This is a genomic window from Xanthomonas arboricola pv. guizotiae (genome assembly GCF_002940205.1).
GTDB lineage: Bacteria > Pseudomonadota > Gammaproteobacteria > Xanthomonadales > Xanthomonadaceae > Xanthomonas > Xanthomonas arboricola_C.
In genome coordinates, this window is record NZ_MDSK01000008.1 from 1 (window position 1) to 56,756 (window position 56,756).

Genomic DNA, 56,756 nt, shown 5'->3' on the forward strand with positions numbered 1-56,756 from the left:
CACGCGCTTCGAGAAGTTGGACGTCATGTTCCTTGGATTCCTCAACTTCGTCCTGGTCGTTGATGGGCTTCGGATGTGTTAACAGGCCCTAGTTCCTCTGGGTCTTGGTGGTGAAGGAGCGCTGCATGCAATCGGTGGATATCGCAGTCATTGGTGCCGGGCCGGTCGGCCTGAGTTTTGCGCGGTCGTTGGCCGGTAGTGGCCTGTCGGTGCTGGTGGTCGACCAGCAGCCACGCGCGCAGCTGGCCGAGCCGGCCTTCGACGGGCGCGAAATCGCGCTGACCCATGCCTCGCGTGCATTGCTGGAGCAACTGGGCATCTGGCCGCAATTTCCCGCCGATGCGATCTCGCCGCTGCGCGACGCCCGCGTCATGGACGGACATTCGCACTTCGCGCTGACCTTCGCCGCCTCCGCGCGTGGTGCCGGCGATCTGGGCTGGCTGGTGCCCAATCATCTGATCCGTCGCGCGGCCTGGCAGGCGCTGCAGGCACAAGCTGCGTTGGAGATGCGCTGCGCCTGCACGCTGCAGGCCGTGCAGCAGCAGCGCGACCGCGTGGTGCTGCAGTTATCCGATGGGGAAACGGTATCGGCGCGCCTGCTGGTGGCGGCCGACAGTCGCTTTTCCAGCACCCGGCGCCTGCTCGGCATCGGTGCGCAGCTGCGTGATTTCGGCAAGACCATGCTGGTGTGCCGGATGCGGCATGCGCTGCCGCACGGGCATGCCGCCTGGGAGTGGTTTGGCTACGGCAAGACGCTGGCGTTGTTGCCGCTGCAGGGCAATCGGGCCGGTGCGGTGCTGACCCTGCCGCCGCGACAGGTGGAGGCCTTGCTGGCGATGGAGGCGGTGGACTTCAGTGCGGCGGTGACCGAGGCGTTCGAGCATCGGCTCGGGCCGATGCAGCAGGACGGCAGCCGGCATGCCTATCCGCTGGTGGCGGCCTATGCGCAACGCTTGATCGCCGAGCGTGCCGCGCTGATCGGCGATGCGGCGGTGGGCATGCACCCGGTCACCGCGCACGGCTTCAATTTCGGATTGCAGAGCCAGGCGCGCCTGGCCAAGCGTGTGTGCGCCGCTGCCGCCGCTGGGCGCGACATCGGGGCTGCGGCCCTGCTGCAGGGCTACGAGCGGGCGCACCGGCTGGCGACGCGGCCGCTGTATGAAGCGACCAATGCATTGGCCGCGCTGTATACCGACGACCGTGCGCCGGCCCGCCTGCTGCGACGTGGTGCCTTGCGTGCGGCGCATGCGGTGGCGCCGTTCAAGCAGGCGATTGCGGCGCATCTGACCCAGCGCAGCGTTTGACGTATCGAAGTGGGAGCAGGGAGGCACAGTGCGTGCAGCGCTGCGCTGTGGTCCTCACGCGCAGTGGCTTGTAACGGTATTCGACATGCGGGCGGGCAATGCGGTCAGCGGCCCGTTCGCGGGTGCTCGTTCGGCAATCGGATGGGCTCGATCAGGCCGGATTTGCATGAGGTCGGCTTTCGTCAGGCGCGCCGCAGTCGGGCACGCAGCCATCAGGCCGGCGCGTTGACCCGCGCAAGAATCGCATCGATCGCGCTGCGCGCATCGCCGCTGCGCAAGGCGTCTTCCAGCAGTGGAATCACCCAGGCGCAGCCGGCCTTGGTCACGTCTGCGCGCCAATCGCCGCGCCAGCCTTCCAGCTCGTGCAAGGCCAGCATGCTGCAACCGCCACGCTCGGCGTGACCGCCACGGATCGACTGCTCGAACCAGAACGGCGTGGGTGAATCGGCGTCGATCGAGAAAATATAGACATCGTGGTCCGGGTCTTCAGCCGAGGGCGCGATGTTGCGCCAGCTGACCTGCACCACGCTCATTCTGCAGGCTCCGCATCGGGGTCCAGCGCCAGCACGCGGATTTCCACATCGTCCAGTTGCACGCGTTGGCCGGGGCGGATCTTGGCGGTCTTGCGCAGTTCCTGCACGCCATCGACGCTGACCGCGCCGCTGGCGACGATCGCCTTGCCCTGCCCACCGCTGTCGGCAATACCGGCCAGCTTGAGCAACTGGTTGAGTTCGATGTACTCGCCGTCCAGGTCGAATTCCAGAAATTGCATGGTGCGCTCGGCGACAGGAAGACGGCGATTATCCGCCCGTCGCAGCCGACAACACCACCTTGCCGAACGCAGCGCCGGCAGGTGGAGTCGGTGCTGCAGCGCGACGCCGGCGCACCAGTGGCGTGCACGACGCCGGCGTCGCGGTGCGGCGTCGGCACGCTTATTCGCGGCGAAAGCGTGCAATCTCGTCCAGTATGCTTTCGGCACGCACGACGCCGGGCCCGGCATGCGCGTTGTCGATGCGCTCCAGCCACGGATGGCGTTTGCGCTGCAGCCGTCGATAGCCGAGCCAGGTGCCGATGCCGCCGAGCACGCCCACCAGCAGATTGAGCAGCAGCCAGTCGTGCGGCAGGGTCAGGCCGGTCAGCCCGCGCCAGCCGGCGTCGGCCACGGCCACCCACAGCACCCAGAACGCCACGCCCAGCCACGGGGCCACCCGCGTGCGCCAGCGCCGCAGCTGCGCGAGCGCGCGCTGCGTCGGCAGCAGCGGTCCGGCAAAGTCCAGTTGCGCCAGCAGCTGCAGCTGCCGTAGTGCGGAGATCGCCAGTGCACTGCTCCACAGCTGCAGCAGCACGCCGCCGATGATCGCCGCAACCTGATCGGTGTGGGCAAGCCAGCTGCGTGCGATCACGATGTGCAGCGCCACGGCGCACAGCAATTGCGCGGATTGGCTCAGCCACAGCGGGCGCAGGCTGGTGCGCGCCGCGTGGCTACGCACCTCGCCGACGATGTGGCCGATCTGCGTGCCGTGCTGATCCAGGCGGTGTTCCATCGCGTGCCAGGCGCGTTGCATGTCGTCGAGTTCCATCGAATGTTCCTTGGGCGAAGTGGGTGGTCAGAGTTCGGCGCGGATGCGCGCCTTGAGGCGGCTGAGTTTGGTGGCGACATTGGTCTCGCTGATGCCGAGCACCTCGCCGATCTCGCGGTAGCTGTGCGCGTCCAGGTACAGCAGCATCAAGGCGCGTTCCAGCGGCGGCAGCTGGGCGACGAAGCCGTGGAGTGCGGCGACCTGCTGCGCGTGTGCCGGGTCGCGCGCCAGCGGGTCGGCGAGGCTGTCGGCCACCGCCTCCAGCGGGAGCGGGTCCTGCGGCGCGCGGCTGCGGCCGCGCAGATCGCTGATCGCCACGTTCAAGGCAATGCGGTACAGCCAGGTGGAAAAGCGCCGGCCGGCGTCGTAGCCGGGGAATGCGCGCCATAACTGCACGGTGATGTCTTGCGCCAGCTCGGCGCGGTCGTCCGGGTTCCAGCAGTAGCTGGCCGCGACCTTCAGGACGATGCCGCGGTGCTGCTGCAGCAAGGCGTTGAAGCGGGTGTGCAGGTCTGTTTCCAGGGACATGGCTCCGGCCGGGTGGGGAGTGACAAGGGTCGAGGAGATGATTCGCCGCAGCGGGCGAATCCTCACAAGCTGAACGGACTGTCACGAAAATTTCGACAGCAGGGGGCCTGAGGGCGCACACTATGCTGCTTTGCGCCTGCCGGCTCCGTGCGGCGCCTCCGGAGTTACCCAATGACCCAAGAATCTCCCGCGCCGCTGCTGTTTGCAGACCTCGGCCTCTCAGACGCTGTGATGAAGGCGGTTGCCGCCGTCGGCTACGAGTCGCCGTCGCCGATCCAGGCCGCCACCATCCCCGCGCTGCTGGCCGGTCGCGACGTGCTCGGCCAGGCGCAGACCGGCACCGGCAAGACCGCCGCGTTCGCGCTGCCGGTGCTGTCCAACGCCGACCTCAACCAGCTCAAGCCGCAGGCGCTGGTACTGGCGCCGACCCGCGAGCTGGCCATCCAGGTCGCCGAGGCGTTCCAGAAATATGCCGAAGCCATTCCCGGCTTCCGCGTGCTGCCGGTCTACGGCGGCCAGCCCTACGCGCAGCAGCTGAGCGCGCTCAAGCGCGGCGTGCATGTGGTGGTCGGCACTCCCGGCCGCGTGATCGATCACCTGGACCGCGGCACGCTGGACCTGTCCCAGCTCAAGACACTGGTGCTGGACGAAGCCGACGAAATGCTGCGCATGGGCTTCATCGACGACGTCGAGGCGGTGCTGAAGAAGTTGCCGGAGAAGCGCCAGGTGGCGCTGTTCTCGGCGACCATGCCGCCGGCGATCCGCCGCATCGCGCAGACCTATCTGAAGGACCCGGCCGAGGTCACCATCGCGGCCAAGACCACCACCTCGGCCAATATCCGCCAGCGCTACTGGTGGGTGAGCGGCCTGCACAAGCTGGACGCGCTGACCCGCATCCTGGAGGTCGAGCCGTTCGACGGCATGATCATCTTCGCGCGCACCAAGGCCGCCACCGAAGAGCTGGCGCAGAAGCTGCAGGCACGCGGCATGGCCGCGGCGGCCATCAACGGCGACATGCAGCAGGCCGCCCGCGAGAAGACCATCGCCCAGCTCAAGGACGGCAAGCTCGACATCCTGGTCGCCACCGACGTGGCCGCGCGCGGCCTGGACGTGGAGCGCGTCAGCCATGTGCTGAACTACGACATCCCGTACGACACCGAAAGCTACGTGCACCGCATCGGCCGTACCGGCCGTGCCGGCCGCAACGGCGACGCGATCCTGTTCGTCACCCCGCGCGAGAAGGGCATGCTGCGCTCGATCGAGCGCGCCACCCGCCAGCCGATCGAAGAAATGCAGCTGCCGAGCGTGGATGCGGTGAACGACACGCGTGTCGCCCGTTTCATGACCCGCATCACCGAGACCCTGGCCGGTGGCCAGATCGAGATGTATCGTGATCTGCTGCAGCGCTACGAGAGCGAGAACAACGTGCCGGCGATCGATATCGCCGCGGCAATGGCCAAGTTGCTGCAGGGCGATGCGCCGTTCCTGCTGACCCCGCCGGTGCGTGGCGCGCGCGAGGAATTCGCACCGCGCGAGCGCAACGATCGCGGCGAGCGTCCTCGCTTCGAGCCGAAGTTCGAGCGTGGCCCGCGTGCCGATGGCGAGCGCGCGGCACGCCCGCCGCGTGCGGAACGTCCGGCATTCGCCAGTGATGGCGCGGGCGCCGAGCGTCCGCGTCGCGATCCGGTCGCCGCGCGTGGCGAGCCGGAGTTCGGCATGGAGAGCTACCGCATCGAAGTGGGCCACAGCCACGGCGTGAAGCCGGCCAATATCGTCGGCGCGATCGCCAACGAAGCCGGCCTGGAAAGCCGCTACATCGGCCGTATCGACATCCAGGACGATTATTCGATCCTGGACCTGCCGGCCGACATGCCGCGCGAGCTGCTGACGCACCTGAAGAAGGTCTGGGTGTCCGGCCAGCAGCTCAACATGCGCAAGCTGGAAGAAGGCGAGGCGGCCGCGTCGCCGTCCAAGCCGCGCTTCCCGCGCGGCGGCAAGCCGTCCGGTCGCCCGAATGGCCCGAACCGTCCGATGGACCGTGCCGGCGCGCCGCATCGCAAGGGCCCGCCCAAGCCCCGCGGCGAGTAAGTACCGCTGACGACCCGGCGGCGTGCGGCCGTCCGGCCGATCCGGCCGGGGGCGCAGTCGCTATGTTGGTTGAAGCATATCGGTGTACGCGCGTCATGCGTCGGCGCCGCAGCGATCGTCGGCGGCATCCTGTTAGCCATGCTAAGTTCCGCGCGGCCGCGGCCATGCCGGCGTTGCCATACAGACTGCGCCGTTGCGGCCGCTACTGCCTTCAGGCGCCCGCTGGGCGCCTGAATCGCATTGGGTGGCGGCAGGAGGGGGCGAGGATGACAACGGCGCAGATGGCAGGCGGCAACAGCGGTGGGCGGACCATGCACCTGGTGCGCGGCTGGCTGACGCTTCCCTTGGCCTTGTTGATCGGCATGGCGGTCGGCATGGCGGTGCTCTCGGCGCTGGTGATCGAGATCCAGGCCGGGGCAACGGCCTGGATCGTCGGCCAGAGCCACTGGTCCAATGCCCAGCAGGAGTCGGTGTACTGGCTGGAGCGCTACCTGGGCAGCGGCGATCCGGCCGACCTGCAGGCCGCCTGCCGCGCACTGGAAGTGCCGCTCGGCGACCGCGCCGCACGCGAGGCGGTCGAGCAGCCGGTGATCGACTGGGCTGCGGTCCATGCCGGGCTGGCCGCCGGACGCAATGCCCGTGAGGACATGCCGCAAATGGTGCGTCTGTATCGCTACGGCCATGTCTTTCCGTATCTGGGTGACGCCATCGCGATGTGGAAACACACCGACGCCGACCTCTTGCAGCTGAGCGCCCTGGCCGACCGGGCCGCCTCCGTGCAGGCCGCCAGCCGCCCGGATCCGCGCGCGCTGCAGGCCCTGCGCGACGAATTGCACCTGCTCGACCGCCGCATGCGCGGCGATGCGGCGCAGTTCCAGGCGCTGCTGGTCCGCTGCGCGCGGCTGCTGCACGATGTGATGGTGGTCTGCAGCCTGGCGACCCTGTTGCTGGTGTTGATCACCTGCGTGCTGGCGATGCGCCGCATCCGCAACTACCTGCTCTCGCACGAAGGACGCTTCCGCACCGCGTTCCAGCAGGCGGCGCTGGGCATGGTCAAGTTCGACCTGCGCGGCCGCGTGCTCGATGCCAATGCCGCGATGGCCAACATCCTGCGCTACCGGCCGGAGGAACTGCAGGCCTGCACGCTGGCCGAGGTGATGCATCCGGACCACATCGCGCTGGACAGCCGCGGCCTGATCGACTGGCCGACGCTGCTGCAGTCCGGCGAGCGGCGCTTGCTGCGCGCAGACGGCGGGGTGATGTGGGGGCGCTGGAGCGCGTCGCTGGTGGAGCCCGGCCCGGAAGAGCCGACCCTGGTGCTGGCGGTGATCGAAGACGTCTCGCATGCGCACGAGCTGGCCGATGAAGTCGCCTTCCATGCGCGCCACGACGCCTTGACCGGCCTGATCAACCGCCGCGAGATCGAACGCCGGCTGCTGCGCCTGATCGAGCCGCCGCAATCGCCGCAGCTCTGCCATGCGCTGTGCTTCGTCGACCTGGATCACTTCAAGCTGGTCAACGACACCTTCGGGCATGCGGTGGGCGACAAGTTCCTGTGCCACTTCGCCGACGTGATCACCATGCAGTTGCGCCCCGGCGACTGGCTGGGGCGGCTGGGCGGGGACGAGTTCGCGATCCTGCTGGCCAATACCGATCTGGCGCAGGCGCAGACCCTGCTCGAGCGCATGCATGCGGTGCTGGGCCAGCCGTGGAGCCATCAGGGCGGCCGGCCGCTGACGCCGAGCTGCAGCTTCGGCGTGGTGGAAATCCGCCAGGGCGCCAGCGACGTCAATGCCTTGATGACCGCCGCCGATCTGGCCTGCCATGCGGCCAAGGAAGAGGGCCGCAACCGCATTCGCTGCTTCGGCGAAAACGATCTGGCGCTGGCGCGGCGGCGCCACGACGGCGGCTGGATCAGCGCGGTGCAGCAGGCGATCGCCGAGGACCGGCTGCTGCTGTATGCGCAGAAGATCCAGGTGTTGAGCGATCCGGAACGCCTGCAGTACGAAGTGCTGGTGCGCATGCGTGCGCGCGACGGGCGGGTGCTGAGCCCGGGCGAATTCCTGCCTGCGGTGGAGCGCTACGGCCTGGGGCGCATGGTCGACGTGCATGTGCTGGAAACGCTGTGCGCGCAGCTTGCGGCCAACCCGATGCATGTGGCCACGCTGGACCTGTGCCACGTCAACCTGTCCGCGCAGTCGATCGCGCAGCCGGATTTTCTCGATGTCGTGTGGTCCTTGTTCGAGCGCTACCCGAGCCTGGTACCCAAGCTGTGCATGGAGATCACCGAGACCGCCGTCATCGGCGATCTGGAGCATGCGCAGCGCTTCGTGCAGAGCGTGCGTGCGCGCGGCTGCCATGTGGCGCTGGACGATTTCGGCAGCGGCCTGGCCTCGTTCGGCTATCTCAAGCAATTCACCGTGGATGTGCTCAAGATCGATTGCGGCTTCGTGCGCAATTACGCGCACGACGCGGTGGACCGTGCGGCGGTGCATTCGATCGCGCAGGTGGGCCTGGCGCTGGGGATCGAAGTGGTGGCCGAGGGCGTGGAGTCGGAGGCGGACATTCCCGGCCTGCGCGAGGCCGGTGTCGGCCAGGTACAGGGTTTCAGCCTGCATCGTCCATGCCCGCTGGACGAGCTGCTGCATGCCGGGCAGCCGCTGTTGGCGCTGTCCTGATCGCAGATGGGTGCACGCGGGCCGCTCCAAATCGCCGATAATCGGCCGATGACGACCCGACTCAACAAATACATCGCCGAAACCGGCTTCTGCTCCCGCCGTGAGGCTGATCGCCTGATCGGCGAACGCCGGGTCACCGTCAATGGCGTGGCTGCCGGCACCGGCGCGGTGGTGGGCGAGGACGACACCGTGCTGGTGGACGGCCAGCCGCTGCGCACGCGCGCGGCCAGCAGGCCCGGTGGCCGCAAGCATGTCTACATCGCGCTCAACAAGCCGGTGGGCATCACCTGCACCACCGAGAGTTCGGTCAAGGGCAACATCGTCGACTTCGTCGGCCACGAGCAGCGCATCTTCCCGGTCGGTCGGCTCGACAAGGAGTCCGAGGGTCTGATCCTGATGACCAGCAACGGCAACATCGTCAACGAGATCCTGCGCGCGGAAAATCGCCACCAGAAGGAATATCTGGTGGCGGTCAACAAGCCGGTCACCGACGAATTCCTGCGCGGCATGGCGCGCGGCGTGCGCATCCACAACGAGACCACGTTGCCGTGCCGCACCGCGCGCATCGCCAAGTTCGGCTTCCGCATCGTGCTGGAGCAGGGCTTGAACCGGCAGATCCGCCTGATGTCCGCCGAATTCGGCTACCGCGTGACCCAGCTGCGCCGGGTGCGCATCGACAACATCAAGCTGGCCGCGCTCAAGCCCGGACAGTGGCGCAACCTCAGCGATGCGGAACTGCGCGGACTGCTGCCGCAACGCACCGATTGGTGAGCTTTTCTCGCGCATTGGACTGAACCGCAACAGCACGCTGCATCGGCTGCGCAGGCGCAACCCGATGGCCGTGCATGACCGGCTCGGTCATACTTCCGCCGCCGACAGCCAGCTGGGGAGCGGGCAGAGTGATCAAACCGACATTGCCCGACAACGAAGCCGAGCGGCTTGCGGCGCTGCGTCAGTACGAAGTGCTGGATTCGCCGCCCGAGCGTGCCTTCGACGACCTCACCATGATTGCCTCCACGCTGTGCGAGACGCAGATGGCGGCGGTGGTGCTGGTGGACGAACAGCGGCAATGGTTCAAGTCCGCGCATGGCGCGCCGCGCAGCGAAGCATCGCGCGACATCTCGTTCTGCGCGCATGCGATCCTGCGCCCGGACGAAGTGATGATGGTCGACGACACCTTGCTCGACCCGCGCTTCCACGACAATCCGATGGTGACCGGCAGCGCGGCGGTCCGCTTCTATGCCGGTGCGCCGTTGGTGACCAGCGAGGGCATGGCGCTGGGCTCGCTCTGCGTCTTCGACCAGACCCCGGCGCATCTGCGCGAAGAACAGCGTGCTGCCCTGCAGGCATTGTCGCGGCAGGCCGCGCATCTGCTGGAACTGCGTCTGGCCGGCAAGCGCCTGCGCCAGCAACTGCAAGAGCGCGAATGGTACGAGCAGCAGCTGGCCGGCTATTACGCGCAAATGGATGCGCTGAATGCCGATCTGGTCGAGCAGACCCGCACCGATCCGCTGACCGGCTTGCCCAATCGACGCGCGTTTTCAGTGGCCTTGGCCGCGGCCATGGAACAGACGCGTGCGGCAGGCCAGCCGTTGTCGGTGGCGTTGCTGGACGTGGACCACTTCAAGACCGTCAACGACGTGCATGGGCACGACCAGGGCGATGTGGTGCTGCGCGAACTGTCGGCGTTGCTGCGTGCGCATGTGGCCGGTGCCGGCACCATTGCGCGTTATGGCGGCGAGGAGTTCGTGCTGCTGCTGCCCAACGTGGATCTGCTGCAGGCGCGCGTGCAGTGCGAATACCTGCGCCAGAGCGTGGCGGTGATGACCATCGCGCTGCCGGTGACGGTGAGTATCGGCGTGGCCACGCTGCATCCGCAGGAAAGCGTGGAGGCGGTGATCAAGCGCGCCGACCAGGCCCTGTATGCGGCCAAGCGTGGCGGACGCGACCAGGTGGTGGCGTTGGGGTAGGTGGCGTGCGCACGCGGGTGCGTCATCGACAAGGCCGGTCGCGGCCTGGGCCGCTGCGACGGTGGCGTTTGTGGGTTGCGCCGTGCGGTCAGTCGACGATGTTTTTCGCCTCGGCAGTGCCGAGCAGCTCCGGGTGCACGATCTTGCGCCGGCGTTCCAGCACCGGATGCAGGAACACCGCGCCGAGGATGATCGCCACGCCGAGATAGAACTGCACGGCCAGCTCGCGTTGCTCGCCGAGCAGGGCGATCGCCAGCACGATGGCGTAGACCGGTTCGAGGTTGGTCACCAGCTGCACCGAGTAGGCGCTGAGATGGCGTAGCGCCACCAGCGCCAGCGCAAACGGCAGCAAGGTGCAGGCCAGCGACAGCACCAGCAGCAGGACGCCGTCGTGCAGGCCGGGCACGATCAGCAGGTCGCCATGCAACGACGGCAGCAACACCGGCATGGCCGGCGCCAGCACGCTCAGGGTCAGCGTGCCGGCGCCCAGTTCCAGTGCGGTGACGGTGAGCGGGTCGGCATGCGCCACCATGCGCTTGTTGAGCGAGCCGAACAGGCCGACGAACACCGCCGAAATCGCGCCGACCACCACGCCGGCACGCATGCCATCCGGCACCCCGCCGACCACCAGCGCCACGCCGGGCAACACCGCCAGGCCGAACAGCAATTCGCGCGGGCGGAAGGGGCGCTGTGTCACCCATGGCTCGATCACGGCGGTGAACACCGGCGCCAGCGCGATGCAGGTCGCCGCCACCGAGGCATTGGCCAGCTTGATCGCGCCGTAGAAGGTCAGCCAGTGCAGGGCCACCAAGGCGCCAATGCCGCAATAGCCCAGCACCACGCGTCCGGACAATCCGCGCAGTCCGCGCCACACCCGCGGCAACAGCGCCAGCGCCACCACCACGATCAACATGCGCCACCACACCAGTGGCAACGCGGGCAGCGCGATCAGCTTGCCCAGGATCGCGGTGATGCCCCAGAGCAGCACGCAGAAATGGATTTGCAGTTGCGCCTTGCGCAGGTCGGTCGTGGGCATGCGCCATTGTTGCCGAAGACGCGACGCAACGCCCCTGCTAGCGCGACCCCAACGCCTGCAGCAACGCCATCGCCGCGGCCGGATTGCGCTCCTTGGCGGCACTGATGAAGAACACGAACACCTCGCGCGGCGTGGCTGCGGCGTGCGTCGATGCATCGACATGCGGCAGGTCTGCCACAACCTCGCCGCGCCGCCAGGCCTGGATGCGCTCGGCCCAGCGCGCCAGTGCCGGCGCCGGGTAGCCGGCATGCAGGCGCGCCTGGCTGCGCATCAGCCGCGCGTAGACAAAGTCGGTGGACAGATCGGCAAAGGACGGATGCTCGTCCGAATCGGTGAACACCGTGGCCACCCCATGCCGGCGCACCAATGCCAGCAGCGAGGCATCCACTGCGTCGTGGTCGCGGATTTCCAGCACATGGCGCAGCGCGCGCTTGCCGGCACGTTCGGGCAGCAACGACAGGAACGCGTCCAGGTCGTCGGCCTGCAGCCGATGCCCCTGCTCGAACTGCCACACCAGCGGCCCCAGCGTATCGCCGAGCTCGACGATACCGCCGATGAAGTCGTCCACCTGCGCCTGGGTGCCGGCCAGTCTGCGCGACTGGGTGATGCGGCGCGGTGCCTTGGCCGAGAAGACGAACCCGGGCGGCACCTGGTCGCGCCACTTCGCATAGGTGGCCGGTTGCTGCGTCCCGTAATACGTGCCGTTGATCTCGATGGCGGTGACGTGGCGGCTCGCATACTCCAGCTCGCGGCGCTGCACCAGCCCTTGCGGATAGAACATCCCCGCCCGCCATGGTGCATACACCCAGCCGCCGATACCGACGTGGATGCCATCGAGCGCGGGCGGGGGGGCGGCGAACAGATCGGTCATGACAGATTCCACGTTGGCGTGAGCGCGCGCCCGGCATGTCGAAGACGCGCAGATGTGGCAAGCCGCGCAGATGATAGCCCCGCCGGCTGCGCAGCGAAGCCGCGGCTGCCAAACCGCTCGCGCGTACTGCCAGGCAGGCGCGGCTGTTGGCGCGGGGCGGCATGCGGGCGTTGCGCACCCGCTGCAGGCACCGCCCGGCCAGCCAGCTGGGCGATCGGCGGCTTACGCGGACGCGGCCATGCCGCTACCATCGCAGATCGCCACTTTCGGACCGCAGCGATGACCTGGACCACGCCCGCTCTGTGTGACCGCTTTCCCGAGGTGAGCATCGCCGAACCGCTGTTCCGCTCCTATGGCGCAGCTGCGGCATTCTCCGGGCCGATCGTCACCGTGCGCTGTTTCGAGGACAACTCGCGGGTGCGCGAGCTGGCCTCCACGCCTGGCGACGGCCGTGTGCTGGTGGTGGACGGGCAGGGTTCGTTGAAGCACGCGCTGCTGGGCGACCAGATCGCGATGCAGGCGGTCGCCAACGGCTGGGCCGGCGTGTTGATCCACGGCTGCGTGCGCGATGTGGAGATCCTGGCCACGCTGCCGCTGGGCGTGCTGGCGCTGGGCGCCTGCCCGCGCCGCACCGAGCGGCGCGATCTGGGCGATGTGGATGTGCCGGTGAATTTTGCCGGCGTGGCCTTCGTGCCTGGCCATTGGCTGTATGCCGACGGCAATGGCGTGTTGGTGGCACCGCTGCCGCTGTCGCTGGACAGTGCCGGCGGATCGACCTGAGCGAAAGAGAGGACGAGGGACAGTGACCGTGAACCGATGGCTGAGTGGAGGCGTGCTGATGCTGGCGAGCTTGGTGACGACGACGCAGGCGGCCGAGCTTCCCGCCGGCATGCAGCAGTTCGACGCGCAGATGGAACGCGTGCGCAAGCAGTTCGATGTGCCCGGCATTGCGGTGGCCATCGTCAAGGATGGGCAGGTGGTGCTGGAGCGCGGCTACGGCGTGCGCGAGATCGGCAAGCCTGCGCCGGTGCAGGCCGACACGCTGTTTGCGATCGCCTCCAACACCAAGGCCTTCACTGCCGCATCGCTGTCGATCCTGGCCGACGAGGGCAAGCTCTCGCTCGACGACAAGGTCATCGACCACCTGCCGTGGTTCCGCATGTCCGACCCGTACGTCAGCGGCGAGATGCGTCTGCGCGATCTGCTCGCGCACCGCAGCGGCCTGAGCCTGGGCGCGGGCGATCTGCTGTTCTGGCCGACCACCAGCTACAGCACCGACGAGGTGGTGCAGCGCCTGTCCAAGGTGCCGTTGAAGGGCGGTTTTCGCGATCGCTACGCCTACGACAATATCCTGTACGCGGTGGCGCAGAAGGTGATCGAGCAGGTCTCCGGGCAGACCTATGCGGCGTTTCTGCAGCAACGCATCTTCGCCCCGGTGGGCATGCGCGGCACGCGCTTCAATGCCGACCATCTGCAGCCGGGCGACAACGCGGCCGTGGGCCATGCCAAATACGACTTCACCGAGCTGCGCACGGTCGCGCCGCTGACCTGGTCCAACAACTCCGGTGCCGGCGGCATCTATTCCAGCGCGCACGACATGGCGTTGTGGATGCAGGTGCAACTGGCCGGCGGCGTCCTGCCCGATGGCAAGCCGCTGTTCAGTGCCAAACGGCAGCAGGAGATGTGGTCGATGATCACGCCGATTGCGATTGCCGACCCGGCCGTGCCGGAGCTGGCGGCGGCACGCCCCAATTTTGCCGGCTATGGTGAGGGCTGGAGCCTGAGCGACTACCGCGGCCATCGGTTGGTGTGGCACACCGGCGGCTGGCCGGGCATGGTGTCGCGGCTGACGCTGGTGCCCGAGCAGCAGCTGGGCGTGGTGGTGCTGACCAATCAGGAGATCGGTGCGGCCTTCAATGCGGTGACGCTGCAGGTGCTGGATGCGTTCCTGCAGGTGCCGGCCACCGATTGGACCGCCGCCTTTGCCAAGGCGGTGTCCAAGGCCGACGGCGATGCGGACACCAGCTGGAAGAAGCATCAGCACGCACGCGCAGTGCGCTCCACGCCGTCGCTGCCGCTGCGCAGCTATGCGGCGACCTATCGCGACCCGTGGTACGGCGATGTGGTGATCCGCCAGGAGGGCAAGCGCCTGCGTCTGCAGTTTTCCAAGACCGCGCAATTGATCGGCACGCTGGAGCATTGGCAGCACGACAGCTTCATCGTGCGCTGGGACGATCGCAGCCTGAATGCCGATGCTTTCGTCAATTTCGCGCTGACCCCGGATGGCGCGGTGCGCGAGATGCGGATGGAGGCGATCTCGCCGCTGACCGATTTCAGCTTCGATTTCCAGGACCTGGTATTGACGCCGGTGGCAGCGGAGCAACCGGGGCACACGTGATACATCACGCGTCCTGCGAGCGGGGCGCGGCCGCTGTTATGAGCGCGTAGCGGCCGGCGGCCACGGCAGCATCGACGCCTGGTCCAGGTCGGTGCGTGGCCGTGGGTGCCGTCGGTAGCGCAGTACGCGCTGCAGGAGGTGTCGATGATGGCGCGCGTCGGCAACCGGGCTCGACGCGCCGGCATCGCGTGGTCGCGCCTGCCGGTGCTGGTGGGCCTGCCGACCCCCGCCGGCGCCTTGGCGCCCGTTGCGCGATAGCTATCGCCGGCCGGCACGGCTCGTTATGATCCGCGCACTTCTCAGGGATGTTGCCCAACGCATGACCACTCCGCAGATGTCTGTGTATTTCTTCTTGCAGGCTGCGGTGATCCTGCTGATCTGTCGTCTGGTGGGGTTGCTGGCCAAGCGGGTGGGGCAGCCGCAGGTGGTGGGCGAGATGATTGCCGGGGTGGCGTTGGGTCCGTCGCTGTTCGGCATGCTGCTGCCGGATGTGCAGGCGGCGCTGTTTCCCAGGCCGACGCTGGACGTGCTGTACGTGCTGGCGCAGTTCGGCGTGGGCCTGTACATGTTCCTGGTCGGCACCGACTTCCGCAGCGAGCATTTCCGCGCACGCTATCGCAGCGCGATGAGCGTGTCGCTGGCCGGGATCGCGGTGCCGTTCGCATTGGCCTTCGCGATGTGTCCGTGGCTGATCAACGTGGAGGGCCTGTTCTCGGGAAAAGCCAAGTTGATGGAGGCCTCGCTGTTCCTGGGTGCGGCCATCGCCATCACCGCCTTCCCGATGCTGGCGCGCATCATTCACGAGCGCGGGCTGACCAATAGCCCGTTGGGCACGCTGGCACTCACTGCAGGTGCGTTCGACGATGCGGCGGCGTGGTGCATTCTTGCCGTGGTGCTGGCCAGCTTTGGCGGCAACTGGGGCAGCGCCTATCTGGCCATCGGCGGCGGCATTGCATATGCGGCGTTCATGATCTTTGTCGGCCGGCATCTGCTGTGTCGTCTCGAGCGTTACGTGGTGCAGGACCGACCGCTGAGCAATGGCGTGTTGGCGGTCATCCTGATGCTGTTCTGCCTCAGCGCCTGGGCGATGGATGCGATCGGCATCCATGCAGTCTTCGGCGGCTTCCTGCTCGGCGTGTGCCTGCCCAGGGGCGCGTTGACCGAAAAATTGCGCCGGATGCTGCAGCCGTTCGTGGTGGTGTTCCTGCTGCCGATGTTCTTCACCTATTCCGGCTTGAAGACGCAGCTGAGCGTGTTGCTGCAGCCGCAGATCCTGCTGGCCGGCGTGGCGATTCTGGCCGCATCGTTCATCGGCAAGGGACTGGCGTGCTGGGCCGCTGCACGCATCACCGGCGAGAGCAACCGCGATGCGCTGGCGATCGGCTCGCTGATGAATGCACGCGGTTTGATGGAACTGATCATCATCAACATCGGGTTGCAGGCCGGGGTGATCGAACAAGGCCTGTTCTCGGTGCTGGTGCTGATGGCGATCCTCTCCACGCTGATGGCCACGCCGCTGTTCAACTGGATCATGCGTCGCCATGCCGACCCGACCGCTGCGGTGCCGGGCCTGCAGCAGCGCTAAGGCACTTGCAGTGCGTCACCAAGGCGCGCGAGCTGCCATCGCATCACGCCTGTGCCGCGGTGTGGTCGCTTCGAGACCCCGAAGCCTGTTGCGGTACGAAGCGCCGGCGTTGCGCTGCTTGCGGGCATCTGCAGCATCGCGGCACTCTTGCAGCGCACACAGGTAGCCAAGACCCGATGACCAAGACCAAGAAGAAAGCTGCACAGCAGGGGGTGCCGGCGCCTGCGCGGGTGTATCAGCTGCATGTTTCGCTGGTGGACAGCGCGCCGTTGATCTGGCGCCGCGTGCTGGTGGCTGGATCGCTGCGCCTGGCCACGCTGCATCGTGTATTGCAAGCGGTGCTGGGCTGGAGCGGCGCGCATCCGTACGAATTCGACCTGGGCGGCGGCCGCTACGGCGAGTCCGGGCTGGATGTGCCGGAGCGGCCACGGCTCAAGCATGCCGCCCGGGTCACCATCGAAAGCGCGGTGGGCGAGCTGGAGCGGTTCGACTATTTCTACGGCGCCGGCGCGGGTTGGCGGCACCGCGTCCAGGTCGAGGCCATCCTGCCACCGGACGCGAGCCTGCGCGCGGCCCGTTGCGTGGACGGGGCCAATGCCTGCCCGCCGGAAAGCAGCGAAGGAATCGACAGCTACCAGGCCTTGCTGCGGATCATCGCCGACCCGGAGCATGCGCAACATGTGCAGGAGCTGGCCACCCTGGGCGGGCGCTTCGATCCGGGCCATTTCGATCTGGTCGAGGTCAACCGCCTGCTCGCACGTGTCCGCGAGTGAGCGCGACCGACGCCGCATGACCTGCAGTGACGCCCAGGCCATGCATGACTTGGGCAAGCGAAATCGATCCGGTTGCCTGGCGCGCGCATCGCAGCCTGCCGCGCGTGATGCTGCAGCAGCCCGGCGCCAGCGCCACTGCAGCTTGACGCGCGATCGGCTAGCCTGATCTCCCGGTTTTTCCCGAAAGCGTCTGCGATGTTCCGCTGGTTCGAATCCCTGATCGATGTCTTCCCGCCGATCGAGCGGGAAATGCCGCCGCGCAGCGTGTGGCGGTTCTATCTGCATTATCTGCGGCCGTTGTGGCCGATCCTGCTGGCCACGCTGATCGCCGGACTGCTACTGGCGTTGGTAGAAGTGGCGATGTTCGACTTCCTCGGGCGCATCGTCGACATGCTGGCCGAGCGACCGGGAGCGGACTTCTTCCGCCGGCATGCCGGCGAATTGCTCTGGATGGCGGCGATCACGCTGGTGGCGCGCCCGCTGTTCACCGGGCTGCACAATCTGCTGGTCAACCAGGCGATCGTGCCGGGCCTGAGCAATCGCTCGCGCTGGCTGATGCACAACTACGTGGTACGGCAGAGCCTGGGCTTCTTCAACAACGATTTCGCCGGCCGGATCGCCAACCGGGTGATGCAGACCGGGACCTCGCTGCGCGAATCGGCAGTGCAGATGGTCGATGCGCTCTGGTACATCGTGGTCTATACCGGCAGTGCGCTGTGGCTGTTTGCGCAGGCCGACCCGTGGCTGATGCTGCCGCTGCTGATCTGGCTGGTGGTGTATGTCGCGCTGATGGCATTCTTCGTGCCGCGCATGAAGGCGCGTGCGTGGATCGCATCGGATGCACGCTCCAAAGCCACCGGTCGCATCGTCGATGGCTACACCAACATCTCCACGCTCAAGCTGTTCGCGCATGCCGGCCGCGAACAGGCCTATGTGCGCGATGCGATCGACGAGCTGGCGGTGAAGCATCGCGGGCAGACGCGCGTGACCACCACGATGGATACCGCCATCGCGGTGGCCAACGGCTTCCTGATCGTGGGCACCTGCGGGCTGGGATTGTGGCTGTGGAGCCGCGGCCAGATCAGCGTCGGCGCGATCACGCTGGCCACCGGCCTGGTGATCCGCATCCACAACATGTCCGGCTGGATCATGTGGACGGTCAACGGCATCTTCGAAGACATCGGCAGCGTGCAGGACGGCATGCAGACCATCTCGCAGCCGGTGCTGGTGCAGGACGCGCCCGATGCCGTGCCGCTGCAGGTGACGCACGGCCAGGTGCAGTTCGAACACATCCATTTCCATTACGGCAAGCGCGGCGGGGTGATCGCCGGGCTGGATCTGCAGGTGCGTGCCGGCGAAAAGATCGGCCTGGTCGGGCCGTCGGGCGCGGGCAAGTCGACCCTGGTCAACGTGCTGCTGCGGCTGTACGACCTGGAGCAGGGACGCATCCTCATCGACGGGCAGGACATCGCCCGGGTCACCCAGGAAAGCCTGCGCGGACAGATCGGCCTGGTCACCCAGGACACCTCGCTCCTGCATCGTTCGATCCGCGACAACCTGCTGTATGGCAGGCCGCAGGCCAGCGACGCGCAGATGCTGGAAGCGGTGCGCAAGGCGCGCGCGGAAGGCTTCATCGACACGCTGGTGGATGGCGAAGGCCGGCGCGGATTCGATGCCTATGTGGGCGAACGCGGGGTCAAGCTGTCCGGCGGTCAGCGGCAGCGTATCGCGATTGCACGCGTGCTGCTGAAGGATGCGCCGATCCTGATCCTGGACGAGGCCACCTCGGCGCTGGACTCGGAAGTGGAAGCGGCGATCCAGGACAGCCTGGACGCGTTGATGGGCAACAAGACGGTGATTGCGATTGCGCACCGCCTCTCCACCATCGCGCGCATGGATCGGCTGGTGGTGATGGATGCCGGACGCATCGTCGAGACCGGCACGCATGCGCAACTGATCGCGCAGGGCGGCCTGTATGCACGCCTGTGGGCGCGGCAGACCGGCGGATTTGTTGCGGCGGATGGGTGAGGCGAACGATGCTTGAGTGCTTGAGTGCTTGAGTGCTTGAGTGCTTGAGTGCTTGAGTGCTTGAGTGCTTGAGTGCTCGATGCGAGAGGTCGCAGGCGGGCGTAGTAACCTCGAGATCTAGTCCCTCTCCCGCATACGGGAGAGGGGTGGGGTGAGGGTGCGGGGCGAAGCCGCTCGCTGGTCGGCCATACGAGGCTTCGCCCGTACCCTCATCCGCCCCTGCGGGGCACCTTCTCCCGAGGGGAGAAGGGCACTTGTTCTTGCGACAGGAGAAGGATCGATCACTCGATCGGCTGGTCCAGCATCAACTCGCGTGCGAAGCGCACCGGTGGGGCGCCGTAGGACAGCATCTTGTCGTGGTACGCCTTCAGGTTGAAGTCCTTGCCCAGCTTGTCCTGCACCGCCTTGCGCGTGTCCAGATGTTCCTGCACGCCCACGAAGTAGGTCGGAAGCTGTGCGGAAGAGAGCTGCGCACGCACCCACTTGCCTGAGGCTTCGCTTTCCTGCTGGAAGGTGTCGTGGGTCATCAGGTGCATCGCCTTGTCGCGATCCCAGCCGTCCACATGCACGCCCTGGTCGAGAATGGCGTTGGCAATGGTGCGCAGGTAGAACTTGAGTTGCACCAGATGGAACAGCGGGTCGTTATCCAGGTAGCCCTGCTCCTGCATCATGCGCTCGGTGTACACCGCCCAGCCTTCGGCGAACATGCCAGAACGCAGCACCGCGCGCAGCGTGGAGGGGAACTTGGCCGAGTGCCAGCCTTCCAGGTAGTGGCCCGGCGTGCCCTCGTGGATGCTGAGTAGCTGGATCATGCGGGTGTTGTATTCGCGCAGGAACGAATCCACCTGCTTGTCGTTCCAATCGTCGGGAATCGGCGACACCGCGTAGAACGTCTTGAGGTTCTTGTCGAGCGGGCCGGGCGAGTCGCAATACGCGACCGCCACGCCACGCTGGAATTCCGGCATCAGGATGATGTCCACCGGCGAATCGGGCAGCGTCATCAAATCCTTCTGACGCACGAATTCGGTCGATTGCGCCAGCGCTGCCTTGGCCGCGTCCACCACCTTGTCGCGCGCCGGCTTGTCGGCATACGCCAGTTCCAGGGCCGCTTCGATCGCCGCCTGCTGTTGGTCGTCGTTGGGCGACTCGGGCAGCTTGGGAGCGCCAGGCCTGTCCTTGAGCACCGTGCGCGCAATGCCATACATTTCGCCGCGTACGCGCTTGAGCTCGGACTCGGCACGCTGCTTGATGTCGGCACGCGACAGCGACGACAGCAGCGCGAATTTCAGCTTCTGGTCGTATTTTTCCGCACCGATGCGGAAGTCGCCCTTGGCATTGGGCACCAGCACGGTGTCCAGCCAGGTCTGCTGCTCGGCCACTGCCTTGCGCAGGTTGTCGATGGCCGCCTGGGCGCGCGCCGCCTCGATCGGGCCAAGCTGGCTGATGTTGGGCGCGATGAAGCTGTCGACGATGCTCAGGATGCCCTTGTTCTGCTTGGCCACCGTTTCGGCATGGATCTTCGGCACGCGCGCCGGGTCCAGGTTCTCGCGTGCCTGCGCAAAGATGCTCGGGATCTTTTCCATGCGCTGTGTTGCTGCGGTCAGGCGCTCGGGCAGCGGCGCGAATTCGCGCGCCATCAGGCTGTACAGTGCGCTGCCGGCCAGGCCGTTGTAGACCTGCGGGTCCCAGGCCCAGCTTTGCAGCACCTCGGTGTTCCAGATCTCCGATTGCAGCTGGTTGCGCAAAATCGCCGCATCCACCTGGTTCTCGCGCGACAGCTTGGTCACCTCGATCGCATCCAGGGTGGCCAGCAGCTTCTTGCCCGCGTCCATGCTGCGCTGACGGCCGCTGGCGCTCAGGTCGTCGATCTGCGCATCGAAGCGGTGGTCGCCGGTCTGGGTGGCGGTCACCGGCGACAGCTGCATCCAGGTGTCCAGCGCTTGTTTGGATAATGCGGCAAAGCGCGCATCCGGGGTCTGTGCTTCAGGGGCGGCAGGCGCGGTCGTATCGGCACGCGGTGATTGGGGCTGTTGCTGGCAGGCGCTGAGGCCGGTGAGCAGGGCGAGGACAAGCAGGCGTTGACGCATCGTGGGTCCTGGTGGAATCAAACCGCCAGCATAGGCATCTGCGCGCGCGGGCGCATCCGCCATTGGTGTAGGGCAGCCAATAAGTCGACGGCGCTCACCGCCAGGCGGGCGCGGCCGATGCTTGGGACCCGCTGTGCCGCTTGCACGTTCGGCTCCTGCGCGCCCTCCGCCTTCCCTAATAGATGCTCACCATGCGTGGGTGGCCGCCCCTATCCTGCCGGCCGGCCAGCGGTGCCAATCGCCCGGGGCGCACCACGGCTGCACGTTGCGGGCGCGATCGCTCGTACACTCCGGTTCCCGGGCGCAGCCTCGCTCCCCAGGCTGCGCGTACACGCAACACCATGCTTGCCACCCGCACGGTGGCCTGTGCCAAGGAGGATCACATGCACTACGCCGGTAGCCGTCATTGCGGACGCATCGCGTTCGATCTGCAGACCGAAGCGCCCATCACCGAGGTCTACGACTGCAACTGTTCGCTGTGTCGCCGCCGCGGCGGTTTGTCCTGGTTCGGCGCGCGTACGCAGCGGCTGCTTCAGGCCGCGCCGGAAGCTGTCGGCAGTTACCGCTTCAATCAGCACCACATCGATCGCCACGATTGCCGGCAGCGCGGGATCGCGCCCTGTAGCGAAAGCCTCAACCCCAAGACCGGCGCAATGGGCGTCGCGGTCAATGTGCATTGCCTGCCGGCGCTGGATCTTGCCGGGCTGCAGGTGCATGCAGTCGACGGAGCCAGCCGATGATCCGCGCCATGCAGCGGTATGCCACCGCGATGCTGCTGGGATGGGCAGTGTGCGGGTGTGCAAGGCATCCCGCAGAGATGGCGGCCGACGGCGGCGCTGTGGCGCCGGCACCGCCCGCCGCGCAGGGCAATGCCTTGGCCTACGAGCACGATGTGCGTATCGAGCTGCCTGCCGACCAGATCGGTCAGCGCATCGCCGCGATACGCACTGCCTGCCAGGGCGCGCAGTTGGGCGATTGCGCCTTGCTGGCAGTGGAGCAGGAAGGCGGGCGCGATCCCACGGGGCGCGTCAGCGTACGGCTGGCACCGGACGGGATCGAACCCATGGTGCAGTTGGCCGGCCAGCATGGCGATGTCGCCGCGCGTAGCACGCGGGCCGAAGATCTGGCGCAGCAGATCGCCGACACCAGCCTGGCGCAGGCGCGACTGCAGAAAGAGCATGCGCGCCTACTCGAACTGCAGCCGCGCCGCGATCTGGCGGTGACCGATCTGCTGGCCTTGTCCAAGCGGCTGGCCGAGATCGAAGCCGAAGCGCAACAGACCCAACAGCAGGCCGCGCAGCAGCAACGCCGGGTGCGCACGCAGTTGCTGACCCTCAATTTCCGCAGTACCGGTGGCGAGCAGGGCAGGGGCGAGATCGCAGAAGCCGCCGCCGAATTCGGCGAGGTATTTTCCAGCAGCGTGGCATTTGTCATCCGCGCAGTGGCGGCGCTGTTGCCGGTGGCCGCGGTCGCACTGACCGCCGGCTGGTTGTTGCTGCAGGCGTGGCGTTGGCGCGTACGTCGGCGCCGGATGTCCTGAGGCACCGCAGCTGCGCGACACTGCCGTGCAGCTGCGGGAAAATCCAACTTGTCATTGCACGCGGCGTGCGTCGTCGGTGCTGGTCGCACGCCGCTCGACAGGCGCGGCGGCATGCCGAATCGCAGCAGGACGCGTCACGGCGTCACGCGCGATCCAGCAATGCGGCACCATCGCCGCAGATAAGGCGGCTGAGCCTGGCTCAGCCTTCGTCGACTTCGTACTCCACAAAGACGTCCAGCTGCAGTGCCAGCTCTTGCACCGCGTCGCGTACCTTCTGCGCGGTGGCCTCGTTGCCGGCTTCCACTTCGAACTCGTGGCTGCCCGGACCTTCGTCGTCCGACAGGCCGGCCGAGCTGGAATCTTCGTCGTCCAGATGCGGCATCAGATCGTCCACTTCTTCCACGTGCTCGATGCCGTCGATGCTTTGCAGCAAATTGGCAATGGCACGCGCGTCGTCGTCGGTGCCGGTGATGCGCATGCGGAGGGTAGGCATGGGAGTGTCCTGTGGATTGGGGACGTCAAGCCTAGGCATCGCGAGGACAAAACGAGGTGATGGTGTGCGTTGCTTGCGTCACGCGGGCTATGCCGGCCATGCCTGGCTTGTGAGGGTTCGGCATGCAACGCGCGGCCTACTGCGGCGCGCAGCATCGTCGGCATGACGTCATGGTGATGCGCATGATGCATGCAGCCCATGTAGGCACGGCCAGACCAGTTGCGCAGCTCACCCGTGTGGCCATGGTCGGCGCGATCTCGTGCGTGCCGACCCGACGCAGTGCAACCGACGAGCGGAAGCGCAGATGTTTGTCGTCGGCGTCCAGTAACGATCTGCACTTGCTGCCCATCGGCGTCGCTGCGTGGTGCCAGCACCGGGAAGCGCCCGGGATCGCCCGCTTTTAGCGAAGGCCAGATTGCCGCTTCCTTCATTCCGCTGCCGATGCTTGCCGCAAACGCCGCCGCGTACGCGGCTCCTGCACGCCTTCGCTCGGCGGCAACGCCACCAGTTCGGCAGGCAGTGCCGGCATCGGGGTGCGTTCGTCCTGTGCTTCGCGCTTGAGCCAGTCGATGAACAATGCCGCGGCCGGGCTGAGCTCGCGGTGGCTGGGGTGCACGATGTAGTACGCGTAACGCGCCTTGAGCGTGGGGCCGGGCAGGCGTACCAGTTCGTAACGTTGCAGGTAGGGCTGGGCGATGTGCTTGCGCGCTAGCACCGCGCCCAGGCCATACACGGCGGCGCGCATCGCGTCGGTGCTGTCGTTGAAGGTATGCATCGGCGGCACGGTGGTACCGCGGACCTGGGCTGCGCGGAACCAGTCGCGCCAACCCTGCGGCGACATATCGGTCAGTAATGGCAATTGCGCGATCTGCGCCGGCGTGCGCAGTGCAGCCACTTCCGGCAACGACGGCGAGGCCACGGGGAACAGCTCGTCGTCCATCAGATGATGCGAGGTTAGTCCGGGCCAAGCGCCTTGGCCATAACGAATACCCAGGTCCGGGCCACCTTCTTCGAAACGCGAAAAGGCCGTATCCGATTGCAGGTCCATGCGGATATGCGGATAGGCGCGGCAAAAGCGCGGCAACCGCGGCAATAACCAGCAGTACGACAACGACCGCAACGTGGTGACCCGCAGTGGAATGGCGTCTTCGCGTGGATGCAGGTTGCCGGCCACCGCCGCGATCTCGGCCAGTGCGGCGGTGGCGGCGTCGGCCAGCTGGCGGCCTTCGGCGGTGAGCTTGACGCCGCGTGGCAGCCGTTGGAACAAGGTCGCACCCAGCAGCGCTTCGAGCTTGCGCACATGGTGGCTGACTGCGCTGGCGGTAAGGTGCAGTTCTTCGGCGGCGTGGGCGAAATTCTGGTGGCGGGCGGCAGCGGCGAACACGCCCAACGCGGGCAACAGGGTAGGGCGCAGATTCATCGAGGCATGAGTGAGATTTGTGGCTCGCCCCGATACTATGCGCTTGTCGCGCCCACGGTGGCAACCGATGCTGCGTCATCCCTTCGCGACGATCGTGCCATGTCTCCCTGTCTGCCCGCTGCCGTCTTCTGCCGTTTCACTCCTGCATGGCACGGTTTGGGGCCACGGCCATGAGCGCGCAATCGTCGGCGCAGCCTGGGCTTGCAGTACGCCAGTGGCGCACCCCGCTTGAGCTTGGCTTTTTAGGCGTCGTGTGGGGCTGCTCGTTCCTGTTCATGCGCGTGGCCGCGCCCAAGTTCGGCACCGTGGTGCTAGTGGAAATTCGCCTGGCGCTGGGTGCATTGGTGCTGCTGCCGTTCCTGTGGTTGGCGCGCGAACGTTTCCCGCTGCATCGCTGGCCGATGCTGGCGGCCATCGGTGTGCTCAACTCGGCGTTGCCGTTCCTGCTGTTCGCCTGGGGCGCTCAACACGCACCGGCGGCAGTCGGGGCAATCTGCAATGCGATGACAGTGTTGTTCACTGCGCTGATCGCCTTCCTGTTTTTCGGCGAACGGATCGGCACGCGACGCGCGCTGGCCTTGCTGGTGGGGTTCATCGGCGTGCTGGTGCTGGCCACCGGCAAATCCGCCGGTTTGAGCGTCGGGCCGGCAGCGCTGGCTGGCGCAACTGCCTCGCTGCTGTATGGCATCGGCTACAACCTGGTGAAGCGCCATATGGGCGATTTGCCGCCTGCTGCGTCGGCGGCGTCGACCCTGGGCTGCAGTGCGCTATTGCTGGCGCCACTGGCGTGGTGGCAATGGCCGACCACGCCGGTGCCGGCGGTGGCGTGGGCCTGCGCCACCGCATTGGGTGTGGTGTGCACCGGGCTGGCGTTCTTGATGTATTACCGGCTGATCCAGCGCATCGGCCCGGCGCGTGCGTCCACGGTGACCTATCTGGTGCCGGTGTTCGGCGCGCTGCTGGCATGGTCGCTGCTGGGCGAACCGCTCACCTGGACCATGCTGGTGGCCGCGGTGCTGATCCTCGGCAGCGTCGCCTTCAGCCAGCGCGCCCGCTGACTGAGCGCGCTCGTCGTTCCGCAGATGTCCGAAACCGGTTCTGCTTTGCCTATTCCCGATTCCCGATTCAACCAGCAGGCGGCGCCCGCACCGGCAACGGCACATTGCACAGGTCGATGTGCCCGGCCGGGCGCTTGTAGAAATCGTCCTTGCGGTTACGGCGCGCTTCGACCACATCGCGGAAGGTCTGGCTGTCGGTGCGCAGCAATTGCAGCGGTGTGCGTTCGGGCGCAGGCACTTCGCTGGCCAGCCGAATCGCGCGGATCGGTGCGCGTTGCGCGGGGTCTTCGTAAAAGCCCATCGGGTCGGGACCGCGTGGCGTGACGCTGAGCAATTCCATGCCCTTGACCACGCGTCCGACCACGGTGATGTTGCGATCCAACTGGCGTGGCGATTGCCCGGTGACCACATACAGTTCGGCGCCGATGCTGCTGTCTTCGTCGTTGTTGCGGCCCGCGCCCAGGGTGCCGTAGCAGTGCGCCAGCCAGCTCTTGCTGGTGGCCGTGTCGCGGCCGACCGGGAAGCCGTCGACAAAGCCCACCTGCGGCGCCCAGCCATCGCTATCGGGCAGGCGCTGGAAATCCAGGCCCTGCGATGCGCGTTCGAATTCGGCCGGCAGATGCGTCTTGGCCGAGCCAAGCGATTTGGCCTTGGCCGGCGTCTCGCCATCGGGGTCGCCGAATTGCACCACGAAATTGTCCTGCGAGCGGTAGATGCTCAGCCCGTCCCAGAAGCGCTCATGCGCCAGCGTACTGATGTTGGCGACGTGCTCTGGCGCGAATTGCGGCGCCAGCTCGATGATGACCCGCCCGGCATCCAGCTCCAGGTACAGGGTGCGTTCCGGATCGAGCACGCGCCACGCACTGGCCGGCGAGCTGTCGAGAATCTGTTGCGGGCTACGGTAAGCCGCATTGGCGGCTGCGGGTAACAGCAGGGCGAGCAGGCAGGCAGAAGCAACAGTTCGCAGGAGCATGAAGGCAGCCAGCAGGGAGGTGTCTGCGATTCTTGCCGACCACGCGCTCAGACGCAAAGCATGCATCCCATGGCATGACGCCGACGCAGTGCGCCGGCGTCATGCCGAGATGCGAAGACCTGCCGCAGGCAGGAGGTTACGGATTGTTGCGCACGTGCGGGCTGGTGTGATGCTCGGCAGTGCCATGGTTGTTGCGGAACAACGGTACCAGCTGCCACAGCGCAGAGATGCCGACCAGCGTGTAGACCACGCGCGACAGCAGCGCGTCCTGCCCGCCGAACAATGCGGCGACAAGATCGAACTGGAACAGGCCGACCAGCCCCCAGTTCAGGCCACCGACGATAAGAAGCACCAGAGTGATGACGTTGATCGCTTTCATGAAAGCATTCCATGTGGGTTGGGAAACCCCAGACTCCGCATGCCCCAGCGAGCGGCCCGTGAGCGTCGCCCACTTGCGGTGCGCTTTGCACACATGTCGCTCACAATCGCCTGCCCTGCACGCGGTGTCGGCGCGCCCAGGCAGCGGTCGCCAGCCGCACGAGTGCCGAATGATCGATGCCTTGGCAGACCGGCGGCGATCCGACTTCAGTTCGGGCGATATCGCATCGTTCACCGTCGAGGCGAACGATGCAGCGGCGTCCATCTTCCGCCTGACGCTGCCCCTGATCCGGCACTGAGTCCGTTTCGGCGTCCGCCCGCCAGCGCGGCTGCCAAGGGAGCAATACACTCCTCGACATCGACATCGCCAATGGATAAGGCTGCGTCCGGTGCGGCGGCAGGCTTTGCACGTTTCCGAAATCGTTCCGGCGAGCGAAACAGAGTGCGCGACACTTCGACCGCTCTGAACTGGCGTTTGCATCCGTCGACTGCAAGGCGTGATGAAGCCGATAGTCGAACGGCCTTCGCACACTGCAGTAAGGTGCGCACCTGCGCTGCGATGAACAGTCGGACGGCTCCACAATCGCGGCATCGTTCGAACAGAGCCCGCATCGGGACCATGCTGTCTGCATGTCGGCAGTGCGTGTGGCTTGCGCTTTGCCGATCAATGGCTTCGTCCCGTGCTCGGGGCACGTCATCCGACATGTTGCAGGCAGGCAAAGCCTTCGCAACATGCCGGATGATCACCTCACATCAAGTCCTTGGCGTGTTTGCCGGCTATGCGGGCGACTGGTGGAGTTCCATCCCCAAGTCCCGAGCACTCTTGGACCGCGTGATCTCGTTGCTCGTCTGCCCCGGCCTCGATCGGTTCGGGCTACTCGGGGCCGAAACATGCTCCCGGCGCGGCGGTGCCGCCCTGGATGTCGATGGCGAACCCTGTGGCTGGCTGGAAGAGGTGCTTGCTTCCTGCGCAGATAACGCTCTTGCCGCTGCTAGCAGCGCTTCAACATCATTGCCATCCAACATGGCGTTGATTGCCTTGCTGGCCTTGGTCGCACGGCGCTGGGAGAGCGTTTCATGCTTGGCGCCCATGATTCCGCGGCCTACCTGCTTCCCCAGCCCGATGTCGGTGCTTCCCTCGCGGCGGTTGTTCTTGATGGTGATGGCGGTGTCCTGGTTCAGTGCGCCAACGGCGGCCATGCCCCCGGATATCGCCGAGATCAACAGGCTTTGCGCGACCGAAACATTGCGGGTCCCGCCCTTGAAGGCAGAAACGAGTTTGCTGAGCACCGAGGATGCGGCGCTGCCCAAAAAGACAAGGTGGAACATCTGGCCGATGCGCTGTGCGGTTTGCGCAGTGAATTCGAGATAGTTGTACTTCTTGGCGATATCGTTGAACAGCTGCTGCGACAGCACGGACTTTTCGGCACCGATAAGCAGCTTGGATGCGGTGCCGTTCGGGTCGATTTCGTCGAGCCTGCCTTCACGCAATGCCTTGAGGTCGTTGCGCAGCAAGCGTAGTTGCTGCATTGCCTTACTGGCGTCGCTGGCCTCGATGTCGCGGTCGTCTGCCGTGATTGCGCCTGGCTGCGCATCCTCTGCTGTCGCTGCATCCGCCAGCAGCTTCTCCAACTCGGCAACCCCGGCGGTGACGCGCTTGACCAGGGCTTGGGTGGGCGACTGGATCAGGCTGCGTAGTTTGTCGGCCTTGATGTCCTCTCCGCTGACCGCCGCGCCGCTGGCCAGCTTCTGCTTGCCTGCGTCGGTCAGTACATCGGCGTGCAAGAGGTTGAGCTTGTTGTTGGCTTCCTGCTTGGCTTGCTCGTCGAAGCCGGCGGCCACATGTTGCACAGCCATCATCAACATTGCGGCAACTGTCTGCGCCGTCGCCGACAACGGACCCATCGCGCCTGTCTTGCTGAGCAGCCCCAGCGTGCTGGCGACCGGCGAACGCAAGATGCGTGGGATGGCCTGCCAGCGGTTGCCCTGCCACTGGCGATCGTGCGCACCCTGGGTCATGACGAAATCATGCTGGGCCTGGTGCAGCTCCTTCTCTGCTGCCAGCATGACGTCGGCTGCCGCCGCGCGTTGTTCAATTGAGGAATTTGGATCCCCCTGAATCTCGCGAAACACGTCGCAGGCTTCGGCGAACGTTTCGATCTTTTTCTTGAGGGCGTGTGCCAGATCGGGGAGCCAGTGCTTGTCGTTGATCTGCTTCTTGTCCGGCACGATGACGTGAGCGCCGTGTTCGCGAATCGACTCGCACAGGCTGACAACCGCCGATTGTTGCACGGCGTTCACAGGTGCGGCGACCAGCATGGTCGCCAGGCCGAACGCAGCGCCGGCCCAAGGCTGGCCTGTCACATAGTTGATCCACGGCGAGACGATGTACTGCATGGCGTTGGTGAGGAAGCTGCCGCTCGGATTGGGCAGGCCGGAGAGCAGCGCGGTGCGTCGCAGCGTGGCCACGTCGTTTTCGTTCAGCCCCTGCGCCTTGTACCAATCGATCACATCGTGTTCGCTGATGCGGCTGACCAGGTCCGCATGCGTGGCCGCGCGTGCCTGCGCACCCGTGGTGCCGGGCGATTTCATCGGCCTGAGCCTGCTGATCAGATCGGCCGCCAATTCCGGTGCGATTGCGCGTGCATTGTCCGAGGCTAACTGCCGATGAAGCCGTGCCAGCGTCGCTGTCGCTGCATTCGATGACGTGGCCGGTTGCGGAGCGAGGGCTTGGGCGTCTTGCTCGGGACTGGCCAATGGCGCCCCTAACGTGGTTCCGCTACTGCGCCTGACGGGCGCACGCCCGAGTGGACTGAGTGCGGGGTCAGGCGAGGATTGGTGGGTGGCCGCCGCAGAGGTGGAGGGGATGGCGAGCTCTGTTTCCTGAATTTCTTGCGAGTGCGTCCTCGCACTGCGGCTGGCCGGATCGACGGATGCGGATGACTTCATTGGACATGTCTCCTGACGTGTATACGGCAGATAGATTGCTTGCGGACCAGACGATGGATGCGCATTGCATGGGATTGCATCGCAGATGCCGTGGAACCTCCCTCCCTTGGCGAAGTTCCTGGTGCAATCCTGAGCCTGCCGGTATTGATGGACGCGAAGTGGTGAATGCACTGCGCGGAAATTGAACTACCAGACGCGCATGCCACCTGTCTGTACAGCAGATTTTATATCGCCGTACGCGAAACAAATCAGGTTCCGCAACAGTGCTTGTTACGCAATCAATGTTTAGTGCGTGACAGAAGGGCGGTTTTTTAATGCACTGGAATTCGGCAACCGGCCCGTCTCTCTGTCGTCGGCAATATTCAAATGCGCGTCCATGGCGAGCAGGTCGTCGCGGATGCATGCCATGGTGCTGGGCTTCGGGATGGCCGCAACGAACTGCGTGCGAAGCGCTGGTCATTCGAGAGTGGTGCGGCCTGAGGTACCGAAAAATCTGCGGCCACTACAGCCTTGATAGCTGACTTGCGTAAACAGTCAAGCGTGCGGATCGATCCATTTGCGTCAGGCTATTGCGCTTCGTGCGTTGCGCCGGTGATCCGCGCTTTTTTCCCGGTGGTTCGGCAATGACAGTGACACTACCCAGGCAGAGCCAAGCGATGCATGTCGCACTTTTATTGTGAGATATCTCAAATGACGTCCATCAGATCAATGTTGATTCCATGGTGGCTTCGTTCTTTTCCGGGCTTGGTATCCGCCTGGGCCTGACCGATGCACTGGTGCAGCGCCTGCGCGAAGGCGAGACCGTTCTCGGGCCTGCAGGCATGCTGTGTCGCGTGCATGCGCAACCCCAGGACGATGGCGTGTCGGGATTTCCGGAAGTCATCCTGCCGTTGGCTGCACGCGAACTCGGTGGCGACGAGGTCGTCACACTGCTTGCGCTGCAGGAGCAACTGCTGACCGAGTACGGGTGGCGGCTGACGATGTCCAATCTGGGCCTGCTATGCATCTGCCCATTGTTGCTCGCGCAGACGCCCGAAGACGTGGCAGCCACGCTTGAACGGGGGCAGCTCGTCGCACGTATCGTGTTGGACGCGCTGGTGACGCAGTCGGGCAGCGCGCGGGAGGCTGTCGTATGAGGCTCCAACGCCAGAACAGCGCTCCACCGTCCATCCCAAGTGTGTCGTCCGGAACTCCCGATGCAGCCCACGCGAACGAACCGTTCGTGCCAGAGGCGCAGACGCCTCGTTCAACGTTGCTAGAGGGACTGGCAGAGCCAAGCCTGCGCTTGCGCGCGCGTGCAGGTCAAGACCACCAGGCTGCCGTCGGGCGAACCATCCTCCGCCAAGACCAGGCAGTGGCGTCCGGAAGCGGGCCAATCCTCCCGCGCTGCGTCTGAGCGCGCGGAGAGCCAGCATCGCGCCGGACGGCATCCAGGCGGCCAGCAGGTGGCTTCTTCTTCGGCGACGCAGGGGTCTTACGCAGCGCGCTGTGTCGTCGCTCGCGATCGCCTGAAGGCGCAACTGCGTGCAGGTCTGCAGGATCGCCCGTTTGCAGAGCCGTCGGAGGAGCAGCTCGCATTGCAGGCGGAATACCTGCAATGGGCAGATGCCCGCTTGCAGGAGCGTATCGAAGCGTTCGGTCCGGACGCCGCCTACGACGTTGGCGGGGATATGAAGGCGGCCGGCATGAAAGCGTCGCTGCCCATTGCGTATGAAAGTCTCAGATCGTTTTTCGTTGGCGCGTTGCGGACGCCGCTCGGCATTTCTGCGGCCACTGCCTACCAGAGCAGCCGCCCCCCCGCTTCCGAGCCCTTGAGTACGGCGACCCTGGCTGGGGTGATCTCGGGAATGGGATCGCATACTTGCGACACGCTGTTGATTCCATCGATGGACAGGCGTGCGCGCGTTGCCAATCTGCCGCGTTTCCAGGCAATCGATCCCAAGATCCTTGTGCCGGACCCGCCGCCGGTCCTATTGGAAGTCACCCCTGAGGGAAACAAGCGCTTCGTGCGTCCCGGAGAAAACGGTACGCCGACCCGTGCCGAGCTCACGGCACAGGCCGATGACCGTCGGGCAGGAATCGCTGAGCGTCAGTCCATGCTGGACGATACGGCGCTGGACACCATGCTGCTCAGGCCGGCCATCAGCGGCGGCTTTAACGCCGCGCGGCGCACCTCAGGGGACCCCGCCACCCGTACGGCGGTTGCCGAGGTTGGCCTGGCCGGGCTGGCGGTGGGTGGTGCGGGCGCTTTGCATAAGGCGTTACTGGACACCTGCAAGGCAATGGGGCGCACTGGCCAGATGACGGTTCCCGATTTGCTCGGTGGGCATCAGCGCTTGAATCTGTTCGCTCTTGCATTGCCGGACAAGACACGACCTCCTGCCACGTGGTCCGATGCGGTGCATTTTCCCAGCTATCTGTTGCAGACAGGTCAGGAAGCGATGGCATTAGCGAGACAGGCATTCAGCACGGCGAACGCGGCAACGACGGCGCTGCGCGATGTGCTGGGACGCCATATGGTCGGCAATGTGTTGGCCAACATGGCGTCGTTGGGTGCCACCAGATTGATCGCTTCCCCGCTGAGAGGCGGGTATGGCGGCGGCAGCTTGCCCGGAGAGGCCGACAATTCTCCAGCATGGGTGTTGCAGCAAGGAGCGCAGATGTTCTTCAACGATGTGGTGTGGAATGCGCTGAAAGCCAAGAACGGCACAAATACCACACAGGCCACGCGATTGGATCACGAGCGCGCCATTGCAGCGGCCGAGCAGGATAGAACGATTTCAAGCACCTTGCAGACGCTCGCCGAGCCCTTGGACACAGCGCTTGGCTTGCTTCCCCCGCCAGCCCAGGGCGAGGTGGCGCGCGCCATGGAAGAAGGCACGGGCGTGCCCGTGCCGCTCAGCGCTGACGTCGACCAACTGCGCAATGCGTTGCAGCAGCTAAGGGACCAGGTGGCTGCGCAAGCGGTCTCGATCGCGACCATCGACGATGCGCTTGGTCGACTGGCCGATCTCCCCGTCGCGGGTGAAGGCGAAGGCCGCGCGGTGATCGCAGAGTTGTCTGCGCAATTGCACGCGCTTGGCGCGGCCTTGCGTCAGAAGCAGGCGCTGCAGCAGTGGCAACAGGGTAGGTCTTGAGCGCCGCCCAGACGCCGCGCCTGGCCATAACCAAACGCACGTGCTACGAGTCGCAGCCAGGGCTGCGGCCCGTAGCGCTTGCGTCAGCCCGGCGTTATCTGCATGCCAGAACGCAGGCTTGTCAGTGAGCAATGGGTTGCAAGTCAATGCTGCCCATGGCCTGATACAAAACCGATGCGCGTTGCGCGACAAGTGCAGCAACGGGCGGCACGCTTGCGGCTGCGGTGGCGACACTCGCGTTGCGCCTATGGCAAAGCGCCTGCGCGTTTGCTGCTGCGGCATTAGCACCTGGTCAGGTGGGCGTGCAGCTGTTTCGCTCCGCCATCATCCGTTGCGTGGGCGGCGAGTCGAGCGAAACATGCATCGCCGTATCGGCTGGCGTGGCAGCGTCACTGCCGTCATCCTCAGCGTACCGGCTTGCGTTTGACGTAGAGCTGCTTGCGGACATGTGCGACCACTTCGCCGTCGCGGTTGTAGACCGTGTTCTCGAACCAGCGCAGATGTTTCTCGCCGTTTGCAGTGGCCTGGCGCAATTGCGCCAGCACGCCGTCGTCGATGACGAAATCCGCCGTGACCGTGCCGCGCCCGGGCTTGACGAATTCGATGCTGCCGGCCTTGTCCCACACATAATAATCGCGGCCCAGGTTGTGCATGGTCAGCAGCATCCAGAACGGGTCGGTCATCGCAAACAGGCTGCCGCCGAAATGGGTGCCGACATAGTTGCGATTCCACGGGCGCTGGCGCAGCTCCACCCGCGCAAAACGGTAGTCGGCCGAGAGCACGGTGACGTGGATGCCGGCGAACAAAAATGGCGGCCACAGATTGATGCCTAACTTGAACAGCGATGTGCGCATGCGGGCCTGTTTCCTTGGCGAGGGAAAGTGCTCAGCATAACATTCGCATGCGTATGGAGTAGGCCGGCTGCGCGTAGTCGGCACGGCGTCCGTCTGTTGCTGCTGACCGCGAGCTGGTGTCGTCATGGTCGTTGGCCCGGGTCAGAAAGCCATGCAGGCCCCCGAACGCAACACGCCGGGCACAGGCCCGGCGCGCATCCTGCGGTGAGCAGGGCGATCGTATAACCGCCTCAACTCAGCGCAGGTGTCGCACGTCAATGCTGGGGCTTAAAACACCAGCGCCGACATCTTGCGACGATAGCGGCCGACCAGATCTTCGTCCTCGATCACGCGGAAGGCATCGATCAGGCTACGGCGCGGCAGGTTGTCGTCGAAGCTGCGGTCCTGCCGCAGCATGTCCAGGAACTGCTCCAGCGCCGCTTCGTCGTTGCCGTCGAGCAGATGGCGCACGCCGAGCAGGTGCCGTGCGCGCAGGTCGGCGCTGTTGGCATCCACGGCGGACTGCAGGGTGCCGGCGTCCGGGGCGTCCTTGAGGACGTTGGCAAAGCTCAGCCGCGCCTTGGCGCGCACCGCGCGGTCGTCGGTGGCCAGGTTGGCGGGCAGGGCATCGATCAACTGCTCGGCCTCGGCGGTGTCGCCGGTCTTGAGCAGCGCCAGCGCCAGGTCCAGCTTGAGTTCGTCCTTGTCCGGTTCGGCGGCGACCGCCTCACGCAGCGCCGCGGCCTGCGCCTGCGGGTCGAGCGGCGCCAGCGGCACTTCTTCGGCCACCTGCGGCTCGGCCGGCAGCACGCCGTGCTGGGTCAGGAATTCGCGCACCTGGCCTTCCGGCATCGCACCGGGGAAGCCGTCGACGATCTCGCCGCCCTTGACCAGGAACACCGTCGGCACCGAACGGATCTGGAACGCCGCGGCGATCTGCTGTTCCTTGTCCACATCGACCTTGCCCAGCTCGAAGGCGCCGTTGTATTCGCCGGCCAGCTTTTCCAGGATCGGCGTCAGCGACTTGCAGGGGCCGCACCAGGTGGCCCAGAAGTCCACCAAGACCGGTGTCGTCAACGATTTCTGCAGGACCTCGGTCTCGAAGGTGTCGGTGGTGGCATCGAATACATGCGGCTTGTCGGACATGGGCTTCCAGAAGTTAAGTGCGGCAATAGTGGGAGGTAATGGTGGCAAACGCGGCTGACACAAGCCTAGCCGCAATGACGCACTTCGGCGCCCTGCGTGCTTGCCTGGAGCACGGCCGTGGCAGCGTCGGGGCTTCACGCCACGCGCGCCCGGCACGACAATGCCGCGTTCTGGTGGCGCATCGCGCCCCGTGCTGGAGCAAGACAATGGCAACCACCGACAGCGCACAGCGCTACATGGGCCTGATCGCCGCAACCGTCTTCGTCCTGGCGCTCGCCGGTTTCGGCACCACGCTGCCGGGCTATCTGCAGGCAAGCCACCCGGTTGCGCTGTTGGGGGCGCAAGGCGTGCCGCATGCGCTGGGCTTCAATCTGCTTGCGTTCGTGCTGGTGGGGGCGCTGGGCATGGCTACCGGGGTCAGCCTGCTGGCGCGCATGCCGGCCAAGGCCAGCTGGAGTCTGCGCGTGGGTGGGCAGCTGATCGTGCTCGCCGGACTGGCCTTTCTGGGCATGGGCATGTTGCCGCTGGACCCCACCGATCTGGATGGTCGCGCCAGTCAGGCCCACGCCACCGCCTGGTTGCTGTGGGCGGTGGCGTTCGTGCCCGGCATGTTGTTGCTTGCCGCCGCGCTGCTCAACGGTTCCAATACCCGGGGGCTGGCCTGGCTGAGCCTGGCGGCAGGGCTGCTGGTGGCGGTGCTGGCATTCGGCCCGCCGGGCCTGGTGCGCCAGGCCATTGCGCAACGGCTGGCGTTCCTGGCCTGGGTCGGCTGGCTGGCGGTGGCGGGCTGGATCTGGCCGCCGAAGCCGGCGGCGCTGCGGTAACGGTTTGGTCCACCTGCTGCACTGCGGTACCCTGTACCGCTTTGCACCGCCCGAGCATCCGCTCCCAATGTCCACCGTCGAACCGAACGTCTACGACCCGCAGCAGGTCGAAACCTCCGCCCAGCAGTTCTGGGATGCCACCCGCGCCTTCCAGGTCGACGAGAACTCGGAGAAACCCAAGTTCTATTGCCTGTCGATGCTGCCGTACCCGTCCGGGGCGCTGCACATGGGCCATGTGCGCAACTACACCATCTCCGACGTGGTCAGCCGCTACAAGCGCATGACCGGCCATAACGTGCTGCAGCCGATGGGCTGGGATGCGTTCGGGTTGCCGGCCGAAAACGCCGCCATCAAGAACAAGACCGCGCCGGCCAAGTGGACCTACGCCAACATCGCGCACATGCGCGCGCAGCTGAAATCGCTGGGCTACGCCATCGACTGGTCGCGCGAGTTCGCCACCTGCACGCCGGACTATTACGTGCACGAGCAGCGCATGTTCACCCGGTTGATGCGCAAGGGCCTGGCCTACCGCCGCAACGCGGTGGTGAACTGGGACCCGATCGACCAGACCGTGCTGGCCAACGAGCAGGTCATCGACGGCCGCGGCTGGCGCTCCGGCGCGGTGGTGGAAAAGCGCGAGATCCCGCAGTGGTTCCTGCGCATCACCGATTACGCCCAGGAGCTGCTGGACGGCCTGGATCAACTGGATGGTTGGCCGGATTCGGTCAAGACGATGCAGCGCAACTGGATCGGCCGCTCGGAAGGGCTGGAAATCCAGTTCGACGTGCGCGACACCAATGGCGCTGCGCTGGACCCGCTGCGTGTGTTCACCACCCGCCCGGACACGCTGATGGGCGTGACCTTCGTATCGATCGCCGCCGAGCATCCGCTGGCCTTGCACGCGGCCAAATCCAACCCGGAACTGGCCGCGCTGCTGGAAACGCTCAAGCACGGCGGTGTGTCAGAAGCCGAGCTGGAAACCCAGGAAAAACGCGGCATGGCGACCGGCCTGACCGCGGTTCACCCGATCAGCGGCGAGCAGGTGCCGGTGTGGGTGGCCAACTTCGTGCTGATGGGCTACGGCACCGGCGCGGTGATGGCCGTTCCCGGCCACGACCAGCGCGATTTCGAATTCGCCAACAAGTACGGCCTGCCGATCGTGCAGGTGGTCAAGCTGCGCGAGCCGCGCAACGAAGAAGAGCAAACCTGGGACGCCACCCACTGGCGCGATTGGTACACCGACAAGAGCCGCGAGCTGGAGCTGATCAATTCGGCCGAGTTCGATGGCCTGGATTTCGGCGGCGCCTTCGAAGCACTGGCCGAGCGCTTCGAGCGCAAGGGCCAGGGCCAGCGCCGGGTCAATTACCGCCTGCGCGACTGGGGCGTGAGCCGCCAGCGTTACTGGGGCTGCCCGATTCCGGTGATCTATTGCGCCAAGTGCGGCGCAGTGCCGGTACCGGAAGACCAGCTGCCGGTGGTACTGCCGGAGAACGTGGAATTCTCCGGAACCGGTTCGCCGATCAAGACCGACCCGAACTGGCGCCAGACCACCTGCCCGGACTGCGGCGGCCCGGCCGAGCGCGAGACCGATACCTTCGACACCTTCATGGAATCGAGCTGGTACGTGGCGCGCTACACCAGCCCGAAGGCACGCGACATGGTCGACCGCCGCGCCAATTACTGGATGCCGGCCGACCTGTACGTGGGCGGCATCGAGCACGCGATCCTGCACCTGATGTACTTCCGCTTCTATCACAAGCTCATGCGCGACGCGCGGCTGGTGGACAGCGACGAGCCGGTGACCAATCTGCTCACCCAGGGCATGGTCATCGCCGACACCTTCTATCGCGATGCCGATAACGGCGGCAAGGACTGGATCAATCCGGCCGACGTGGAGATCCAGCGCGACGAGCGTGGCCGCGTCACCGGTGCGGTGCTGATCGCCGACGGCCAACCGGTGCAGATCGGCGGCACCGAGAAGATGTCCAAGTCCAAGAACAACGGCGTGGATCCGCAATCGATGGTGGCCAAGTACGGCGCCGATACGGTGCGGCTGTTCTCGATGTTCGCCGCGCCGCCGGAGCAGTCGCTGGAATGGAACGAGGCCGGCGTGGACGGCATGGCGCGCTTCATGCGCCGGCTGTGGGTGCAGGTACACAAGCATGTAGGCGAGGGCGCAGACGCCGCGCTGGATGTCGCCGCATTGAACGCCGAACACAAGGCGATCCGCCGCAAGACCCACGAGACCATCGGCAAGGTCAGCGACGACTATGGCCGCCGCCACAGCTTCAACACCGCCATTGCCGCAGTGATGGAACTGTCCAACGCGCTGGCCAAGTTCGACGACACCAGCGAACAGGGCCGCGCGGTGCGCCAGGAAGCGCTGGAAGCGATGGTGCTGCTGCTCAATCCGATCACCCCGCACGCCAGCCACGCGTTGTGGCAGGTCCTGGGCCGTGGTGAGACGCTGCTGGAGGACGTGGCCTTCCCGCAGGCCGACGCCAGCGCGCTGGTGCGCGATGCGTTGACGCTGGCGGTGCAGATCAACGGCAAATTGCGCGGCACCATCGACGTCGCCGCCGACGCGACCCGCGAACAGATCGAAGCGCTGGCGCAGGCCGAGCCGAACGCGGCCAAGTTCCTCGAAGGCCTGAGCGTGCGCAAGATCATCATCGTGCCCGGCAAGATCGTGAATATCGTGGCGGGCTGACCGTTGCCACGCCGGTCCGGGCAGTGTCGCGGACCGGTGTGGCGCTGCAAGGTCGCCGCGGCGGTTTCGGCAAGGTGTTGTACTGACGCGTGGTGTTGCGCCGGTCGGGTTGCTGCAGTGGTTGCCTGCGATTGACTGCATTGGTGCGTCGCGACGCATCGGTGAAGTTTCCGCAATGGTTGCTGGTCCTTCATTTCAGTGGCGCCTGGCGACGTGCAGGTGAGATTGCCGGGGTGGCTTGTGGTCATTCATTTCATCGGCGCGTGGCGACGCGTTTGTCATTCGCGGGCGCCGTGTTTTTCGCGGCGCCCTCTCAAGCCCCGTTCACGCGGTGTCGGGCAGGCTAGCCGCCTGTTGCCGCCGCCGGGGCGCTCATCCAGACTGTGCCCATGATTCGATTCCCTACTGCCTTCGCTGCGTCCCTCGTGCTTGTCTCGAGCCTCACCGCCTGCGGCTTTCATCTGCGCAACTCGCTGGCGCTGCCGCCGGACACGCCCGCGGTGAAGGTGCAGTCGGCGGTGCAGTACAGCGAGCTGGCCAAGTTGCTGCGGCGTGGCCTCAAGGCCGCCGGCGCCACCCTGGCCGACGAAGATGCCAAGGCCGGCTTTGCGCAGGTGCAGGTGTTGTCCGAACGTTGGGGCGATCTGCCGATCGCCATCGACAGCCAGGGCCGCGCGCAGGAATACAGCCTGCGCTATGCGGCCATCTTCACCGTCACCACCGCCAACGGCTCGGTGCTGGTGCCGCAGCAGGTGATCGAGCTGTCGCGCGACTACGTGTCGCCACCGGTGGACGCCACCGGCACCGCGACCGAGCGCGAGATCCTCGCCAACGAATTGCGCAAGGACATGTCGGCCTCGATCCTGCGTCGTATCGACAGCGTGGTGCGGGCGCGTCTGGAGCGCGGCGAGACGCTGGAAAGCACGCCCAGCGCGCCGCTGCAGCCGGCCACCACACCGCCGGTGCAGCCGTCCACGCCGGAATCGAGCGTGCCGGCTTCGCTGCCGCCCGCTTCTTCGTCGAATAACTGAGCAGCGGGTGATCATCCCGTCCGCGCATCTGCCGGGCAACCGCGCACGGTGTCCGGAATTGGCTTGCGCCAGGCGCACGTCGCGCTTGCTGCGCGCTGAGCATGCCCCGACGATCGCCGCCGACGCTACGGTGTGCGTGACGGCGCAGTGGCGCGTGCCTTCGTAGTGATGGAACTTACCTAGTCATGGAACTTCGCCCAGAACAGCTCGCCGGCCAGTCCAATCAGCCGCTGCAGCCGGTCTACCTGATCGCCGGTCCGGAGACCTTGCGCGTGCTGGAGGCGGCCGATGCGGTGCGCGCACGCGCGCGCGCCGAAGGCATCAGCGAACGCGAGGTCTTCGATGCCGATGGCCGGGAGTTCGACTGGAACCAGCTGGATGCGACCTTCAACGCGCCCAGCCTGTTCAGTCCGCGCCGGCTGGTGGAAGTGCGCCTGCCCAGCGGCAAGCCGGGCAAGGAGGGCGCCGAGGTCATCACCCGCTTCTGCGCCAACCCGCCGCCGGATGTGGTGCTGTTGATCACCGCCAACGACTGGAGCAAGGCGCACCAGGGCAAATGGGCCGATGCGATCGGCCGCATCGGCACCATTGCGGTGGCTTGGGCGATCAAGCCGCATGAACTGTCCGACTGGATCGAGCGCCGCCTGCGCGCGCAAGGTCTGCGCGCCGATGCGGCCGCCGTGCAGCGCCTGAGCGAGCGGGTGGAAGGCAACCTGCTGGCTGCCGCGCAGGAAATCGACAAGCTCGCCTTGCTGGCCGACGGCAAGACGCTGGACCTGGAGGCGATGGAGTCGCTGGTCGCCGATGCCGCGCGCTACGACGTGTTCCGCCTGGCCGAAACCACGTTTTCCGGGCAGCCGGCCGCAGCGATCCGCATGCTCGCCGGCCTGCGCGCCGAAGGCGAGGCGGTGGCCGCGCTGATGCCGATCCTGATCAAGGAACTGCTGCGCACCGCGTCCCTGGCCAAGGTGCAGGCCAACGGCGGCAACCTCGCTGCCGAAATGAAGGCGCAGGGCCTGTGGGAATCGCGCCAGGCGCCGTTCAAGCGCGCGCTGCAACGGCATCCCGAACCACGCCGCTGGGAGCGCTTCGTCGCCGAAGCCTCGCGGGTCGACCGCATGGCCAAGGGCCGTGCCGACGGCGACCCCTGGGTCGGCCTGGAGCGCCTGCTGGTGGCCGTGGCCGAATCCCGCGCGGTGAGATTGCTGGCGTGAAGGCCGGCGATGCCGCCACCGGCGACCACGCCTCCGCCAAAGACGAGCGACCGGCCTCCCCACGCAGCGCATCCCCCGACCAGGCCGCAGCTGCGGCCCCCACCTCTCCGCCCACCGACTCCCGCCCGGCAGCACCGAACCCACGCTCTTCCGATTCTCCAATCCCGATTCCCGAATCCCCGCTCTACCTGTACTACGGCGGCACCTTCGACCCGGTCCATCTGGGCCACCTCGCCATCGCCTGCGCCGCGCGCGACGAACTGGGCGCGCTGGTGCGCCTGGTACCGGCCGCCGATCCGCCACACCGTCCCGCACCCGGCGCCACCGCAGCGCAGCGCGCGCGCATGCTGGAGCTGGCGCTGGCCGACACCCCCGGGCTGGCGCTGGATACCCGCGAGCTGCAACGCGCCAGCCGCGACCGTGCGCCGTCCTACACCGTCGATACCTTGCGCGCGCTGCGCGCCGAGCTCGGCCCCACGACACCGATCGCCTGGCTGCTCGGTGCCGATGCCTTCGTCGGGCTGAGCAGCTGGCATCAGTGGGAGGATCTGTTCGAACTGGCGCATTTCGTCATTGCCGCGCGTCCGGGCACCACGCTGGACCTGGCCGATGCGCCGCAGCTCGCTGCAGCAGTGCAGGGCCGCTGGGCCGCCAGTCCGGGCGAGCTGGGCATCTCGCCGGCCGGCCGCCTGTGGTCGCTGCAGCAGCCGTTGCGCGGCGAATCGGCCAGCGCGGTGCGCTCGCGCATCGCCGGCGGCGGCGACTGGCAGGCGCTGCTGCCGGCATCGGTGGCCGCATTTATCGCGCACCAGGGCCTCTACGGCTGCGCCCTGCCGACTCGCTGAACACGCAGCCGGCCGGACCGGCCTATAATTCACGCCAATTCCATCGAGTTGCCCGCTTTGACCACCCAAGCCCAAGTCATCAAGACCTCCATCCCGAATCCGCCGCCGTCCGTGCCGGCCCTGCTGGCCACCGTGCGCGAGGCCGTGGAGGAGCTCAAAGCCAAGGACGTGGTCGAGATCGATGTGCGCGGCAAGTCCAGCGTCTGCGATTACATGGTGGTCGCCTCGGGTACCTCGACCCGCCACGTGAAGTCGATTGCCGAAGAAGTGGTCAAGTTCGCCAAGCGGCTGGACGTGATGCCGCTGGGCGTGGAAGGCGAGCGCGAGGCCGAGTGGGTGCTGGTGGACCTGGGCGACGTGGTGGTGCATGTGATGCTGCCGCGCGTGCGCGAGTTCTACGCGCTGGAGCGTCTGTGGACGGTGGGCGACCAGCGTCCGGACGACGCGGACGCGGATGCCCAAGAGTGAGTGAGCCGGGCATGCCGCGCAATGCCCGACCCCCGACCGGTGCGCCTGCCTCGCAGGCGCTGCAACAGCTGCGCAGCCAGGGCGCGCACGCCGCCGGCGCGCAGCTGTCGCCGGCACGCAAGCGCTTCGACCGATTGCTGCGCGACCTGGAACGGCATCGTGCCGACCTGCAGGCCTGGCAGCTTGCACTGTCGCAGTGGCGCACGCGTTACCACGCCGAATTGCAGCCCTTGCTCGACCACCGCCGCGCGGCCGACATCGCCCTGGTCGAAGCGCTGGACCGTGCGCATGCCACGGTCAAGCTGGGCAAGGCCGACCGCGCCTTCCTGTCCGAGTTGCTGTGCGATATCGCCGCCCCGCTGATCGAGGCCGGCCACGCGTCGTTGCGCCCGATCTACGATCGCCACAGCGCAGCCGGTTACGACCAGGAGGTCGCCGAATCCGATGCGCTGATGAAGCAGATCCTCGGCCAGGCCTACGGGCTGGATGCCGACGAGCTGGATGGCATCGATTCGCCCGAGCAGCTCTACGAGCGCGTCAGCGAGCGCCTGCAGCAGGAGCATGCGCAGCAACAGCAACGCCGCACGCAACGGCGCAAGCGTGCCGAGCACAAGGCGGCGGGGGAGCATGCCGAGCCGCCTCCATTGCGCGAGCTGTATCGCAAGCTGGCCGGCAATCTGCATCCGGACCGCGCCAACAGCACCGACGACCACGCCGCGCGCACCATCCTGATGCAGCGGCTCAACGCGGCCTACAAGGCCGGCGATCTGCTGGGTCTGCTCGAACTGCAGGCCGAGATCGGCCTGATGGACGCGCAAGGCGTGGATGCGATGAGCGCCGCGCGCCTGCAGGACTACAACCGCGAGCTGGATCGGCAGTGCAGGCAGCTGCAACAGCAGGTGCGGCAGCAATCGGACGACTTTTGCGCCGAGTACGGGCTGGAGCTGCCGTCGCGCCCCAAGCCGGAGCGACTGGGCCGCTTGATGGCCCAACTCAAGCGCGAAGTCGAAGACGACCTGATGGACGCGCGCCTTGGCCTGCGCGAGCTGGAACACCCGCAATCGTTCAAGCGCTGGTTGAAGCTGCAGCGCGCCCTGGCGGGTGCGCCCGACGCGCCCTGGTTCTGATCCCGGTTCTGAATGTCGCCGCGGGCGCGCACGCCCGCTACCGCAGGTGCGCGCGCGTGCTGTGCGCAGTTGCGGCTGGACACGCTGCCAGCCGGGCAATCGCGACGCGTGCGTGCGCGGCCTTGTGCCGGCGGCCGGGTCGCCGCTGCCGAACCGATGCCGGTCCGTTCGGCAGCGGTGGCCGTTGCCAATGTCTACGAAAGCCAGCTTACCGCCGCAGGCTCACAACGGCCCGCGCTCCCACGGCCCGGTGATCGCCAGGGTGATGCCCGGGGTCTGGATGTTGACGAACAGGGTACGCGCCAGCGGATCCCAGCAGGCGCCGCAGAACTCGGTATCGCGGTAATCGCCCTCGGCAACGGTCTTGCCGGCATCGGCGATCTGCTGCGAGGTGAGCTGCACATTGTTCTTGGCCAGGTAGAACGACTCGCCGCCGCGGGTCAGCCCGAGCAGCCGCGCGCCGGGGCCGTAGTCGTCCGGGCTTGCGCCGCCGTCCTCGCATAGCACCACCCCGCCGCGTGCGCTGACGGTGACGTTGTCCGGGTTGTGCGCGGCCAGTTGATTGCCGCTGACGAACAGGGCGCTCAGGCGTTGCGTGAACAGGTCCAGCACCCATACCGCGCCATTGCCGTAACCGCGGCGGCCCTGTGCATCCACGCCGGTGCTGGTGTCGACGATGAAGAGCTTGCCGTAGCTGTACCAGATGCCTTCGCCACGGCTCATGCGCAGCGCACCATCGGCCCAGGCCTGCGCGAACGGGCCGCTCAACGTGTCGTTGGCGCCGATATCGGCAAAGCCGGCCGGCGCGGCGATGCTGTCCAGATCCGGCTCTTCGATGTCCACCCATTCCAGCTGGAACTGCTGGCCGATGCTGGCGACGGTGAGGTCGGCATTGCGCCGCCCGCGCACGCGTGCGGCCTGCAGCCGGCCACCGTTTTCCAGCGAGCCATTGCGGCCGCGGCGGTCGTTGGGAATGAAGCGGTACAGCCCGGCCTTGTTGCGGTCGTCCTCGGTGAGATAGACGATGCCGGTGCGCGGATCGATCGCCACCGCCTCGTGGCTGAAACGCCCCAGGCCCACCAGCGGGCGGCCGGTGGTGCGCTGGCTGTCCGGGTCCACCTCGAACACGTAGCCATGCTTGCGGCCGGTGCTGGACACTGCATTGGTCTTGATCTCCTCGCAGCTCAGCCAGGTGCCCCACGGCGTGGGGCCACCAGCGCAGTTGACCAGGGTGCCGCCCAGGCTGGGCTCCAGGCTGCCCCAGCCGCGGCGGCCGTAACTCAGCGTGGTGGTGCCGCCGCCGGCGGATTGGGTGCCGCTGACGATGCCGGTGTCGTACATCGCCGGCGCGCGGAACGGCGTGGCCGCACCACGTTCGTGGTTGCGGATCAACACGTATTCCAGGCCGCGCAGCGGGTCGCTGCCGGGACGCCAGTCGGGCCGACGCAGGCCGACCACGGCCATGCCGTCGTGGCGGTCGGGGCAGGGCTGGCCATCGTCCATGCGGTCGCCACTCCAGCCGAACGAGCGATAGCTGAAGCCGTGCGGCAGCTGCAGCAAGGGCAGGCCGGTGCTCTGGTCGGCGACCGGCGCGAGCGGGCCATACCGGCTGGGCACCGGGGCAAGTTGCAGCGGCGGCGAGGAACTGTTGGCGGCCTGGGCCTGGCGCGACTGCAGCGCACTCAAACTGCCAAGCGCACCGGCGGCCATCACGGCAGCACTGCCCTTGAGCACCTGGCGGCGGGCGGGATCGAAAATCGGCATCGAACGACTCCTGCAGGCCGGGTAGTGCACCGACCCTAGAAGCCCGCTGTAACCGCACCATGACACCGCTGTGATCGACCCGGTTCCGATGCCCAAGCTGTGACGCGGATATCATGTCGTCATGAAATGCCGACTTATCGCTACCGGCGAGCGCGCACCGGCCTGGGTGGCGCAGGGCTTTGCCGAATATCAGAAACGTCTCTCGCACTGGATGCCGCTGGAGCTGGTCGAGATCGAACCCGGCCTGCGTGGCAAGGGCCGCGATGCGCAACGCGCGATCGACGACGAAGGCCGCCGCGTGCTCGCCGCGCTGCCCAAGAACGCCCATGTGGTCGCGCTGGATATCCCGGGCCGCCCGCTCAGTTCGGAACAGCTGGCCCAGCGCATGGAACACTGGCGCGGGCAGGGCCGCGATCTGGCGTTCCTGATCGGCGGCCCCGAAGGTCATGCCGCCGAGGTGCTGAAAAGCGCCAGCGAAAGCTGGTCGATCGGCCCGCTGACCCTGCCGCACATGCTGGTGCGCCTGATCGTCGCCGAGCAGCTGTACCGCGCTGCGGCGATGCTGGCCAACCATCCGTATCACCGCGCCTAAGCGGCATGCGCGATGGCAGCATTCCGCGCGTCGCCGCTGCTTTCGGGATGGCTGTGCGGGCGAGTAGCCGCGCGCATCCTCAACCCGATCCGCGAGACCGTACGTCGTCGCGTGCACGCAAGGCGCAATGCAATGATGCGCATGCAACGGCTGAAACCGTGGCCTCGCAGCGGCCGGCTGCGCAACGCCAGGCCATGCGGCGACCGGGCATCCGGGTCGCCGCAGGTGATGACGCATCAGTTCAACGAAAAACTCACCGGCACCAGGCCGTAGGCCTGCACGGCCTGACCGTTCTGCATCGCCGGCTGGAAGCGCCAGTTGCGCAGCACCTGGCTGCGTGCCGCCAGGTCGAGCGCGCGATGACCGCTGCTGGTCTGCACGCTCACCTCGGCCGGGCGCCCATCGGTACCGACCAGCACGCGCAGCAGCACCGTACCCTGCTGCCCCGCACGCAATGCAGCCACCGGGTAACTCGGTGCGGGCGAGCTCAGATACTGCAGCTGACCTGCCTCGACCGGGCCGCTGGGCGCGGCAATCGCCGGCGCGCTGTCAGACACCGCCTCCGAGACCGCAGGTAAGGCGAACGCTGCGTTGTCGACCACGGCGGGCTCACTGATCACCGGGGCCTGCACCTGCACCGGCACCGTGGTCGGCGGTGTGTGCGTCGTCTGCGGCGTGAACTCCACCTTGATCGGAAACACCGGTGGCGACGGCGTCTCGATGGTGATGGGCATGACCCAGCGTTCTTTCGGTACGGGCTGCTGCGGAATTGCCCGGTACGAGAGCGGTATCAACAACAACCCGCCAGCGAGCAGATGCAAGGCCACCGCCGTGCTCATCGCCAGCACGCGCGAGGTGTCGATGCCGGTGGATCGGGAAGAAACCTGCGATTGCGTGCGAACCATCATCCACCTCCTCAACGGAACTGCGGAAAGGACCAGCGCGACCCGGACGCACTACACCATCCGGTAGCGTAGGTTTACCTCAGCGCGCGCGGCTGCACAAGCGGGGCGCGTGTCTGCGAAGGCGTTGCACACCGCGAAGGATGCCGGAGCGATTCCGCGACCATGTCGATATCGATCGCTGGCCGGCTTTTTAAGGCGCAAACAGAACAGGATTACTCGTAGGCAAACGCCCAGCCGGAGCTGGGCGTTTGCGGTAGAAAAGCCCAGCCCGTTGCGGGGCTGGGGAAACGACGCTGACGGGAGAGTGCGTCAGTAGTCGTACGACACCGAGAACATCGCGTAGCGCGGCTGGGTGAAGAACGCGCCCATGTTGTAGGTGTTGGACAGGGTGAACGGGCTGTCTTCCCAGGTGGAATCGACCTGCAGCGGCTTGCGCTCGTTGAAGATGTTGAACGCCTGCAGGGTCATGGCAAGCTTGTTGTCCGCGAATGCCGGGCGATAGGTCAGGCCCAGGTCGACGATCTTGGTCCACGGCAGCCGGCCGGCATCGCCCGGACGCGACGGCTGGCCGTTGCAGGTGTGGTAGGAGGAGCCATAGCCCACCGGGTCGCCGGCGTCGGAATCTTCGCTGATGCCGTTGATGCTCACGTAACCCAGGCAGGACTTCGGCGTGCCGGACAACACACGGATATTGCCGGCGATCAGCCATTCCGGCGCGATCTGGTAAGAGCCGTAGATCTTGATCTGATGACGTCGATCGTTGGCCAGATAGCCGCCGGAATACCACATGAGTGCGGCCGCATCCCAATCCTGGGTTTTGGACACATCGGTCTGCCCGATATCGGATTTCACCTGGCCTTCGGTATTGCCGAAGTTGCGCGACCAGGTGTAGTCGATACGGCCTTCCCACTTGCCGTCGAACGGATGCTGCAGGAACAGGTCCACTGCCAGATAGGTGCGCTTGGCCTCCTTGTCGAAGCCCCAGTCCGAGGGCGACATTGACACCGAGGTGCGGCCGGACCCATTGAGGTTGGCCAGGCTGAAGGAGTTGGTTTCGCCGGGATTGAAGATGATGCAGCCGGGCACGTTGACGGTGCTCGGGTCGACACCCGATGCGGTCAACTTGGTGCGCATCCGGTCCGCATCGCAGACGTCGTCAATGGTGGCGCCGAGTGTGCGATAGGTGGCTTTGGCGCCAGTGACCCAGCTCTCACCCAGCGTCTTGTCGAAGCCGAGCATGAACTCGTCCTGGTACATCGACTTCAGGTCGGTGGCGGCAATGCCGGCGGCATCCGGTGCCTGACCGCATTCCAGATTGGAGGACACGACGTTGCCCGAACAGGAGAATCCGGCGGAGGGATCGACCGCGACCGGCGTCAGCCCGGTCGGGCTGCCTTGCGCATCGATGCCGGTGTAGGTGAAGTATTCGCGCGTAAACGTGGACGGCGATGCGCCACGGATGGCCACGCTATTGGGCAGTGCCAGGTAGTAGCGGCCGGCGTTGCCGTAGACCTTGAGCGACGAATCGCCGAACACGTCCCAGCTCAGTCCCAGGCGCGGCGCCCACTGGTCGCCACTGGTCACGTAGGGCACGCCCGCGTCGTTGAAGTTGGTGAACTTGTCGTTGCGGATACCCAGCGTCAACAGCAGCTTGTCGTTGACCTGCCACTTGTCTTCGAGGAAGTAGGCTTTCTGCTCGACCGACATGCTGGTTGCCGTACTGAACACCGAGCGATAGGCGTAGTAGCCGTTGCCACCGGCCGGGCCCACGCCCAGCGCAGCGCTGATGGGCGAGGTGGGGCGCGAAGAGCGACCGTAGATCCAGCGGAAGCCGGGGCCGGTGGTGATGACACCTTCGTTGTTGGCGTTGAAATACATGTTGTCCACACCTGCAGTGAGGGTGTGGCTGCCCAGCACGTATTCCAGGTCGATGCGCAGTCCGCGCGTCTTGTTTTCGCCATCGCGCGCCTGGCTGGAGGTCTGGTTGTTGCGGATCTCGCTGCCTCCGGTGATGGCCGGATCCTGCAGATTGGTATTGCTCAGCAACGGCGCGGTGCTGGGGTTGTTGCGGAAGTCGGTCTGGCGGCTCTTGCCGTAGGTGGCACTCAGGGTCAGATCATCAGTGATATAGCTGGTGTACTTGCCGATGTAATAGCGGTCGTTGACCTTGACCGTATCGGCGAATGCGCCGTTGGCGTCGCCGTTGACGCCCGCATAGCCACCGAAATCGCTGTAGGCACCGCCTTCGCGGTAATTGTTCTTGACGCCGGTCAGTTCGAGGATATTGCTGTCGTTGATGTTCCAGTCGATCTTTGCGTAGACCTTCGGCTCATCGAGGCGGTAGTTATTGCGGCCGATCACCGGGTCGTCCCGGCGTGCGGTGGACACCCCTTCGGTGCGTTCCTGCTCTGCGGCAACGAATACGAACAAGCGGTCTTCGATCAGCGGGCCGCCGCCATAAACGCTATAGACCGTATTCCAAAAGGTGTCGTCCTTTCGGCTACGGTAAAGAGTGCCGGGCAGGCTGTCGTCGCTGTATTCATAGCCGGCAGGTGGTGCGGCATCCGGGTAGAAGACATTTTTGTAGTCGCTGGACAGCGACTTCGGACGCCATAGCACCTGTGCGCCGAAGTGCCATTCGTTGGTGCCGCGCTTGCCGACCTGGCTGAGCACGCCGCCTGCGGAGCGGCCATACCGGGCGCTGTAGCCGCCGGTATAGGTTTCCTGCTGGTCGATAGCGCCGAACGGCAAGGTGACGCCACCGATGTTGGAAAGCGGGTTGGAGCTGAGATAGCCGTTGAGGTAATAGGCGTTTTCGGTCACGCCGGCGCCGCCGAAGGAAATCGCATTGCCGAAATAGCCGCTGCCCTGCACGGCCCCTGGCGACAGCAGTGCAATGGCTTCGCCAGAGCGCGCCAGCGGCAAACGCTGCAACTGCTCGGCAGTAATCACGGTGCGCGAGGCGGTGGCGGACACATCCACCGGCGAGATGTTCTTGCCGGTCACGGTGATCGTGCCCAGGGTGGCGGTGTCACCGGCGGCAACGCCGCCGAAGGACACATCGGTGCCTGCGCCGACGCGCAGGGCGATGTTCTTGCGTGTCTCTACGGATTGTCCGTCGCGTTGCAAGGTGACCGTATAAGTGCCGACGGGAAGATTGCCGATCGCGTAGCGCCCGTTGGCATCGACGATCGCGGTCCGGGCAAAACCGGTATCGCTTTGTGCCGTGACGGTTGCACCGGCGGCAGCGGGTGCACTGCCGTAAATACCCGCAGTGGTGCTTTGTGCGGCGGCAGTGCCCGACGCCAGCACGCCGACGGCGCCGCTCAGCGCAAGCGCAAGTACGCTGATGCGGGCATATCGCGCCCGCGATGCTGGATGGAAGGTGCGCTTTGAAACAGCATTGCCGGACATCGTCTCTCTCCAGAAGAGCGCCATCACGAATATGACGGTGCGCTGACAACCGATGCTAGAGAGCTGTAGAGGTTGCTTAAAGAATTTTTTCTCTAAATTTCATGTTTTTTTAAGCACAAATGCACGAAATCGCCTATTCATGCTGGATAGACGTGACTTTGAGTACCTGCAAGTCACCATGTTATAAGTTTTAAAAGTAACTTGATTGCTGGTTGAAGGGCGATGAAGCACCACCTCGCGATGGGCTGCGGAAACGACACTGACGTCCTAAGAGGGCAGTGAGCGGCGCGCGTCAGGACGAGATTTGCCTCTTCAACGACCCAACTCGAAGGTCACATCCAGGTTGATCGACAAGATGCTCTCGCCCGGGGCGACCTGGGTGTCCATCTCGGCCTTGGCCGAGCGCATCGAGGCGGCCATCATCATCGGACGCACGCCGCCGCCGCTGCGGCCTTCGGAGATGCTGACGATGCGGCGTACCTTCAGGCCCAGCGACTTGGCATAGGTGTCGGCGCGGGCCTGGGCCTTCTTCAGCGCGGCCACGCGGGCCTCGTCGTAGGCCGGTTCGGGCTGGTCGACCGAGAAGCTGGGGCCGTTGATGTCGTTGGCGCCCTGGGCGACCAGCGCGTCCAGCACCTTGCCCAGGCGCGAGATGTCGCGGACCTTGAGGCTGACCGTGTTGCTGGCCTGGTAGCCGTTGATCCTGGGCGCTTCGTTTTCCTTGTAGGTGTACTGCGGGCTGAGGTGGATGCCGGTGGTCTGCACGTCCTTGTCGGCGATGCCGGCGGCCTTGATCGCGGCCATGACCTTGCTCATCTGGTCGGCGTTCTGGCGCATGGCGGCGTTGCCGTCGGCGGCCTGGGTGACCACGCCGGCCGACAGCGTGGCGATGTCCGGTATGCGCTTGGCGTCCGCTTCGGCCGACACGTTGAGCAGGGTGCCGTCATTGGGAATGGTGTAGCTCGGAGCGGTCTGGGCGTGGGCGGTCATGGCGGTTCCGGCAGCGATGGACAGGGCCAGCAACAACGGTTTGAGGGTGGTACGCATGAGATCTCCTTGTCTGTAGGGGAAGCGTGTTGCCGGTTCGATGAACATGTTGTGAGTCGAACGCGACCACTGCCGCCCGGATCGGCAAGCGGGCGGGGAGGGGCAACAGGTATGCTGGACGGATGCTCTATCTCGCCTCCCGGTCGCCGCGCCGGCAAGAACTGCTGCAACGCTTGGATGTGCCTTTCCAGACCCTGCAACTGGACGTGCCCGAACTGCGCGCGCCCGACGAATCGCCTGCGCAATACGTGCAGCGCGTGGCGCTGGACAAGGCGCGTGCCGGCCTGGCGCAGGTGCAGGCCGGCGACCCCGATGCGATCGTGCTCGGCTCCGATACCGAGGTGGTGCTGGGCGAACGGGTATTCGGCAAGCCGGCCGATGCGGACGATGCGATCGCCATGCTGAGCCTGCTGTCCGGGCGTACCCACCAGGTGCTCACGGCCGTGGTTCTAGTCTGCGCGCAACGCGCCCCGGTGCAGACGCTGGTGGTGTCGGAGGTGACCTTCGCGTCACTCGATGCTGCGCAGATCGCCGCGTACGTGGCGTGCGGCGAGCCGATGGGCAAGGCCGGCGCGTATGCAATCCAAGGCCGCGCCGAAGGTTTTATCAGCCATCTGTCCGGCAGCTATTCCGGCGTGATGGGATTGCCGCTGTTTCACACCTCGCAGTTGCTCACAGCCCTCGGAGCGCATTGATGTCGGAAGAGATCTTGGTCAACGTCACCCCGCGCGAAACCCGCGTCGCGGTGATCGAGAACGGCATGCTGCAGGAGCTGCATATCGAGCGCGGCTGGCGCCGGGGCGTGGTCGGCAATATCTACAAGGGCAAGGTGCAGCGGGTGATGCCGGGCATGCAGGCGGCCTTTGTCGAGCTGGGCCTGGAGCGCGCCGCGTTCCTGCATGCCAACGACGTGGTGCGGCCGGCGCCGGCACCGGCCAGCGTGGTCGATACCGAGGAGACCCCGATCCCGCCGCCGCCGCCGGCCGCGGTGCCGATCGTGGAACTGCTGCGCGACGGGCAGGAGATCGTGGTGCAGGTGGTCAAGGACCCGATCGGCACCAAGGGCGCGCGGCTGACCACGCAGATCAGCATTCCTTCGCGCTACCTGGTGCTGCTGCCGCAGTCCAAGATCGTCGGGGTGTCGGCGCGGATCGAGGACGAGGCCGAGCGGCTGCGCCTGAAGACCATCGTCAGCGAGGTCTCGGCCCAGCACGGCGGCTTCGGCTACATCATCCGCACCAACGCCGAAGGCCAGCCGGCCGAGGCGCTGGCCGAGGACATCGCCTACCTGTCGCGGGTCTGGAACGTGGTCGAGCGGCGCGGCCGCGAGGCGCCGCCGTGCAGCATCATCTACGAAGACCTGAGCCTGCCGTTGCGTGCGGTGCGCGATCTGATCCGCCGCGACGTGGAAAAGGTCAAGGTCGATTCCAACGAGACCTTCGTGCAGTTGCAGGCGTTCGTGGCCAAGTACATGCCGGTGCTGGCCGAACGGCTGGAGCTGTATACCGGCGACCGGCCGATCTTCGACCTGTACGGGGTCGAGGACGAGATCGGGCGCGCGCTGAACAAGCAGGTCCCGCTCAAGTCCGGCGGCTACCTGGTGATCGACCAGACCGAGGCGATGACCACCATCGACGTCAATACCGGTTCGTTCGTCGGCCAGCGCAATCTCGAGGAAACCGTGTTCCGCACCAACCTGGAGGCCGCGCAGGCGGTGGCGCGGCAGCTGCGGCTGCGCAACCTGGGCGGCATCATCATCATCGACTTCATCGACATGGACGATGCCGAGCACCGCCGCCAGGTACTGCGCACGCTGGAGAAAGCGCTGGCGCGCGATCACGCCAAGACCACCGTGTACGAATTCTCGCCGCTGGGCCTGGTCGAGATGACCCGCAAGCGCACCGTCGAAAGCCTGGAGCGGCAGCTGTCGGAAACCTGCGGCCAGTGCAGCGGGCGCGGCACCATCAAGACCGCCGAGACGGTGACCTACGAGATCTTCCGCGAGATCACCCGCGCGGTGCGCCAGTTCGACGCGGCGCGGCTGCTGGTGATCGCCTCGTCGAAGGTGGTCGCCCGCATCACCGACGAAGAATCGGCCGCGGTGGCCGAGCTGGAGGAATTCCTCGGCAAGAGCATCCGCTTCCAGTCCGACGACCAGTATCTGCAGGAGCAGTTCGATGTGGTGCTGCTGTGAGGCGGGGAATGGAGAGTCGGGAATCGGGAATGGGGGTGGAGCGAAAGGCGCTCTGCGGGGTGCCGGTGACATCTTTAGAATGGCGGCGCGCGCGGATGGATGATCGTGTGCGCGGCGCGGTTTGTGCTCCTGCGATTCCCTATTCCCTATTCACCATTCCCCGCCGTTAATGCCCACCCCGCTGCGCCGCCGTCTCCGCCTGTTTCGCCGCTATGCGATCACTGCCACCGCGCTTGCGCTGGTGGCGATCGCGTTGCTGGTGGGTGCGGCCAGCCAGGCGTTGCCGCTGGCCGAGCAGCGGCCGCAGCAGATCGCCGCGTGGCTGAGCGCGCGCGCCGGCCAGCCGATCGCGTTCGATCGCCTGCAGACCGAATGGACCCGGCGCGGCCCGTTGCTGCGGCTGGATGGCCTGCGGATCGGCCCGCATGGCGAGGTGCGCGTGGGCCAGGCCGAACTCCTGCTGGCGATGTACGCCGGCCTGTTGCCCGGCCACTCGCTGACCGAGGTGCGTCTGCGTGGCCTGGCGCTGACGCTGCAACGTAGCGACGATGGCGTCTGGTCGGTGCAGGGGCTGCCGGCCAGGCGGCGTTTGGACCCATTGGAAGCGCTGCGCCGGCTCGGCGAGATCCAGGTGGCCGAGGCGCGCCTGCGCGTGGCCGCGCCGTCGATCGGCGTGGATACCACGCTGCCGCGCATCGACCTGCGCCTGCGCGCCAACGGCTCGACGGTGAAGGTCGGCAGCCGCGCCTGGATCGACCTGCAGCGCGCACCGTTGACCACGGTGATCGCGTTCGATCGCGACAGCGGCGACGGCAGCGCCTATGCGCAAGCCGACCCGGCCGATCTGGCCGCCTGGGCGGCGTTGCTGCAGTTCGGCGGCATGCGCGTGGACGGCGGCGGCGGACGCCTGCAGGCCTGGGCGCAGTTGCGCGCGCGCCGGATCACCGCGGTCACCGTGGACGCCGATCTGCAACAACTGCGATTGTCCGGCGCACCTTTGCCCGAGCAGGCCGCACGCCGCACATTGGTGTGGGAGCGGCTGCAGGCGCGCGCGCGCTGGCAGACCATCGACGGCGGCTGGCGCATGGATGCGCCGCTGCTGCGCCTGGGCCAGGCGGCCAGGCTGCAGCGGCTGGACGGGCTGAGCATTGCCGGCGGGCGCCGTTATGCGGTGGTGGGCAAACACCTCGATGTCTCGGGCCTGATCGCGGCGGCCGCCTTGAGCGAGCAGCTGTCGCCCGGCCTGCGGCGCTGGCTGAGCCTGTCCCGGCCGCAGCTGCGCCTGGCCGATCTGCAGATCGCCGGCGAGCAGGGCGGAGCGGTGCGCGCGCAGGGACGGATCGAGGAACTGGGCTTTCTGCCGGTGGGCAACGCGCCGGGCATCAGCGGCCTGCGCGGCCGGATCGATGGCGATGCGCAGGCGATCCAGCTCGACCCCGCGCCGGATGCCACGCTGCGCTTCGACTGGCCGACCGGGTTCGGCGTGGTGCACGAGCTGCAGCTGGCCGGCAGCATCGTGGGCTGGCGCGACGGTGCCGGCTGGCAGGTCGCCACGCCGGCGTTGCGCGTACAGGCCAGGGACTATGGCGCCCGCGTGCGCGGCGGGCTGTGGTTCCAGAACGATGGCAGCCGCCCGCGCATCCAGCTGGCCACGCAACTGGACGATGTCGCCTTGCCGGTGGCGCGCAAGTTCTGGATCCGCTCCAAGATGAGCAAGGCGGCCATCGACTGGCTGGACACGGCGGTTGCCGGTGGCGTGATCACCGGTGGCACCGGCCTGGTCAGCGGCGACCTGGACGACTGGCCGTTCGACAACAACGACGGCCGCTTCGAGGCCTTCGGCCAGATCCGCGACGGCGTGATTCCGTTCAATCCGGACTGGCCGGCGATGGAGCAGGTGCAGGCCGGGCTGCGCTTCATCGGCAACGGATTTTCCCTGCAGGGCAAGGGCGAGCTGGCCGGCGCGCCGATCGCGTCGCTGGAGGCGGGCATTCCCAGCTTCGCCACCTCCGAGCTGTACGTGCGCGCCTCCACCCGGGCCGATGCCGCGCAGCTGCTGGGCATGTTGCGCAAGAGCCCGCTGGAGCAGCGCTACAGGGATACCTTGCGCAATCTCACGGTGTCCGGCCCGGCAGCGGTGAGCTTCGACCTGCTGCGGCCCCTGCGCACCGGCGGTGTGGGCGGCCATCTGCAGGGCACGGTTGCGCTGCAGGGCGCCAGGCTGGGCGATGCGCGCTGGAACCTGGCCTTCGACCAGGTCAGCGGGCAGGCCGAGTACCGCGATAGCGGCTTTGCCGCCGAGCGCCTGAGCGTCCAGCACCAGGGCCGCAGCGGCGAGTTGTCGTTGCGTGCCGGCGGCTTCGTGCAGGACCCCGAGCAGGCCTTCGAGGCGCGCTTCGGCGCCACCCTGGATGCGAAAGAGCTGTTCGACCGCGCGCCGCAGATGGAATGGTTGCGCCCCTATGTGCATGGCAGCGCACCGTGGCAGGTGGGCGTGGACGTGCCGCTGCCGCCGCCGGGGCAGGCCGAGGCGCAGGCGTTGCTGACGCTGCGCTCGCAGCTGGTCGGCACCACCCTGGATCTGCCCGCACCCCTGGACAAGGCGGCCACGCAGCCGCTGGACACGCAGGTCAAGGTGGCCTTGCCGGTGGGCGATGGCGACATCGACGTGGCCTTCGGCAAGCTGGTCGCGCTCAAGGCCAGCAGCCAGGGCAACCAGACCGGCGTGCGCGTGGTCATGGGTACCGACACGGTCACCGAGCGGCCGCCCGCCAACGGCCTGGTGGTCACCGGCCGCACTGCCTCGCTGGATGCGATCGACTGGATCAGCCTGGCGCGCGGCAGCAGCGAGCCGGACCTGCCGCCGCTGCCAGGCCAGCCCGCAGCACCGAAACAGGACGCCGTGCCATTGCAGCAGGTGGATGTGCAGGCCGACCGGTTGCTGATGATCGGCGGCGTATTCCCGCAGACGCGCCTGCGCCTGCGGCCGATCCGCGACGCAGTGGCGGTGACCCTGGACGGCCCGTCGCTGGCCGGCCAGCTCAGCGTGCCCAATGCCGATGGCGCCGCCGTGCAGGGCAAGCTGAGTACGGTGCACTGGCAGCCGGTGGCCGCACCGGCCGAGCCGGCCGCACCCGAGCCGGGCGATCCGCTGGCCGGGGCCTTGCCGGAACCGGCGCGCCGCGCGGTGGCCGAGTTCGACCCGGTCTCGATCCCGCCGCTGTCGCTGGATATCGACGACCTGCAGGTCGGCAAGATGACCCTGGGCGCGGCCACGCTGCGCAGCAGCCGGCTGACCGACGGCATGCAGGTGGACCAGCTGCAATTGCGCTCCAACGACCAGAACATCGGCCTGACCGGTGCCTGGCGCGGCAGGGGCGATTCCGCCAGCACCCGGCTGTCGGCACGGGTGGACAGCCGCAATCTCGGCAACCTGCTGCAGAACCTCACCCTGGGCGGCCAGCTGCGCGGCGGCGAAGGCCAGCTGGAACTCAATGCCGGCTGGCAGGGCTCGCCGACCGGGTTTGCGCTCGGTTCGCTGGATGGCGATCTCAAGATCGACGTGCGCAACGGCCAGCTGCTGGAAGTGGACCCCGGTGCCGGCCGCGTGCTCGGCCTGCTCAGCGTGGCGCAGCTGCCGCGCCGGTTGATGTTCGACTTCCGCGATTTCTTCTCCAAGGGGCTGGCCTTCAACAAGCTGGCCGGCGAAGTGCGCTTTGGCGAGGGCTTCGCACGCACCGATGCGATCCGCATCGAAGGCCCGGCCGC

45 protein-coding genes and 2 pseudogenes (1 of these 47 running past the window's edge) are annotated in these 56,756 nt (G+C 66.6%); 28 read left to right on the forward strand and 19 right to left on the reverse strand.

Features of this window, described 5'->3' with window-relative positions; genetic code table 11:
- The first annotated feature begins 125 nt into the window (after window positions 1–125).
- The gene (gene ubiM / locus XarbCFBP7408_RS06515) at window positions 126–1,304 is read left to right on the forward strand and encodes a 5-demethoxyubiquinol-8 5-hydroxylase UbiM (RefSeq protein WP_104562366.1); all 1,179 of its coding nucleotides are present in this window, start codon (window positions 126–128) and stop codon (window positions 1,302–1,304) included.
- A 212-nt stretch (window positions 1,305–1,516) separates the two neighbouring features.
- Here ubiM and XarbCFBP7408_RS22685 read toward each other — a convergent pair whose 3' ends face one another.
- The 4 genes from XarbCFBP7408_RS22685 to XarbCFBP7408_RS06535 all read right to left on the reverse strand — a co-directional run bounded on the left by XarbCFBP7408_RS22685 (window position 1,517) and on the right by XarbCFBP7408_RS06535 (window position 3,412).
- Window positions 1,517–1,837, reverse strand: coding sequence for a hypothetical protein (locus XarbCFBP7408_RS22685; protein WP_181106606.1), 321 nt, complete (start codon window positions 1,835–1,837; stop codon window positions 1,517–1,519).
- Window positions 1,834–2,076 carry an RNA-binding S4 domain-containing protein gene (locus XarbCFBP7408_RS06525; RefSeq protein WP_104535850.1) on the reverse strand — a complete coding sequence of 81 codons (243 nt, stop codon included), beginning with the start codon at window positions 2,074–2,076 and terminating at the stop codon, window positions 1,834–1,836. Before XarbCFBP7408_RS06525 ends, XarbCFBP7408_RS22685 begins: the two co-directional genes overlap by 4 nt.
- 160 nt (window positions 2,077–2,236) lie before the next feature.
- Window positions 2,237–2,884 (reverse strand): hypothetical protein, encoded by a 648-nt coding sequence (locus tag XarbCFBP7408_RS06530; protein ID WP_104562268.1) that lies wholly within the window; start codon window positions 2,882–2,884, stop codon window positions 2,237–2,239.
- Window positions 2,885–2,911: 27 nt separating this feature from the next.
- Window positions 2,912–3,412 (reverse strand): RNA polymerase sigma factor, encoded by a 501-nt coding sequence (locus XarbCFBP7408_RS06535; RefSeq protein WP_104562269.1) that lies wholly within the window; start codon window positions 3,410–3,412, stop codon window positions 2,912–2,914.
- A 171-nt stretch (window positions 3,413–3,583) separates the two neighbouring features.
- Here XarbCFBP7408_RS06535 and XarbCFBP7408_RS06540 point away from each other — a divergent pair, with 171 nt between their 5' ends.
- From XarbCFBP7408_RS06540 to XarbCFBP7408_RS06555, 4 genes are all read left to right on the forward strand, one after another.
- A complete protein-coding gene (locus tag XarbCFBP7408_RS06540; RefSeq protein WP_104562270.1) occupies window positions 3,584–5,500 on the forward strand; it encodes a DEAD/DEAH box helicase in 1,917 nt (638 codons plus the stop codon).
- A gap of 281 nt (window positions 5,501–5,781) precedes the next feature.
- Window positions 5,782–8,178 carry a putative bifunctional diguanylate cyclase/phosphodiesterase gene (locus XarbCFBP7408_RS06545; protein ID WP_181106616.1) on the forward strand — a complete coding sequence of 799 codons (2,397 nt, stop codon included), beginning with the start codon at window positions 5,782–5,784 and terminating at the stop codon, window positions 8,176–8,178.
- Between the two features lie 48 nt (window positions 8,179–8,226).
- Window positions 8,227–8,949, forward strand: a complete 723-nt coding sequence (locus tag XarbCFBP7408_RS06550; RefSeq protein WP_104562369.1) for a pseudouridine synthase — start codon at window positions 8,227–8,229, stop codon at window positions 8,947–8,949.
- Between the two features lie 74 nt (window positions 8,950–9,023).
- Window positions 9,024–10,148 carry a diguanylate cyclase gene (locus XarbCFBP7408_RS06555; RefSeq protein ID WP_429001391.1) on the forward strand — a complete coding sequence of 375 codons (1,125 nt, stop codon included), beginning with the start codon at window positions 9,024–9,026 and terminating at the stop codon, window positions 10,146–10,148.
- Between the two features lie 88 nt (window positions 10,149–10,236).
- Here XarbCFBP7408_RS06555 and XarbCFBP7408_RS06560 read toward each other — a convergent pair whose 3' ends face one another.
- Together XarbCFBP7408_RS06560 and XarbCFBP7408_RS06565 are read right to left on the reverse strand one after the other, a co-directional pair.
- Window positions 10,237–11,184 carry a DMT family transporter gene (locus XarbCFBP7408_RS06560; protein WP_104562272.1) on the reverse strand — a complete coding sequence of 316 codons (948 nt, stop codon included), beginning with the start codon at window positions 11,182–11,184 and terminating at the stop codon, window positions 10,237–10,239.
- Between the two features lie 37 nt (window positions 11,185–11,221).
- Entirely contained in the window at window positions 11,222–12,055 is an 834-nt protein-coding gene (locus XarbCFBP7408_RS06565) for a DUF72 domain-containing protein (RefSeq protein WP_104562273.1), read from the reverse strand.
- A gap of 279 nt (window positions 12,056–12,334) precedes the next feature.
- Here XarbCFBP7408_RS06565 and rraA point away from each other — a divergent pair, with 279 nt between their 5' ends.
- From rraA to XarbCFBP7408_RS06590, 5 genes are all read left to right on the forward strand, one after another.
- On the forward strand, window positions 12,335–12,835 hold the full coding sequence (rraA, locus tag XarbCFBP7408_RS06570; RefSeq protein ID WP_104562274.1) for a ribonuclease E activity regulator RraA: 501 nt from the start codon (window positions 12,335–12,337) through the stop codon (window positions 12,833–12,835).
- Entirely contained in the window at window positions 12,777–14,453 is a 1,677-nt protein-coding gene (locus XarbCFBP7408_RS06575) for a serine hydrolase (protein WP_181106608.1), read from the forward strand. Before rraA ends, XarbCFBP7408_RS06575 begins: the two co-directional genes overlap by 59 nt.
- 319 nt (window positions 14,454–14,772) lie before the next feature.
- On the forward strand, window positions 14,773–16,038 hold the full coding sequence (locus XarbCFBP7408_RS06580; RefSeq protein ID WP_104562275.1) for a cation:proton antiporter: 1,266 nt from the start codon (window positions 14,773–14,775) through the stop codon (window positions 16,036–16,038).
- A 176-nt stretch (window positions 16,039–16,214) separates the two neighbouring features.
- The gene (locus XarbCFBP7408_RS06585) at window positions 16,215–16,811 is read left to right on the forward strand and encodes a plasmid pRiA4b ORF-3 family protein (RefSeq protein WP_104562276.1); all 597 of its coding nucleotides are present in this window, start codon (window positions 16,215–16,217) and stop codon (window positions 16,809–16,811) included.
- A gap of 195 nt (window positions 16,812–17,006) precedes the next feature.
- Window positions 17,007–18,839, forward strand: coding sequence for an ABC transporter ATP-binding protein (locus XarbCFBP7408_RS06590; protein WP_104562277.1), 1,833 nt, complete (start codon window positions 17,007–17,009; stop codon window positions 18,837–18,839).
- A gap of 281 nt (window positions 18,840–19,120) precedes the next feature.
- On the opposite strand, the gene XarbCFBP7408_RS06595 is transcribed toward XarbCFBP7408_RS06590, so the two are convergent.
- Window positions 19,121–20,926: a DUF885 domain-containing protein gene (locus XarbCFBP7408_RS06595; protein ID WP_104562278.1), complete on the reverse strand. Its 1,806-nt coding sequence runs from the start codon at window positions 20,924–20,926 to the stop codon at window positions 19,121–19,123.
- Window positions 20,927–21,267: 341 nt separating this feature from the next.
- Here XarbCFBP7408_RS06595 and XarbCFBP7408_RS06600 point away from each other — a divergent pair, with 341 nt between their 5' ends.
- A complete protein-coding gene (locus XarbCFBP7408_RS06600; RefSeq protein ID WP_104562279.1) occupies window positions 21,268–21,666 on the forward strand; it encodes a GFA family protein in 399 nt (132 codons plus the stop codon).
- Complete coding sequence (locus XarbCFBP7408_RS06605; RefSeq protein WP_104562280.1) at window positions 21,663–22,466, forward strand: DUF4349 domain-containing protein; 804 nt, start codon at window positions 21,663–21,665, stop codon at window positions 22,464–22,466. The genes XarbCFBP7408_RS06600 and XarbCFBP7408_RS06605 overlap by 4 nt, the downstream gene beginning before the upstream one ends.
- Window positions 22,467–22,665: 199 nt before the next feature.
- Here the strand turns inward: XarbCFBP7408_RS06605 and XarbCFBP7408_RS06610 are convergent, their stop codons facing one another.
- The 3 genes and pseudogenes from XarbCFBP7408_RS06610 to XarbCFBP7408_RS06620 form a co-directional block, all read right to left on the reverse strand.
- On the reverse strand, window positions 22,666–22,959 hold the full coding sequence (locus XarbCFBP7408_RS06610; protein ID WP_005912915.1) for a hypothetical protein: 294 nt from the start codon (window positions 22,957–22,959) through the stop codon (window positions 22,666–22,668).
- 87 nt (window positions 22,960–23,046) lie between these two features.
- Window positions 23,047–23,333 (reverse strand): annotated as a pseudogene (locus XarbCFBP7408_RS06615) (DUF2867 domain-containing protein).
- A 53-nt stretch (window positions 23,334–23,386) separates the two neighbouring features.
- Entirely contained in the window at window positions 23,387–24,379 is a 993-nt protein-coding gene (locus XarbCFBP7408_RS06620; protein WP_007962978.1) for a LysR substrate-binding domain-containing protein, read from the reverse strand.
- Window positions 24,380–24,549: 170 nt separating this feature from the next.
- Here XarbCFBP7408_RS06620 and XarbCFBP7408_RS06625 point away from each other — a divergent pair, with 170 nt between their 5' ends.
- The gene (locus XarbCFBP7408_RS06625) at window positions 24,550–25,437 is read left to right on the forward strand and encodes a DMT family transporter (RefSeq protein ID WP_089112068.1); all 888 of its coding nucleotides are present in this window, start codon (window positions 24,550–24,552) and stop codon (window positions 25,435–25,437) included.
- Between the two features lie 67 nt (window positions 25,438–25,504).
- On the opposite strand, the gene XarbCFBP7408_RS06630 is transcribed toward XarbCFBP7408_RS06625, so the two are convergent.
- Complete coding sequence (locus tag XarbCFBP7408_RS06630) at window positions 25,505–26,476, reverse strand: peptidylprolyl isomerase (protein WP_181106610.1); 972 nt, start codon at window positions 26,474–26,476, stop codon at window positions 25,505–25,507.
- A 70-nt stretch (window positions 26,477–26,546) separates the two neighbouring features.
- The gene (locus tag XarbCFBP7408_RS06635) at window positions 26,547–26,789 is read right to left on the reverse strand and encodes a DUF378 domain-containing protein (RefSeq protein ID WP_042805081.1); all 243 of its coding nucleotides are present in this window, start codon (window positions 26,787–26,789) and stop codon (window positions 26,547–26,549) included.
- Window positions 26,790–26,958: 169 nt separating this feature from the next.
- Between XarbCFBP7408_RS06635 and XarbCFBP7408_RS23080 the strand changes: the two genes are divergently transcribed.
- Together XarbCFBP7408_RS23080 and XarbCFBP7408_RS06640 are read left to right on the forward strand one after the other, a co-directional pair.
- A complete protein-coding gene (locus XarbCFBP7408_RS23080) occupies window positions 26,959–27,087 on the forward strand; it encodes a hypothetical protein (protein ID WP_258072043.1) in 129 nt (42 codons plus the stop codon).
- Window positions 27,088–27,266: 179 nt separating this feature from the next.
- Window positions 27,267–27,445: pseudogene (locus tag XarbCFBP7408_RS06640) on the forward strand (DUF1328 domain-containing protein); the annotation flags it as partial.
- Window positions 27,446–27,565: 120 nt separating this feature from the next.
- On the opposite strand, the gene xopN reads toward XarbCFBP7408_RS06640, so the two are convergent.
- Window positions 27,566–29,737, reverse strand: coding sequence for a type III secretion system effector XopN (gene xopN / locus XarbCFBP7408_RS06645; protein WP_258072044.1), 2,172 nt, complete (start codon window positions 29,735–29,737; stop codon window positions 27,566–27,568).
- A 719-nt stretch (window positions 29,738–30,456) separates the two neighbouring features.
- Between xopN and hap3 the strand changes: the two genes are divergently transcribed.
- Window positions 30,457–30,873 (forward strand): Hpa3 family type III secretion system protein, encoded by a 417-nt coding sequence (hap3, locus tag XarbCFBP7408_RS06650; protein WP_104562282.1) that lies wholly within the window; start codon window positions 30,457–30,459, stop codon window positions 30,871–30,873.
- A gap of 159 nt (window positions 30,874–31,032) precedes the next feature.
- Complete coding sequence (gene xopF1 / locus XarbCFBP7408_RS06660; RefSeq protein ID WP_308632319.1) at window positions 31,033–32,874, forward strand: type III secretion system effector XopF1; 1,842 nt, start codon at window positions 31,033–31,035, stop codon at window positions 32,872–32,874.
- 404 nt (window positions 32,875–33,278) lie between these two features.
- On the opposite strand, the gene XarbCFBP7408_RS06665 is transcribed toward xopF1, so the two are convergent.
- Complete coding sequence (locus tag XarbCFBP7408_RS06665; RefSeq protein WP_104562284.1) at window positions 33,279–33,728, reverse strand: DUF4442 domain-containing protein; 450 nt, start codon at window positions 33,726–33,728, stop codon at window positions 33,279–33,281.
- 267 nt (window positions 33,729–33,995) lie between these two features.
- Complete coding sequence (gene trxA, locus XarbCFBP7408_RS06670) at window positions 33,996–34,853, reverse strand: thioredoxin (protein WP_104562285.1); 858 nt, start codon at window positions 34,851–34,853, stop codon at window positions 33,996–33,998.
- Between the two features lie 206 nt (window positions 34,854–35,059).
- Between trxA and XarbCFBP7408_RS06675 the strand changes: the two genes are divergently transcribed.
- The 7 genes from XarbCFBP7408_RS06675 to XarbCFBP7408_RS06705 all read left to right on the forward strand — a co-directional run bounded on the left by XarbCFBP7408_RS06675 (window position 35,060) and on the right by XarbCFBP7408_RS06705 (window position 43,072).
- Complete coding sequence (locus XarbCFBP7408_RS06675) at window positions 35,060–35,677, forward strand: DUF998 domain-containing protein (RefSeq protein WP_104562286.1); 618 nt, start codon at window positions 35,060–35,062, stop codon at window positions 35,675–35,677.
- A 67-nt stretch (window positions 35,678–35,744) separates the two neighbouring features.
- On the forward strand, window positions 35,745–38,387 hold the full coding sequence (leuS, locus tag XarbCFBP7408_RS06680; RefSeq protein ID WP_104562287.1) for a leucine--tRNA ligase: 2,643 nt from the start codon (window positions 35,745–35,747) through the stop codon (window positions 38,385–38,387).
- A gap of 389 nt (window positions 38,388–38,776) precedes the next feature.
- Complete coding sequence (lptE, locus tag XarbCFBP7408_RS06685) at window positions 38,777–39,418, forward strand: LPS assembly lipoprotein LptE (RefSeq protein WP_104562288.1); 642 nt, start codon at window positions 38,777–38,779, stop codon at window positions 39,416–39,418.
- A gap of 185 nt (window positions 39,419–39,603) precedes the next feature.
- Complete coding sequence (gene holA, locus XarbCFBP7408_RS06690) at window positions 39,604–40,632, forward strand: DNA polymerase III subunit delta (RefSeq protein ID WP_104562289.1); 1,029 nt, start codon at window positions 39,604–39,606, stop codon at window positions 40,630–40,632.
- Window positions 40,629–41,477 carry a nicotinate-nucleotide adenylyltransferase gene (nadD, locus tag XarbCFBP7408_RS06695; protein ID WP_104562290.1) on the forward strand — a complete coding sequence of 283 codons (849 nt, stop codon included), beginning with the start codon at window positions 40,629–40,631 and terminating at the stop codon, window positions 41,475–41,477. Before holA ends, nadD begins: the two co-directional genes overlap by 4 nt.
- A 57-nt stretch (window positions 41,478–41,534) precedes the next feature.
- Window positions 41,535–41,945 carry a ribosome silencing factor gene (rsfS, locus tag XarbCFBP7408_RS06700; RefSeq protein ID WP_104562291.1) on the forward strand — a complete coding sequence of 137 codons (411 nt, stop codon included), beginning with the start codon at window positions 41,535–41,537 and terminating at the stop codon, window positions 41,943–41,945.
- Window positions 41,946–41,956: 11 nt separating this feature from the next.
- Window positions 41,957–43,072, forward strand: coding sequence for a J domain-containing protein (locus XarbCFBP7408_RS06705; protein ID WP_104562292.1), 1,116 nt, complete (start codon window positions 41,957–41,959; stop codon window positions 43,070–43,072).
- Window positions 43,073–43,294: 222 nt separating this feature from the next.
- Here XarbCFBP7408_RS06705 and XarbCFBP7408_RS06710 read toward each other — a convergent pair whose 3' ends face one another.
- Window positions 43,295–44,836, reverse strand: a complete 1,542-nt coding sequence (locus XarbCFBP7408_RS06710) for an alkaline phosphatase PhoX (RefSeq protein ID WP_104562293.1) — start codon at window positions 44,834–44,836, stop codon at window positions 43,295–43,297.
- A 121-nt stretch (window positions 44,837–44,957) separates the two neighbouring features.
- On the opposite strand from XarbCFBP7408_RS06710, the gene rlmH reads away from it, so the two are divergent.
- Window positions 44,958–45,428 carry a 23S rRNA (pseudouridine(1915)-N(3))-methyltransferase RlmH gene (gene rlmH / locus XarbCFBP7408_RS06715; RefSeq protein ID WP_104562294.1) on the forward strand — a complete coding sequence of 157 codons (471 nt, stop codon included), beginning with the start codon at window positions 44,958–44,960 and terminating at the stop codon, window positions 45,426–45,428.
- A gap of 236 nt (window positions 45,429–45,664) precedes the next feature.
- On the opposite strand, the gene XarbCFBP7408_RS06720 is transcribed toward rlmH, so the two are convergent.
- The 3 genes from XarbCFBP7408_RS06720 to XarbCFBP7408_RS06730 all read right to left on the reverse strand — a co-directional run bounded on the left by XarbCFBP7408_RS06720 (window position 45,665) and on the right by XarbCFBP7408_RS06730 (window position 50,794).
- Window positions 45,665–46,336, reverse strand: a complete 672-nt coding sequence (locus XarbCFBP7408_RS06720; protein WP_104562295.1) for an energy transducer TonB — start codon at window positions 46,334–46,336, stop codon at window positions 45,665–45,667.
- A 306-nt stretch (window positions 46,337–46,642) separates the two neighbouring features.
- Window positions 46,643–49,747: a TonB-dependent receptor domain-containing protein gene (locus tag XarbCFBP7408_RS06725; protein ID WP_104562296.1), complete on the reverse strand. Its 3,105-nt coding sequence runs from the start codon at window positions 49,745–49,747 to the stop codon at window positions 46,643–46,645.
- Between the two features lie 312 nt (window positions 49,748–50,059).
- Window positions 50,060–50,794 carry an SIMPL domain-containing protein gene (locus XarbCFBP7408_RS06730; protein WP_104562297.1) on the reverse strand — a complete coding sequence of 245 codons (735 nt, stop codon included), beginning with the start codon at window positions 50,792–50,794 and terminating at the stop codon, window positions 50,060–50,062.
- Between the two features lie 122 nt (window positions 50,795–50,916).
- Between XarbCFBP7408_RS06730 and XarbCFBP7408_RS06735 the strand changes: the two genes are divergently transcribed.
- The 3 genes from XarbCFBP7408_RS06735 to XarbCFBP7408_RS06745 all read left to right on the forward strand — a co-directional run.
- Entirely contained in the window at window positions 50,917–51,489 is a 573-nt protein-coding gene (locus tag XarbCFBP7408_RS06735; protein WP_104562298.1) for a Maf-like protein, read from the forward strand.
- On the forward strand, window positions 51,489–52,988 hold the full coding sequence (gene rng, locus XarbCFBP7408_RS06740; protein ID WP_104562299.1) for a ribonuclease G: 1,500 nt from the start codon (window positions 51,489–51,491) through the stop codon (window positions 52,986–52,988). The genes XarbCFBP7408_RS06735 and rng overlap by 1 nt, the downstream gene beginning before the upstream one ends.
- Before the next feature lie 169 nt (window positions 52,989–53,157).
- Window positions 53,158–56,756, forward strand: partial view of a YhdP family protein gene (locus XarbCFBP7408_RS06745; protein WP_104562300.1) — the 5' portion only. It continues 328 nt past the right edge of the window; only the first 3,599 of its 3,927 coding nucleotides appear in the window; the start codon lies at window positions 53,158–53,160; its stop codon lies off the right edge, out of view.

Coding starts and splice junctions, on each gene's coding strand:
- ubiM (WP_104562366.1), top strand. CDS start 126: ATGCAATCGGTGGATATCGCAGTCATTGGTGCCGGGCCGGTCGGCCTG.
- XarbCFBP7408_RS22685 (WP_181106606.1), bottom strand. CDS start 1,837: ATGAGCGTGGTGCAGGTCAGCTGGCGCAACATCGCGCCCTCGGCTGAA.
- XarbCFBP7408_RS06525 (WP_104535850.1), bottom strand. CDS start 2,076: ATGCAATTTCTGGAATTCGACCTGGACGGCGAGTACATCGAACTCAAC.
- XarbCFBP7408_RS06530 (WP_104562268.1), bottom strand. CDS start 2,884: ATGGAACTCGACGACATGCAACGCGCCTGGCACGCGATGGAACACCGC.
- XarbCFBP7408_RS06535 (WP_104562269.1), bottom strand. CDS start 3,412: ATGTCCCTGGAAACAGACCTGCACACCCGCTTCAACGCCTTGCTGCAG.
- XarbCFBP7408_RS06540 (WP_104562270.1), top strand. CDS start 3,584: ATGACCCAAGAATCTCCCGCGCCGCTGCTGTTTGCAGACCTCGGCCTC.
- XarbCFBP7408_RS06545 (WP_181106616.1), top strand. CDS start 5,782: ATGGCAGGCGGCAACAGCGGTGGGCGGACCATGCACCTGGTGCGCGGC.
- XarbCFBP7408_RS06550 (WP_104562369.1), top strand. CDS start 8,227: ATGACGACCCGACTCAACAAATACATCGCCGAAACCGGCTTCTGCTCC.
- XarbCFBP7408_RS06555 (WP_429001391.1), top strand. CDS start 9,024: ATGACCGGCTCGGTCATACTTCCGCCGCCGACAGCCAGCTGGGGAGCG.
- XarbCFBP7408_RS06560 (WP_104562272.1), bottom strand. CDS start 11,184: ATGCCCACGACCGACCTGCGCAAGGCGCAACTGCAAATCCATTTCTGC.
- XarbCFBP7408_RS06565 (WP_104562273.1), bottom strand. CDS start 12,055: ATGACCGATCTGTTCGCCGCCCCCCCGCCCGCGCTCGATGGCATCCAC.
- rraA (WP_104562274.1), top strand. CDS start 12,335: ATGACCTGGACCACGCCCGCTCTGTGTGACCGCTTTCCCGAGGTGAGC.
- XarbCFBP7408_RS06575 (WP_181106608.1), top strand. CDS start 12,777: ATGGCGTGTTGGTGGCACCGCTGCCGCTGTCGCTGGACAGTGCCGGCG.
- XarbCFBP7408_RS06580 (WP_104562275.1), top strand. CDS start 14,773: ATGACCACTCCGCAGATGTCTGTGTATTTCTTCTTGCAGGCTGCGGTG.
- XarbCFBP7408_RS06585 (WP_104562276.1), top strand. CDS start 16,215: ATGACCAAGACCAAGAAGAAAGCTGCACAGCAGGGGGTGCCGGCGCCT.
- XarbCFBP7408_RS06590 (WP_104562277.1), top strand. CDS start 17,007: ATGTTCCGCTGGTTCGAATCCCTGATCGATGTCTTCCCGCCGATCGAG.
- XarbCFBP7408_RS06595 (WP_104562278.1), bottom strand. CDS start 20,926: ATGCGTCAACGCCTGCTTGTCCTCGCCCTGCTCACCGGCCTCAGCGCC.
- XarbCFBP7408_RS06600 (WP_104562279.1), top strand. CDS start 21,268: ATGCTTGCCACCCGCACGGTGGCCTGTGCCAAGGAGGATCACATGCAC.
- XarbCFBP7408_RS06605 (WP_104562280.1), top strand. CDS start 21,663: ATGATCCGCGCCATGCAGCGGTATGCCACCGCGATGCTGCTGGGATGG.
- XarbCFBP7408_RS06610 (WP_005912915.1), bottom strand. CDS start 22,959: ATGCCTACCCTCCGCATGCGCATCACCGGCACCGACGACGACGCGCGT.
- XarbCFBP7408_RS06620 (WP_007962978.1), bottom strand. CDS start 24,379: ATGAATCTGCGCCCTACCCTGTTGCCCGCGTTGGGCGTGTTCGCCGCT.
- XarbCFBP7408_RS06625 (WP_089112068.1), top strand. CDS start 24,550: ATGAGCGCGCAATCGTCGGCGCAGCCTGGGCTTGCAGTACGCCAGTGG.
- XarbCFBP7408_RS06630 (WP_181106610.1), bottom strand. CDS start 26,476: ATGCATGCTTTGCGTCTGAGCGCGTGGTCGGCAAGAATCGCAGACACC.
- XarbCFBP7408_RS06635 (WP_042805081.1), bottom strand. CDS start 26,789: ATGAAAGCGATCAACGTCATCACTCTGGTGCTTCTTATCGTCGGTGGC.
- XarbCFBP7408_RS23080 (WP_258072043.1), top strand. CDS start 26,959: ATGATCGATGCCTTGGCAGACCGGCGGCGATCCGACTTCAGTTCGGGC.
- xopN (WP_258072044.1), bottom strand. CDS start 29,737: ATGAAGTCATCCGCATCCGTCGATCCGGCCAGCCGCAGTGCGAGGACG.
- hap3 (WP_104562282.1), top strand. CDS start 30,457: ATGGTGGCTTCGTTCTTTTCCGGGCTTGGTATCCGCCTGGGCCTGACC.
- XarbCFBP7408_RS06665 (WP_104562284.1), bottom strand. CDS start 33,728: ATGCGCACATCGCTGTTCAAGTTAGGCATCAATCTGTGGCCGCCATTT.
- trxA (WP_104562285.1), bottom strand. CDS start 34,853: ATGTCCGACAAGCCGCATGTATTCGATGCCACCACCGACACCTTCGAG.
- XarbCFBP7408_RS06675 (WP_104562286.1), top strand. CDS start 35,060: ATGGCAACCACCGACAGCGCACAGCGCTACATGGGCCTGATCGCCGCA.
- leuS (WP_104562287.1), top strand. CDS start 35,745: ATGTCCACCGTCGAACCGAACGTCTACGACCCGCAGCAGGTCGAAACC.
- lptE (WP_104562288.1), top strand. CDS start 38,777: ATGATTCGATTCCCTACTGCCTTCGCTGCGTCCCTCGTGCTTGTCTCG.
- holA (WP_104562289.1), top strand. CDS start 39,604: ATGGAACTTCGCCCAGAACAGCTCGCCGGCCAGTCCAATCAGCCGCTG.
- XarbCFBP7408_RS06705 (WP_104562292.1), top strand. CDS start 41,957: ATGCCGCGCAATGCCCGACCCCCGACCGGTGCGCCTGCCTCGCAGGCG.
- XarbCFBP7408_RS06710 (WP_104562293.1), bottom strand. CDS start 44,836: ATGCCGATTTTCGATCCCGCCCGCCGCCAGGTGCTCAAGGGCAGTGCT.
- rlmH (WP_104562294.1), top strand. CDS start 44,958: ATGAAATGCCGACTTATCGCTACCGGCGAGCGCGCACCGGCCTGGGTG.
- XarbCFBP7408_RS06720 (WP_104562295.1), bottom strand. CDS start 46,336: ATGATGGTTCGCACGCAATCGCAGGTTTCTTCCCGATCCACCGGCATC.
- XarbCFBP7408_RS06725 (WP_104562296.1), bottom strand. CDS start 49,747: ATGTCCGGCAATGCTGTTTCAAAGCGCACCTTCCATCCAGCATCGCGG.
- XarbCFBP7408_RS06730 (WP_104562297.1), bottom strand. CDS start 50,794: ATGCGTACCACCCTCAAACCGTTGTTGCTGGCCCTGTCCATCGCTGCC.
- XarbCFBP7408_RS06735 (WP_104562298.1), top strand. CDS start 50,917: ATGCTCTATCTCGCCTCCCGGTCGCCGCGCCGGCAAGAACTGCTGCAA.
- rng (WP_104562299.1), top strand. CDS start 51,489: ATGTCGGAAGAGATCTTGGTCAACGTCACCCCGCGCGAAACCCGCGTC.